We start from the raw sequence: 56,521 nt of genomic DNA, 5'->3' as shown, positions 1-56,521 counted from the left end.
GGAGGCATTTGCCTCCCTTTTTTATGTTTTATGTCGACGACAGTTTCAGTCCGATTATGCCGGCGAGAATAAGCATCACACTGGCAACGCGGAAAAAGCTCGCCGCTTCACCGAGAATGAAAATTCCCACCAGAAACGCGCCAACAGCGCCAATGCCCGTCCAGATGGCATAAGCAGTGCCCAGCGGAAGGGTTCGCATTGCAATAGAAAGCAGTGCGAAGCTTCCAATCATGGTTACAATGGTAATTACGCTGGGTGTGAGGACCGAAAATCCCTCAGACTTTTTCATGAAATAGGCCCATATGACTTCAAGGCCTCCAGCTATTGCCAGATAAATCCATGCCATTTTATTTTGCTCCGTTGATATGGGCCGTCCCATGATTGAAATAACGAAAGGTCGTCCTTTCGTGATGGATAAGGCGCATCCAGAAAAGTGTGAAGCGGTTTTCGGATAAGATGCGCGTTAAAACATAGAATTAATGTGAAGGATGCAGAGCATCATTGAGATACATGCAGCTCAGCATTGTGAAGACATAAGCTTGGATCACGGCCATCAACAGTTCAAGTGCTGTGAGCGCGACAGTCATCGCTAGAGGCAGAATTGCGGACAGTAAGCCCATTGTTCCCAGGCTACCTAAGCCAACGACGAAGCCAGCAAATACTTTCAGCGTGATATGCCCCGCCAGCATGACAGCAAACAAACGAACGGAGTGACTGATCGGTCGTGAGATATAGGACATCAGTTCGATTGGCACGATGATCGGCGCGAGAATTGCCGGGACGCCAGCTGGCATAAACAGTCTGAAGAACTTGAAGCCGTGCTTAAATAGGCCGTAAATCGTCACCGTAAGAAAAACCAGCATTGCCAGTGCAAAAGTCACTATGAGCTGACTTGTGACTGTAAATGCATAGGGAAACATGCCGATCAGGTTTGCCACCAGAATGAATATGAAAAGCGAGAATACCAGTGGGAAAAACTTCATTCCATGCTGTCCGGCATTCTCGCGAATTGTCTGCGAAACAAATTCGTAAAGCATTTCGGCTGAAGATTGCAGACGTCCCGGCACAACTTTACTGCGGTGTGAAGCAATAAACAAAAAACCTGCGGCAACCGTGACAGTTAGCAGCATATAGAGTGCAGAATTTGTGAAAACGATCTGCTGGTCGCCGAGTGTGCCAAGCTCGACAATAGGTCTGATCGCGAATTGTTCTATAGGTCCAGCCACGGAACACCCCTTAAATGGGGCCGTCCCCTATGCGAACACAGACGCGGGTCGTCCCGCGCATGTTTCAGATAGCCATGTTTTTTGCGGCTGACAAGTGTGGTGTCATCAGCGATCTACGAAAACTTGATTAAGCTACACTGGATCGACATGCCGTTTGCGCTATCCTAACAAGCACCTAATAATTTGGAGACTGACCAATGGCACTCTCACGACGAAATTTTATTGTTGCAGCGTCTGCCGCAAGCGGTGGAATGGCTTTGGCGCCCTTCAAAAGTGATGAAGCGAAAGCAGAAACTGCGTTGTCCAAAATTGAGAACCCAGGTTTTCATCGCTTCCAGTTTGGCGATTTTGAAATAACCACACTGTCGGATGGCCGACGGGCAGGCGAGGCACCTGAGAAGACTTATGCTGTAAATCAGGACCCAGAGGACGTTGCAGCGCTGCTCGAAGAAAATCTTCTGCCGACAGATCGCTTTGTAAACAGCTTCACTCCGGTTTTGATCAATACAGGCAAAGAACTTGTTCTATTTGATACCGGGATGGGTGCAGGCGCGCGCGAAGCGGGGCAGGGCAAGCTTATCAGTGCGCTTGAGGCTTCGGGCTATAAGGCGGATGATGTATCGCTTGTCGTGCTGAGCCATTTCCATCCTGATCATATTGGCGGGCTGATTGAAGACGGTAAACCGGCTTTTGCCAATGCGCGTTATGCTGCTGGGCAGAAAGAATATGACTTCTGGACAGATCCAGCACGGCTTGAAACTCCAGCAAAAGGTGTCGCTCAACTTGTCGATAAGAACGTGAAGCCTTTGGTTGATAAGATAACCTTTATCGATGATGGCAAGGATGTTTTGTCGGGTATCCAGGCTGTCGGAGCCTATGGGCACACGCCGGGGCATCTGGCTTTCCGCGTTGAATCAGGCGGAAAGTCATTGATGCTCATTTCCGATACTGCCAATCACTCGGTCATTACCTTACAGCGACCAGATTGGCATGTTTCTTTTGATATAGATAAGGAAATGGCGGCTGAAACCCGTAAGCGTATGTTCGATATGATCGCTACGGATAAGCTTCCGTTTATTGGCTATCACATGCCGTTTCCGTCGCTTGCATATTTGCAACGTGACGGTGAGGGGTATCGATATGTGCCTGAAACCTATCAGATTCGAACCACATAGTCGTAACGGCGAGTGGTGCGAGCGTATTCGTTTTGGATAATCATCAAAATAGACCTTGCACCACAAGCCTTTATATCATAGGGCTTTTTCATGGTCCGGAGCGTAGCGCAGCCCGGTAGCGCACTTGACTGGGGGTCAAGGGGTCGTGGGTTCGAATCCCGCCGCTCCGACCATTTTTCAAAAAACTTTAAGACATTTATTCTGGTATGCTGTTTCGTTTTTTCTATAAAAAATACCCCTGTCGTAAAAGGGGTACTAGAATTTATTGAACATCGATGAGGGCCTTGTAAAACTTGGGGGGTACGACCTTAATCTAAATAAATATATTAAAATTTTTCGAATGAAATAATCACGTATCGAAACAAAGACAGTAGAACTCTTTCTATAAATATCATCAAGCGCAATTTTTTGATCGCAATTAATTCTAAAGAATGATGCGGATGAGTTATGAAAATACATAAGCGCCAGTATTTCACTGTGTGTTAATCTCTTAGAGTTTCTGGAGTCGTCCCATCTTTATGGCTTTAGAGAAGCAGTGCGGAGCATAATAAACAGATAGAGAATTATTTCTAATTCAGTGTAAGTTTGGCGAGCTTTTAGTTTTGCTTTTGGGGGCGTGGATGGGACTGTTCGCTGAGGTTGTGAAATATGTATCGATCGTGGTGATTGGTCTTTTGCCAATCATGAATCCTCTTACGACCATTCCCCTCTATATGGCATTGACGAAGCGAATGAGTGCAGAGGACAAACGCTCTCAAGCGCGCAAGACCTGCATTTATGCATTTGCGATTCTGATTGTTTTTATGCTGCTAGGGAACGGTATAATTTCGCTATTTAGTATCTCAATGCCTGGTATTCGTGTTGCGGGCGGCATCATCATTATGATCTTGGCACTTCGCATGATTTTTTCGGGTGAGGACACTTCATCGCAAGTAGACGCAGAGCCAGCAGATATTAAAAAAGCTCAGCTTGATTATTCGTTCTCACCCTTGGCGATGCCGAGCTTGGCAGGCCCGGGGTCAATCGCTGTTGTGATGGGTTTTACGTCCCAAATACCTGCCGACCACACCATTCTTGGACATGGCGTCATCGCAATTGGCATCGCCATTATGGTTGTAATTGCCTATATCGGCCTGTCTTCTGCGAACTGGATCGAGAAAGTGCTCGGCGACCATGGCATGCAAGCCGTGACGAAAATTATGGGTTTTCTGTTAACGTGCGTTGCGGTGCAGTTTTTGGCCTCTGGTATTCGGGAATTCGTTGTCGAATTCAGCAAGCTTTCATAATTTATGAGCGAGGCATGAAAAGGATAATGCAAGCGCCGCAAAATGCGATTGCGGCGCCTGTAATGTCCCAGCGGTCGGGACGCATGCCTTCAACGAGCCATATCCATATAATCGAAGCAATAATGTAGATGCCGCCATAAGCTGCATAAGCGCGCCCGGCGGCCTCGCTTTCAATAAGCGTAAGCAGATATGCAAAAGCGGCAAGGCATATCAAGCCCGGAACAAGCCACAATGGCGACTTGTCGAGTTTGAGCCATGCCCAAAATGCAAAACAACCTGCAATCTCAAACAGTGCCGCGGCTGTATAAATTAAGAGTTGCAAGCTTTGTCCTAATCGTCATCAATTTGCGTTTGAAAAACTGTCAATGAATTCCGCTCGCGGGGTTCATAGTTTTCGATATGCGTCTAATACGCGTTTTCGGTGTTAAGAAGTTTGATAGGGGTGAGGAAAAGGATTTTCAGATCAAACCAAAGTGACCAATTTTCAATGTAGTAAAGGTCGTATTCCGTTCGCATCATTATTTTATCTTCGTTATCGATTTCGCCACGCCAGCCATTTATCTGCGCCCATCCGGTTACACCGGGTTTGACGCGATGACGCGCGAAGTAACCCTCTACGACTTCATTAAAAAGGACATTGTGCGAGTGTGCGGCGATTGCGTGAGGTCGAGGCCCAACGAGAGAAAGCGATCCGGTCAGTGAATTAAAGAATTGTGGTAACTCATCGATTGACGCCTTGCGGATGAAACGTCCAACGCGGGTCACACGAGGATCATTTTTCGTTACAACATTGCGTGCTGCTGGATCATTTTGCTCGGTATACATGGAGCGAAATTTCCAAACATTTATGACCTCGTTGTTAAACCCATGGCGCTTCTGTTTGAACAGAATCGGGCCTTTGCTATCGAGCTTAATGGCGATTGCCGTTGCCAGCATGATGGGGGAAAGAAAGATAATACCCAGCAAGCTGAAAACAATATCGAAGATTCGCTTTGCAACCGAATCCCAGTCATTGATTGGCTTGTCAAAAATATCAAGCATGGGGACGGTGCCGATATAGGAGTAGGCACGTGGACGAAACCGCAAATGACTGTTGACGGCGGATAGTCGTATGTCGACAGGTAAAACCCAGAGTTTATTCAGAATTTTTAAGATGCGTTCTTCGGCACTTATTGGCAGCGATACGATCAGCATATCGATATGCGCAATGCGTGCAAATTCGATCAATTCCTTGATGTTGCCAAGCTTTGGATAGCCAGCAACAACCGGAGGGGAGCGTTTGTCATCGCGGTCGTCGAATATTCCGCAAATTCGAATATCGTTCTCCGATTGTTGCTCCAAAGAACGAATTAATGCTTCAGCGCTTGGGCCCCCGCCGACGATGACTGCCCGCCGCTCCATAATGCCATTTCGTGCCCAGCGTTGGAGCCGCCATGAAACGAAGAGACGGGATGCGATGAGGGTTACAAGGCCGCTGATTGCCCAAATAAGAAACCATGCACGAGAAAAGTCAGAGGATACTTTGAGTAAGAAGCCAGTAACCGCGATCAGTCCGAGCACGGTGGCCCAAGCCATGAAAACTCGCTTCAGGTACCGACTTGGGCGACGCAGAATGTTGATCTGGTAGCCATTGTTCATTTCCATGATCAGCACGAAAAGCGCGCCGCTCAGGAATATTATGAGGAAATAATAGAAAATATGCGGAGTGTTGAAACTCACATAGTAAGAAAAACTTAATAGTCCCGTTATCAGAACAATTCCGAGCTCAACAAGCCGTATCACTCCGCTAAACATACTCGGCGATAGTGTATCGCGTGCATACTGCGCAGCCATCTGGCGCGCCATCGGATTTAACTCTATTTGCTCTTTCATCTGTGAACGATGCGGACCACTGGCATTATTTTCCTCGGGATTAACCGGAGGTGGCGTATTATTTTGCCGCACGGTTCAGCTCCTAACAACCTTAAACGCTGAGTTATCTTTAAACGCAAATCCTTAGGAAAGGCTGATTAAAAATCTATCGCGTGTGTTTGATTGTCGTGAATGCGTTCCACAGTAAACTTATTCTATAAAATTTTGCATCCAATGCGCTGAACCAGCTTTGGATTAAAACCATTTTCACATCGCTGGCAACTTTACATGTTGCCAGCCAGTATAGGGTACGGGCTACGCGAGACTTTAAAAACCCGTATGAGTGAGCCAAACAATAGAGCGTCAGCACGTTTTCAGCAGCTTTCGCATTCGTAATGATTAGCTATAATTTCAAGAAGGTAGATTTGATTTGACGCCCTGTAATATGTTCTTTTCGCATCGCCAAATTCGTAAGAAGCGTAGCGCGAAAATAACTACACGATGAAAAATCCATCAGAAAAGACGCTCGCGCACATAAACCGTATCCCCTGGCAAAATGGGGTCAGATATTAATACGCGACCAGTTGAAACCTCGTCGTTGATTGTTCGTGTTATATCGACATTTTCCTGGTTGGCACGTGGTGAGAAGCCTCCAGCAGCAGCGATTGCCTTTTGCACGGTCATGCCGGGCACATACGAGTATTGTCCTGCTCCACCTACTTCACCCATAATGAAAATAGGGCGATAGCGGTCAACCTCGACACTAACGTCAGGCTCGCGCAGATATCCGCCACGCAGCTTAGAGGCAATTATGCCCTCAAGTTGCTTCACGGTTTTCCCATTTGCTGGAATACTGCCTATCAACGGAAACGCAATGTAGCCAGACTGGTCAATGTTGTAATTGTTTGTAAGATTTGCCTGTTCGAACACTGTTATGCGCACACGGTCGCCAGCGCTTAGCAAATAGGGTTCATTCAGACCGGCATGAAATGCTGGTGGGGCAGGGCGATAGCTTGAGCATGCTGAAAGCATCATCGCCGCTAGGCCAAGCACTACAAGAGCCAAATGGCCTGTGTGCTTGCTATGATTTTCCCGCATTGTCATTTTCGCGTCGGTCTCTTCCGAAAAGCCTTGCCATGTTTGAGTATCCAGATTCAAATATCGGGATACTGTTAAGTGATGTTATCGATTGATTAAGGTTAATGGCTGGTAAAGAATGTAATCTTTGATGAAAAAACTTTGCGCAAAGATCTTTCATGCTTCCGCTTATGAAAATTAACGGTCTGGTTACCTTGTTGATTTACCTTTTGCTAACCATCTGGCCCGCTCCCAAAAGTGGATAAAATGGTTGTCTGAGGGTCAGATTAGCGGAATATGGGAATGTCGCAGGCCGATAAGTCGTTGCAAGATATAAGTGTCGGAACTTTTCTCGCAGCATTGCGTCAGAATTGTCTTGGGATCATCGGCTGCGCAGCTGTCTTGTCTTTGTGTGTATGGACAATCTGCCAGTTTATTACGCCGGACTTTCGGGCCGAGTCCCGTATTGCACTTGAGCCAAAAACAATTTCTTCGGTGTCTGCAAATTATGAGACTCCAGAAGATCAGCAATTATCATCAGACGGAATGAAGGCTCAGGTCGAGTTTTTGACCTCTGGTGAATTGCTAACAGATGTTTCAGAGAAGCTAAATCTCACTGAAAATACTGAATTTAATTCAGTCGATACCAGCATCTGGGCGAGGGCGCTGGCTTATTTGGGTTTGCGAAGCAGTTTAGTTGACTCAACACCCGATGAACGCGTTCTCCAAACTCTGCGCAACGGGTTGCACGTTTACAATGTTCGCGGGACGCACCTCATTGCGGTGCAGTATAGTTCTGCCAACGCCCAAACAGCCGCCGAAGTGGCTAATGCTGTCGCAGATTCCTATATCGCGATGGAAAGTGCGCAGAATAATAAAAATAACGATAGTACGGCCGCTTGGCTTGCGTCAGAAATCGATGATTTGCATGACAAGTTAGGGGCTACTGAGAAAAGATTATCTGATCATCAGGCGGCTAATCGGCTTAGAAGTAGCCAGCCCGACACTGACGACATAGCCACAAAACACTCAGAGGTTTTGGCAGAAATATCCCGATTACGCGCAGAGCGTTCTGCATCTGAAGCAAGCGCCGATATAGTTAGTCAGGCGCTAGCATCCGGTAACATATCGGGAAACCTGCCTGATGGAATGGTACAAGGCACTATGCAGCGGCTTATAGAGTTGCGTCTTGGGCTCAATTCAGAAATTGCCAGCCTTTCTGTTACGTTGCTTGATGGGCATCCGCGTATTAAGTCCCTGAGATCGCAGCTTGTTGATTTAAACAGTCAAATCAACGCTGAGGGGCGTAAGCTTCTCACAAGTCTTAACAGTGCGACCGAGATCGCCCAAACACGTGAGAATGATCTCAATCGAGAGTTGGATCAACTGAATGCGGAACTCGCGCATACTCACGTGCCGCAATTGGAAGCTCAGGCTCTTGAGCAAGAGGCGTCTGCGCAGCGCGAGCTTTTAGACAGCTATCAAAAGCGCTACAGTGAGGCTGGCGCGCTCGCAAATTCCGATGGTATCGCCGCTTTTTCAAAAATATCCACCCGTGCGGATGTGCCGATTAAGCCATATTTTCCAAAAATACTGCCAGTTGTCATCGCAACATTTTTGTTAAGCCTGCTTTTGTTAGCGGTTTCGGTGCTTCTTCGTGAAATGTTCAAACGCCGCTCCCGAATAATGGGAGTGGATGAGAATTTTGTAGTTGCAGAAGAGATTAAAATGCCGGCTATAGGCGCAGCTGGCGACATTGACTCTGCCTCCGCTGTAACAATTAGCGGGCTTAAGAACCGGCGCTGGACATCGCCTCTGAGGGTTCACGAGACAATTGCTACGAAAGAAAGCCTAATCGATATGTCGGAAAACCCGAACAGTGTAAAAGCGGTTGCCGATGGCCTCATTGCTTTAAAATCTAAGCGCATTATTGCGGTTTCACCAGAAGGTGACGACGCTTCGATCGTTACGGTGAAATTGCTGCGTGAACTGGCTGATCGGGGAAGTCGTGTCATCCTCGTCGATATGACCGCTAAAGGCACTTTAGGGCGTGCAATGCTTGACGGAGGTAACCGCTATGGCATTACCGATCTGCTTGCTGGAGAACGCCGTTTTAATGATACCATCCATACTGATCATTACTCTCAAGCACATGTTATGCCGCTTGGGAAAGTCGTTCCGGCAATTGCTATGCGTTCTGCTGATCGACTTCCACACATCATGGATGCTCTTGAAACAGCCTATGATTTTGTTGTCGTCGAATGTGGCCCTTCAAACTCTCAGCAAATAGAGCGCATTTTCGCTAGTTCTGCCGTTGTGATTATGAATATTGTCGATCCGAATGATGATCGCGTGATTACAGCTGCAATGGATATGGATCAAAGCGGCTATCAAGATGTAATTATCCTGATGGATAATCTGAAACCCTCATCCGAATTGGATGACGAAATACCGCAAACAGCAGCCTGATTTTATATTAAAATCAGCATGATCCATCGTTTATTTGAATCTAATTCACAAAGGCGTCGGTGATAGCGCACTTATCAATGACGTTTCTGACGTGGAGGCTGTGCCATCCACCAGATGATCGCCATTGCAGGCAAAACCCAGAGAAGTCCGGTTAGGAAGAAATAGAGCAAATGCACCCATGCCGGTGACTCTGCCAGCTGTGCAACAGCGATTATCGTCGCAAAAACTGCATAGATGATCACAAGGGCTACAAGTAGAAATGTGCCAATGAGTTTCTTCAGCCGAACGGGCATGGTTTTCTCCCTCTTTCCATTTCTCACTAACGCGTGAGGACAAGCAAAGGAAGCGAAAACGCGTCGGCTTGTCGCGTGAAGTCGCGTGAACTTGTCTTGTAACTGCCCCACCTATGCGGCATGTATCCCTCTATACGATACTGAAGGATAAAATGGCATGGTGGCAGTTTCCATTCGACAAGAAGGGCAGGGCGCAAGGAGATCGGCAGAAGACCGTAATCGTCGGCTGATCCGCTATTGGCTCTATGCGGTTTTTGTCGTGTTGATTGCGATTGTCATGGTCGGTGGCGCAACCCGCATGACTGGCTCTGGTCTGTCGATCACCGAATGGAAGCCAATCCATGGTGTTATTCCGCCGCTCAGTCATGCGGAATGGATGGAAGAGTTCGATAAATATCGTAAGATTCCACAATATCAGCAGATCAACAAAGGCATGTCACTGGAAGCTTTCCAGTCGATCTTCTGGTGGGAATGGGCGCATCGTATGCTGGCCCGCTTCGTGGGATTTCTGGTTGCTATTCCGCTCGCCTTTTTCTGGTTGACTGGCCGCCTCAACACAACACTGAAATATCGCATGCTGGGACTGCTGGCATTGGGCGGGTTTCAGGGCGCTATCGGCTGGTGGATGGTTGCATCGGGCCTGAGCGAACGCACAAGCGTCAGTCAGTATCGCCTTGCAATCCATTTGACGACTGCCTGCCTAATTATAACTGCCGTGTTCTATATCGCCCGTGGCTTGGTGAAATATACCGAACGACCCGCAGAGCGCACGATCCAGCGTTTCGCAGGATGGCTGGTCTTTGCGGTGCTTGTGCAGATTTATCTTGGTGGTCTTGTCGCAGGTCTTCATGCCGGTCTGACCTACAACACATGGCCCTTGATGGATGGTGCGATCATACCATCAGATTTGTTTATCCAGTCGCCATGGTGGATCAATCTGTTTGAGAACCCGAAAACCGTGCAGTTCGTGCATCGCATGTTTGCTTATACGGTCGTGGTTTTAGCCATCCTGCATTTGGTGCAGGTCTGGAAACATGCGGCAGGAACCACCCATGCGCGCCGAACAATCGTCCTGCTGGGTCTGATACTGGTACAGGCTGGGATTGGCATCGTGACGCTTCTTATGAGTGTGCCGCTTGATCTCGGCCTCACGCATCAGTTCGTGGCGCTTATGGTGCTTGCTTTTGCCGTAGCCCATTGGCGCGCAACCAAGGGCGCTTATCAGTAAAAAAAGCCCGGCTTCAAGCCGGGCTTTTCATTTCAAAATGAGCTTATTTGCCTAGCATCAGGTTCATGTTCTGAACAGCGGCACCAGATGCACCTTTGCCAAGATTGTCGAGCAGAGCCACGAGATTGACTTGATTGTCGCCTTCGGTGCCGAACACGAACAGCTTCATGCCGTCCTTGCCTGCAAGTTCTTCCGCATCGATGCGCGAAAGTTTGCTGCTTTCTTCAAGCGAAACCACTTCCACAATATCCTGACCTGCATAATGGGCGGTCAGAGCAGCATGAACGTCTTTGAGAGACGGCGTGCCTTCAAGCTCAGTCACAAACAGCGGCACCTGGACGATCATGCCCTGCGGGAAACGACCCACGCTTGGTGCAAAGATCGGGCGACGATCAAGACGTCCATGCAACTGAAGTTCCGGCACATGCTTGTGATGCAGAGACAAGCCGTAAAGGAAGTTATTGGCTGCCAGATGCTCTGGATGGTTCTTGTCTTCCATCTGTGCGATCATCTGCTTACCGCCGCCGGTATAGCCAGAAACTGCATTCACGCTGATCGGGTAATCCGCAGCCAGCAGGCCCGCGTCGCGTAATGGACGTACCAGCGCAATTGCACCTGTCGGATAGCAACCGGGATTGGCAACGAGACGCGCTTCTGCAATTCGCTCACGCTGGCCTTTAGCAAGCTCTGCAAAACCATAGGCCCAGTCTGAATGAATGCGATGTGCTGTCGATGTATCGATAATCCGCGTTGCGTTGTGACCTTCTAGCAGCGCGACAGATTCTTTTGAGGCATCGTCTGGCAGGCAGAGGATCGCGATGTCGGCGGCACGCAGGTAGTCGGCACGCAGGTCCTTGTTGCGGCGCTCGGCTTCCGGGATTGAAATCACTTCAAGATCGTCGCGTTCGGCAAGGCGGGTGCGGATTTGCAGACCGGTTGTGCCGTGTTCGCCGTCGATGAAGATTTTCGGTTTCATGCGCTTTGCCTTTAAATTTCAGAAAGTTACGTCAATTTTCGGAATCAGTTTTTCAGCTGCTTGAATCAATTTCTGAGCAGAACTATCGTCGTCGTGCTTTTTGCTCAGCCAGCAGTCCGAGATAATACATCGCAATAGTTGCTCCAGCGATAGCCGTTATATCAGCATGATCATAAGCAGGTGCAACCTCGACAACATCTGCTCCGACAAAGTTAAGTTCCGTCAGCTTGCGAAGCACGGACAACATTTTTGCTGACGAAGGGCCACCCGCAACAGGTGTTCCGGTACCGGGTGCGAAGGCTGGGTCGAGGCAATCAATATCGAATGTCAGATAGGTCTTTTTGCCTGCGGTGCGCTTGAGAATTTCGTCAGCGATTGCTTGCGCCGACATATCCTCGACTTCGTGACCATAGATGATCTTGATGCCGCAATCTTCTGGTGCGTGGGTGCGAATGCCAATCTGAATCGAATGATCCGGATCGATAATCCCATCGCGAACAGCGCGAGCAACAAATGAGCCATGATCGATGCGCTTGCCATCATCAAACCACGTATCCTGATGTGCATCGAACTGAACGAGTGCCAGCGATCCATATTTTGCTGCGTGAGCTTTGAGCAGGGGCCATGTCACAAAATGATCGCCGCCAAGCGTTAACAGAAATGCATCGGATTTGAGGATTTTCGCGGCTTCCCGCTCGATAGTTGCTGGCGTCTTATAATGATTGCCATAGTCAAGCAGACAATCACCATAGTCGGTAACAGCGAGATTTTCGAACAGGTCACGCTCAAACGGATATTGCGGGTCATTGTCGAAAATGGCAGATGCCCGACGGATTGCTTGTGGCCCAAACCGTGCGCCGGGACGATTAGAGACTGCCGCATCGAACGGAATACCCCAGACAACGGCTTCAGCACCTTTTAGCGACTTACTGTAAAAGCGGCGCATGAATGACAATACACCCGCATGTGTGGGGTCAGTGGCAGCACTTGTCAGGCTGCGTGTAGTGAAAGCATGGTCAATCGTCTTTGAGGGCATTGCCGTCTCCCAGATGGCGTTACAACTCTCATAGCGCTTCAAGACGCAAAATGGGAGATTGCTTTATACAGTTTTCGCATCAAAACCGTAAGCACGTTCTACACGCGCAATGCGAACGCAATAAGTTTCATACCATTGCTGACGACCAAGCTTTTGCGCCACAAGATGATCGACATCGCGCTTCCAACCCCGAATGCTGTCTTCATCCGCCCAGAATGAATTGGTGATGCCAAAGCCTTCTGTATCGCGCGCACTCTCAACACCAATATAGCCGGTCTGTTTTGCTGCGAGCTCCGCCATGCGGTCAGTCATGTCGCCATAGCTGTCATCGTCGCCCGAGCGCTGCGAGGAAAACGAAACAACAAAGTATGGCGGCTGCGGCGTGATGGCGAAGCGTTGCGAAGACATTGACTCATTCCAAATTCATATTCAGGCGATCAATAACAAAAAAGCGGACCCGAAGGCCCGCTTTTCTGTAATTCTAAAGCGATAAATATTAACGCTTCGAGAACTGGAACGAACGGCGAGCCTTAGCCTTACCGTACTTCTTACGTTCAACAACACGGCTATCACGGGTAAGGAAGCCACCCTTCTTAAGAACCGTGCGAAGGCCTGGTTCGTAGTAGGTGAGAGCCTTCGAAATGCCGTGACGAACAGCACCGGCCTGACCGGAAAGACCACCACCGACAACGGTAGCGATGACATCGAACTGACCAGCGCGGTTTGACGCAATGATCGGCTGCTGCAGGATCATCTGCAGAACCGGACGTGCGAAATACGCAGCAAATTCTTTGCCGTTTACAGTGATCTTGCCGGAACCTGGCTTGACCCAAACGCGAGCAATCGCGTCTTTACGCTTGCCGGTCGCATATGAGCGGCCCTGAGCGTCGATCTTCTGGACGTGAACTGGAGCTGCAGCTGAAGCCGATGCTACGCTGCCGAGTTCTTCGAGCGAGTTGAGCTGCTCAGCCATGATTATGCATTCCCTTTGTTCTTGCGGTTCAGCGCGCCAACGTCCAGAGTTTCTGGCTGCTGAGCTTCGTGCTGATGTTCTGCACCTTTGTAAACGCGCAGGTTCTTCATCTGGCGACGGCCAAGAGGACCGCGTGGGATCATGCGCTCGATAGCCTTTTCAAGAACGCGTTCCGGGAAACGGCCTTCGAGAATCTGGCGAGCAGTACGTTCCTTGATGCCACCTGGGTGACCAGTGTGCCAGTAGTAAACCTTGTCGGTGTACTTCTTACCGGTAAGAACAACCTTGTCAGCATTGATGATGATGACATTGTCGCCATCGTCAACGTGTGGGGTGAAGGTTGCTTTATGCTTACCGCGCAGGCGATTGGCGACGAGTGATGCGAGACGACCGACGACGAGACCTTCTGCGTCGATCAGAATCCACTTCTTCACCACTTCGGCTGGCTTCTGAGAAAAAGTTGCCATTGAAGTCTTCCTTGACTAATCCCTGACCTTGCGATCCGGGCTTTTCTTGTTGCTTGTTTGGTTCTGCCTGTCTTGAAGACAGCCGACCGTGAGATCACACGAAAGCGAGCTTTCATATGGTCTGGCCGGGTCGATACACAAACTAAGACAAGCCGTCAAGCACTGTTTTTAGTTCAATCTTTTAAAAACTTAATAAAAACAATAACTTAGATTATAGGTATTATAATACCGTATTTTTTAGCGTGGTGGAATAGAATAAGTTGCGGTCGCATGAGCAATAAGCTCATCTGTTTCACAGCTTATCATGCTTATTTCCATTACCGCGAGACGCTTTCCAAGCTTCAGCATTCTTGCAACCGCTTCCACTGTGCCGGGATCGGCCTTGCGAAGAAAATTGATGTTAAGGTTGGTGGTCACGGCCAGCGCAACCGGCCCGATATGGGCGAGAATTGCTGCATAGGCAGCCACATCTGCAAGCGCAAAGAGCGAAGGGCCGGAAACCGTACCACCGGGACGCAGATGCTTATCATCTGCATGCAGATGCATCGTCGCTGATCCTTTATCAAGAGAGATGATCTCGAAGCTTTCACCAAGCTGCGGAAACTCACGCTTCATGAAGGCTTGCAAGTCTTCAAGGCTCATGACTGGACTTAGGCTCGTGTGGTGTGCGGCGCTGATATTCATGCTCTCTCCCTTATAACAAGGAATAGGGTGAGTGAGGCCGACCTTGCAAGCCCGTCTTGCTGTATGCTTACATCAAATGCCGCAACGCCGCCTATGGAGGAACGATATGCAAATGTCATCGGATAATGAGATTCGCGATATTCTTCGTACAGTCAAAACGATTGCGCTGCTCGGTGCTTCGCCAAAGCTGGAGCGCCCCAGCAATGGCGTGATGAAGTTTTTGCTTGATCGAGGCTATCATGTGATCCCGGTTAATCCGGGGCAGGTGGGAAAGACCATCCACGGGCAACAAGTTGTAGGCCAACTTGGTGATATCGTTGAACCGATTGATATGGTTGACGTGTTCCGCGCTTCGGATGCGCTTCCGGGCATTGTTGACGAAATTCGGGCTCTGAAGAAACGACCAGCAGTTTTGTGGACGCAGCTCGATGTCATCCATGCGGAAGCTGCCCAAACAGCCCGAAACGAAGGGCTCAAGGTTATCATGGATCGCTGTCCGGCTATCGAATATCCACGCCTCATTGGTTGAGTTAAAATTGTAGAATTAATTTCTGCGATTTGAGGTTATCGCGCAAAATCCTCCTTTGCTTTCTGGCAGCCAAAGCCTAACGTCCGCTCATATCATTTGGCATAGGCTGTTAGGAGGAATTCATGTCTAAGCGCTCACCCGGTATCGAAACTTTGGCAATTCACGCGGGCGCAAAGCCCGACCCAACGACGGGTGCGCGTGCCACGCCAATCTATCAGACCACGTCTTTTGTGTTCGATGATGCCGACCATGCAGCGTCTTTGTTTGGCTTGCAGGCTTTTGGCAATATTTATACGCGCATTACGAATCCGACCACTGCCGTATTGGAAGAGCGTATTGCTGCACTCGAAGGCGGCACCGCAGCAGTAGCCACGGCTTCGGGCCATGCCGCGCAGTTGCTGGTATTTCATGCGCTTCTGCAACCAGGCGATAATTTCATTGCTGCACGCCAGCTTTACGGTGGTTCAATCAACCAGTTTGGCCAGTCGTTTAAATCGTTTGGCTGGCAGGTTCGCTGGGCAGACGCAACCAACCCAACCGATTTTGCTAAGCAGATCGACAGCAAGACACGTGCAATCTTCATTGAAAGCTTTGCCAATCCCGGCGGTATTGTTATCGATATCGAAGCCATTGCAGAGATAGCACATAAGCATGGTCTGCCACTGATTGTAGATAACACATTGGCATCACCTTATCTGGTGCGCCCGATTGAGCATGGCGCAGATATTGTCGTGCACTCGCTGACCAAATTCATAGGCGGTCACGGCAATTCGATGGGCGGTATTCTGGTTGACGCTGGCACATTTGATTGGGCGAAGTCGGGCAACTACCCGCTTCTTACCGAGCCGCGGCCTGATTATGCTGGCCTCGAATTGCACAAGACCTTTGGCAATATCTCCTTTGCCATTGCTGCGCGTGTACTTGGCCTACGTGATTTTGGACCGGCTATATCGCCGTTCAACGCGTTTCAGATTCTGACAGGCGTTGAAACGCTGCCGCTGCGTATGCAGCGCCATGTAGATAATGCCTTGAAGGTCGCTACATGGCTGCACGGCCATGAAAAAGTTTCGTGGGTTAATTATGCTGGTCTGCCGCATGATAAATATCATGCGCTTGCTCAGAAATATTCGCCGAAGGGTGCCGGTTCTGTTTTCACCTTCGGGCTGAAGAGCGGTTATGAAGCTGGCGTCAAGTTCGTCAATAGCCTCGAACTGTTCTCGCTACTGGCCAATATTGGCGACACGCGTTCGCTGGTAATTCACCCGGCATCGACCACGCATCGTCAGTTGACCGATGAGCAGAAGGTCGCGGCGGGCGCTGGACCAGATGTTGTGCGCCTGTCGATCGGTATTGAAGATGCCGATGATATTATCGCCGACATTGAACAGGCACTCGCCAAGGTTTGATCGGATGAGTCAGTTTCTTAGCTTTGAGATCAATGGTGTGGAACCAGAAGAAAGCGCTCCTTTACCGGAGCGCGTTCTTTCAGGCGATCCGAGATTCCTGACGTGGAACTTCGAGGAAACTGCCGACGGCAAGCTTTTTGCAGGCATATGGGAAAGCACGCCGGGAAAATGGCGTATCGAATACGATGAATGGGAATATTGTTATATTCTGTCTGGCCGTTCAATTGTGACGGAAGAAGGCGGCGAAAGCCGCGAGATCGTTGCTGGCGACCGTTTTGTTATTCGTCCTGGTTTCAGGGGAACATGGGAAGTTATTGAAACGACCCGCAAGGACTATGTTATCCGCGTTTAACTGGCGTGCAGATATGCCCACTGGGTTGCTGGTGGGCAAACAATCAATCTTGAAAACAACAAAAGTGCAGAGTGACATCATCACATTGCACGTTTTAATTTATAATAATTTCAATGGGGTAAGTGGTGGGCGATGAGAGACTCGAACTCCCGACATCTTCGGTGTAAACGAAGCGCTCTACCAACTGAGCTAATCGCCCGGCTAACTTGTCAGCCGCTGTGAGAGCCGTTTAGGCTGTTCGTTTGGATAGTGCAAGCGCTAAAATTAGAAAAATGCATTTTTTTAGTTCTCCGGCTAAAAAATATGAGCTCGCTGGGGATAACTCGTCTCTAAGCTATAATTGTGCGCACCTGAAATGGGGTGGGTGATGACACAGATCAAAAAATGCGATTCCTTTTTCTGTTTAATTTGAACGCCTTCCGACTGAATACGCAGAGCTGCGGATTCGGCCCTCTATATATAAGGCACGTAAAATCGGCTCTTTTAGAATAAAATTAAAATTCTGCTTTTTTCTTCAGATCACTCGCTTGACACTTGTGAGAGAACACCTTAAACGACCGCTCACACCGAACGGAAACGCCGGTGACTACCCAGCCAAATGGCTGAAAATGAAATGCGCGGGTGTAGCTCAGTTGGTTAGAGTGCCGGCCTGTCACGCCGGAGGTCGCGGGTTCGAGCCCCGTCACTCGCGCCATTTTCATTCAGAAAACAAATCTTAAATTTCTGAAGAAAATGGCGCACCTCGCGAATTTATTTCCTCATGATACACAACGATTGATTATGTCGCCGGATGTATAACAAGCAGCTTTTGCGGGTCGGGCATATTTAATGCACGTGCGGTTTAAGGTTTGAATTGCTTTTCCGAATAACGACATGTGTGAAGAAGAGTTAAAGCGGCGCTGTGGATGCGAATACGCACGCTCTGGTCTCATTAATTCTCGTGCACGAAAGGGCTATTTCGCTTTCCGTTTCCAGGAAAGATACGCCACAGAGAATATTCCGGCCAGAATGACCAGAATGTCGCCGCTGGTGAGCAAATATGTGCTCATATCGCCCTCCTAGAGTTTTGTGCCGATATTCGTTGATATCCTGAACGGCCGGAATTTGATTCCAATCGCCGCCGCAGAACGCAATGACGTCTGAAGCACAATCCTAAAAGCTGCGGTTGAATTGAAGAAGGCAAGCGAACCTACGCCTTGAAGTCTTGGCGCTAATTTATTTTAAGAATCGCAGCAGGGGCGAGGAGATTTTTCTCTCTGTTGCATCATGCCGTCGCAACGGCGGAGTAGGGGAGTTTTGCACTTTATATATATGTGCAAATAGCGCCTCGTATATAAAGTGCGTTTAACCGGGTTTTTATTGGAGAGTTTGCTGGCTTTGGCACATAGCGAACGGCGATGATTGCTAAGTATGAATCAGTGATGCCGACCCAGTTTTCCTGTCAGCGCCAACCAAAATTGTTCTTCACTTCGATCGATCATTTTAAATCGATTGATTCTATTCGCCATAAAATGGCGAAAGATCGTTCGTCTCTATTTCCTCACGAAATTATGATGATTTCGTGCTATATCGGATTTGGGTAGCATATATGGGCTTGCTGATGGTGCTTATGAGGCAACTTGAACGCTCTATACCCGCCTGATCGCGCTGGAGGGCTTGCGCTCGCGTGCATGCTGCGCTAACCGTCCGGCCAATTACTTAGGTTCGCACGGCATGCCCTTGAAGCTGCTTGAGGCGACGAGGTCGCAAGAGATGCAATGTGTCGCATGGTGGTAAGCTCTAAAAAGCTTATTACAGGCGGCGCAGCCTCGTTATTCAAGCCGGATTAAGGATCATGGACGAGCTTTTAAGTTCCTATTTGCCGATTGTCATCTTTCTCGGCATCGCAATGGTAATCGGTGTAGCCCTTCTGGTTGCGCCGTTTCTTGTCGCGTACAGACAGCCAGACCCGGAAAAGCTTTCAGCTTACGAGTGTGGCTTCAATGCCTTTGATGACGCTCGCATGAAATTCGACATCCGTTTCTATCTGGTGTCGATTCTCTTCATCATCTTCGATCTCGAAGTCGCCTTCCTGTTCCCATGGGCTGTGTCCTTTGGTGAAATCGGTTGGTTCGGTTTCCTGTCGATGATGCTTTTCCTTGGTGTTCTGACCATCGGCTTCATCTATGAATGGAAGAAGGGAGCCCTCGAATGGGATTGACCGGCACAAATCAAGCGTCTGGATCGACACTCATTGCTCCGCAGCCAAAAGGCATTCTTGACCCACGCACGGGCAAGCCTGTTGGCTCCGATGACGCGTTTTTCAACGATCTGAACAGCGAACTGTCGGATAAGGGTTTCATCGTCACATCTGCTGACGCTCTTGTTACCTGGGCGCGTACTGGTTCGTTGATGTGGATGACCTTTGGTCTCGCATGTTGCGCTGTGGAAATGATGCACATTTCTATGCCACGCTATGATGCTGAGCGCTTTGGTATCGCACCGCGTGCGTCTCCGCGTCAGTCTGACGTTATGATCGTTGCAGGCACGCTGACCAACAAAATGGCTCCGGCTTTGCGTAAGGTCTACGACCAGATGCCGGAACCACGTTATGTCATTTCGATGGGATCCTGTGCAAACGGCGGCGGGTATTACCACTACTCTTATTCTGTCGTGCGTGGCTGTGACCGTGTTGTTCCGGTCGATATCTATGTGCCGGGCTGTCCTCCGACTGCTGAGGCGCTGCTTTATGGCATTCTTATGCTTCAGAAGAAGATCCGCCGCACAGGTACGATCGAGCGCTAAGCGGACCTCACGGTCTGAATTGTGCAAGAAGGTTTGTTAGAAATCGATCTGTTTTCCCAAGGATGGATCGGGGTCTAAAAAAGGAAGTTAGAGATATGAGCGAAGAAGCTCTTGGTGAACTTTCCGGCTATATCAAGGAACGTCTCGGCGATGCGATCGAAGAGTCGAAGCTGGCCTATGGCGAGCTGACGCTGTCTGTTCCGGTTGAAAGCCTGATTAATGTTCTGACGTTCCTGCGCGATGACGTGCAGTGCCAGTTCATTAATTTGACGGATATTTCCGGCGTTGATTATCCACAGCGCGCCAAGCGTTTTGACGTTGTTTATCAGTTCCTCTCACCACGCCAGAACCTGCGCATTCGTGTGAAGGTTCAGGCTGACGAGGACACGCTGGTTCCTTCTGCTGTGTCGGTTTTTGTAGGCGCTGAGTGGTTTGAGCGCGAAGCTTACGACATGTATGGCATTCTGTTCTCTGGCCACCCTGATCTGCGTCGCATTTTGACCGATTACGGTTTTGAAGGTCATCCGCTGCGCAAAGACTTTCCGACCACTGGTTTCGTTGAAGTTCGCTACAGCGATGAAGCCAAGCGCGTCATTTATGAGCCTGTCATGCTGCGACAGGAATTCCGCAATTTTGACTTTCTCTCGCCATGGGAAGGGACGGATTACGTCCTGCCGGGCGATGAAAAAGCCAAGACGAACTGAGCGACAGGAAGCTAAACATGGCTGAGACTCAGGTCCGCAACTTTAATATTAACTTTGGTCCGCAGCATCCTGCTGCGCACGGTGTTTTGCGTCTTGTTCTTGAACTCGACGGCGAAGTCGTGGAACGCGTTGATCCGCATATCGGTCTGCTGCATCGCGGCACCGAAAAGCTGATGGAAACGAAGACCTATCTTCAGGCTTTGCCTTATCTCGACCGCCTCGACTACGTGGCGCCGATGAATCAGGAACACGCCTATGCACTGGCCGTCGAGCGTCTGCTTGGCATTACCGTGCCGAAGCGTGGTCAGCTGATCCGTGTTCTTTTCTCGGAAATCGGTCGTATTCTGAACCATATTCTAAACGTGACCACGCAGGCCATGGACGTTGGTGCATTGACGCCGCCGCTCTGGGGCTTTGAGGAACGCGAAAAGCTGATGGTGTTCTACGAACGCGCTTGTGGCGCACGTATGCACGCAGCCTATTTCCGTCCGGGTGGTGTTCATCAGGACCTGCCAGATCAGTTGATTGAAGATATTGGCAAATGGATTGATCCGTTTCTTTCCACGACGCTGACAAACCTCGACAATTTGATCACGCCTAACCGTATTTTCAAGCAGCGTAACGTCGATATCGGTGTTGTAACGCTTGAAGACGCATGGGCATGGGGCTTCTCGGGCGTCATGGTCCGCGGTTCGGGTGCAGCATGGGATCTGCGCAAGTCGCAGCCTTATGAATGCTACAACGAAATGGAATTCGATATTCCAATCGGTAAGAACGGTGATTGCTATGACCGTTACCTGATCCGTATGGAAGAAATGCGCCAGTCGGCTCGCATTATGCGCCAGTGCGTTGATCTTTTGCTCGGAAAAGAGCGTGTTGGTCCAGTTTCCAACACCGACAACAAGATTGTGCCGCCAAAGCGCGGCGAGATGAAGCGCTCGATGGAAGCGCTCATCCATCACTTCAAGCTTTACACGGAAGGCTATCACGTGCCTGCCGGTGAAGTTTACGCAGCAGTCGAAGCGCCAAAGGGTGAATTTGGTGTCTTCCTCGTATCGGATGGCTCTAACAAGCCTTACCGCTGCAAGCTGCGCGCGCCGGGCTTTGCCCATCTTCAGGCCATGGATTTTCTGTGTCGCGGTCACATGCTGGCTGACGTTTCGGCAATTCTTGGCTCGCTCGATATTGTGTTTGGTGAGGTTGACCGCTGATGTCCGTTCGCCGTCTCGCAGATGATGCCGTTCAGCCGGCTGGTTTCGCTTTCAACGCAGACAACCAGAGCTGGGCGCACAAGACGATCGCAAAATACCCGGAAGGCCGTCAGCAGTCGGCTGTTATTCCTTTGCTCATGCGTGCGCAGGAGCAGGATGGCTGGGTCACAAAAGCCGCTATCGAACATGTAGCAACCATGCTCGACATGCCGCTGATCCGTGTTCTGGAAGTTGCGACTTTCTATACGCAGTTCCAGCTTAAGCCAGTTGGTACACGCGCGCACATTCAGGTTTGCGGCACCACGCCATGCATGTTGCGTGGTTCGGAAGCCCTGATGGATGTTTGCCGTCATAAAATCCACCACGATCCTTTCGAGCTGAATGCCGAAGGTACGCTGTCGTGGGAAGAAGTTGAGTGTCAGGGCGCTTGCGTCAATGCGCCGATGGTCATGATCTTCAAGGATGCTTATGAAGACCTTACGCCAGAACGTCTTGCTGAAATCATCGATACGTTTGAAGCAGGCAAGGGCGATACTGTTAAGACTGGTCCACAGGACGGACGTATTACGTCTGAACCAATGGGCGGACTGACGGCTCTGACTGAAGATCTGGACTATAAGCAGGTTGGTCTGGAAACCCGTAAGGCATCGGATGCCGCTGTTGCTAAAGCCAAGGCGGAAGCCGAAGCAAAGGCAAAGGCTGAAGCTGAAGCCGCAACCAAAGACGGAAGCAGGTGAGACATGCTGGCTGATAAAGATCGCATCTTCACCAATATCTATGGCTTTAAGGACCAGTCGCTGAAAGGCGCCATGTCGCGTGGCCATTGGGATAACACCAAGGGCTTTGTCGAAAAGGGCCGTGACTGGATCATCAATGAAATGAAGGCTTCGAACCTTCGTGGACGTGGTGGTGCTGGCTTCCCGACTGGCCTCAAATGGTCGTTTATGCCGAAGGAAGTGACGGATCGTCCGCATTACCTCGTCGTGAATGCCGATGAATCCGAGCCGGGCACCTGTAAGGACCGCGAAATTCTGCGCCACGATCCGCATACGCTGATCGAAGGCTGCGTGATCGCCGGTTGTGCTATGAGTGCGCACACCGCTTACATCTATCTGCGCGGTGAATTCATGCGTGAGCGTGAAGCGCTTCAGGCAGCGATTGATGAGTGCTATGACGCTGGCCTTCTGGGCAAGAACAATAAGTGCGGCTGGGATATGGATATATTCCTTCATCACGGCGCTGGCGCTTATATCTGTGGTGAAGAAACCGCTCTGCTTGAAAGCCTTGAAGGTAAGAAGGGTCAGCCACGTCTGAAGCCTCCTTTCCCTGCGAACATGGGTCTTTATGGCTGCCCGACGACGGTTAACAACGTTGAATCGATTGCTGTTGCTCCGACAATCTTACGTCGTGGCGGTGCATGGTTCTCGTCAATTGGTCGTCCGAACAATGTCGGCACCAAGCTGTTCCAGATTTCTGGTCATGTGAACACGCCTTGTACTGTTGAAGAAAGCCTTGGCATCACATTCCGCGAGCTGATCGAAAAGCATGGCGGCGGTATCCGTGGTGGCTGGGACAATCTGCTTGGCGTTATTCCTGGCGGTGCTTCCTGCCCAATCATCAAGGGCGAAGACATGATGGACGCCATCATGGACTTTGACGGTATGCGCGAGAAGAAATCTTCATTTGGCACTGGCGGCGTGATTGTCATGGACAAGTCCACCGACGTCATTAAGGCAATTGCTCGTCTCGCAGCTTTCTTCAAGCATGAAAGCTGCGGACAGTGCACGCCTTGCCGTGAAGGCACGGGCTGGATGTGGCGCGTGATGGAACGCATGGTCAAGGGTAACGCGCAGAAGCGCGAAATCGACATGCTTCTCGACGTTACCAAGCAGATTGAAGGTCATACGATCTGCGCGCTTGGTGATGCTGCTGCATGGCCTATTCAGGGCCTGATCCGTAATTTCCGTCCGGAAATTGAAAAGCGCATTGACGATTACACACGCAACGCCGTTCAGAGCCGCAATATCCGTCTGGAAGCAGCGGAATAGGGCTTAGGCATTGTGTGAGTGCAGCCCACCTCCCATGGGCCGCAAGTGAGTTTGACATCTGGAAGATGCGGCAAGAGCCGCAGGTTTGGATAAGCGATGGCAAATATTAAGGTTGACGGCACAGAGATCGAAGTACCCGATCACTATACGCTCCTTCAGGCTGCCGAAGCCGCGGGGGCTGAAGTCCCGCGTTTTTGTTTCCACGAACGGCTTTCCATCGCTGGAAACTGCCGCATGTGCCTTGTTGAAGTGAAGGGTGGACCGCCAAAGCCGGCCGCATCCTGCGCTATGGGCGTTCGCGACCTGCGTCCCGGTCCCAACGGCGAAGCACCTGAAATTTTCACCAACACGCCGATGGTCAAGAAGGCCCGCGAAGGCGTGATGGAATTCCTGCTTATCAACCATCCGCTTGATTGCCCGATTTGCGATCAGGCTGGCGAGTGCGATTTGCAGGATCAGGCGATGGCGTTTGGTACCGATGGCTCGCGCTATCGCGAAAACAAGCGTGCGGTTGAAAACAAGTATATCGGCCCACTCGTCAAGACGGTCATGACACGCTGCATTCATTGCACGCGCTGCGTTCGTTTCACGACCGAAGTGGCTGGCATTTCTGAACTCGGCCTCATTGGTCGCGGTGAAGATGCTGAAATCACCACCTATCTTGAACGCGCAATGACCTCGGAACTGCAGGGCAACGTCATCGATCTTTGCCCGGTTGGTGCTCTGACCTCGCGTCCATATGAATTCCAGGCGCGTCCGTGGGAACTGAACAAGACTGAAACTATCGACGTGATGGATGCTGTTGGTTCAAACATCCGCGTTGATACCCGTGGCCGTGAAGTGATGCGCATTATGCCGCGCGTTAATGAACAGGTGAACGAAGAGTGGATTTCCGACAAGACCCGCTTCATCTGGGATGGCCTGCGCACGCAGCGCCTTGATCGCCCATATGTTCGCAAGGGTGGTCGTCTAGTTGCCGCAACATGGCCAGAAGCTTTCGCAGCAATCGCTGCTAAGGTCTCTGCAACTACCGCCGACAAGATCGGTGCCGTTTCGGGCGATCTGGCTTCTGTTGAAGAACTCTACGCTCTTAAGAACCTGATCGCATCGCTCGGCTCGAAGAATATCGATAGCCGCCAGGATAGTGCAGCACTTGATCCGGCTCTTGGACGTTCAAGCTATCTCTTTAACGCAACGATCGAAGGCATTGAAAATGCTGACGCTCTTCTGATCATCGGCTCCAACCCACGCGTTGAAGCTGCTGTTTTGAATGCGCGTATTCGCAAGCGTACTCGTATTGGCCGTTTCCCGATTGCGATGATCGGCGAGCAGGCTGAACTGCGTTACGATTACGAATATCTCGGCGCAGGCGCAGATACTCTGGCAGCCGTTGCTTCCGGAAAAAATGCATTCCGCGACGTATTGGCAAAGGCCGAACGTCCGCTGATCATCATTGGTCAGGGCGCATTGACCGGTGAAAACGGCGCAGCTGTTTTGGCTCAGGCTGCGAAGCTTGCACAGGATGTTGGCGCGATCAGCGCTGAGTGGAATGGTTTCTCAGTTCTACACACCGCCGCGTCCCGCGTTGGTGCTCTTGATCTCGGCGTTGTTCCGGGCGAGGGCGGCAAGGCAGCTGGCGAAATGTTAGGCAATCTTGATGTTGTGTTCCTGCTTGGTGCAGACGAACTCGACATGACAAACAAGGGCTCCAGCTTCGTTGTCTATATAGGCACACACGGCGACGCCGGTGCACATGCCGCTGACGTTATTCTTCCGGGTGCAGCCTATACCGAAAAATCGGGTACATGGCTCAACACCGAAGGTCGCGTACAGCTTGGCAACCGTGCTGGTTTTGCTCCGGGCGAAGCAAAGGAAGATTGGGCAATTCTGCGCGCTCTTTCCGATACGCTCGGTAAGCGCCTGCCATTTGACAGCCTTTCGCAGCTTCGCGCTAAGCTCTATGCAGACTTCCCGCATATGATGGCGATTGACACAATTGCACCTTCAAACGCAGACGATCTGTCAGCGCTTGCAGCAAAAGCATCTAACCTTTCTGGCGGCGTTGCGTTCGTTTCGCCGGTCAAGGATTTCTATCTGACGAACCCAATCGCGCGTGCTTCCGCTGTCATGGCCGAGTGCTCGGCGCTTGCGGCCGGCAGCTTCCAACAGGCAGCTGAGTAAGCGAGAGAGAGACGGAATAATGGACGGAATTTTTGCAGCTTACGTCTTGCCCGCGCTGATCATAGCGCTGAAGTCGGTCGTTCTGCTTGTCGTATTGCTGATCGTCGTGGCTTACCTGCTTTATGCGGATCGTAAGATCTGGGCAGCCGTGCAGCTTCGTCGTGGACCAAACGTTGTTGGTCCATGGGGTCTGTTTCAGGCTTTCGCCGATCTTCTGAAGTTCGTCGTTAAAGAGCCGATCATTCCTTCGGGCGCGAATAAGGGTGTATTTCTTCTTGCACCTTTCATTTCAGCGGTTCTGGCAATGGCAACATGGGCAGTCATCCCGGTCAATGAAGGCTGGGCGATTGCAAACATTAATGTCGGCATTCTCTATATCTTCGCTATTTCTTCGCTTGAAGTATATGGCGTGATCATGGGCGGCTGGGCTTCCAACTCGAAGTATCCATTCCTGGGTGCACTTCGTTCGGCAGCGCAGATGGTCTCTTATGAAGTGTCGATTGGTTTCGTGATTGTTACGGTTCTGCTCACCGTTGGCTCGCTCAACATGACAGACATCGTACTTTCGCAGAATACAGGTCTTGGCACATCGCTTGGTCTGCCTGCGTCGTTCCTCGACTGGAACTGGCTGGTTCTGTTCCCGATGTTCGTGATCTTCTTCATTTCAGCGCTTGCTGAAACGAACCGTCCGCCATTCGATCTTGTCGAAGCTGAATCCGAACTCGTGGCCGGTCATATGATCGAATATTCGTCCACGCCGTTCCTTCTGTTCTTCCTCGGCGAATATGTGGCGATCACACTGATGTGCGCGCTCATGACCACACTCTTCCTCGGCGGCTGGTTGCCTCCGGTTGACGTATGGTTCCTCAACTGGGTTCCGGGCATCATCTGGTTCATGCTCAAGCTCTGCATGTGCTTCTTCATGTTCGCCATGGTGAAGGCTTTTGTACCGCGTTACCGTTATGACCAGCTGATGCGTCTGGGTTGGAAAGTGTTCCTGCCGATCTCGCTCGGTATGGTTGTTCTGACCGCAACCGTCATCAAAGTCTTCGATCTGGTGTAAGGAGAAAGATAAATGGCTTCATTCGCACAGGCCGCGAAATCCCTCCTTCTTAAGGAATTCGTTGCGGCTTTCTTCCTCTCTATGCGCCAGTTCTTTGCGCCAAAAGCGACGCTGAACTATCCGCATGAAAAGGGTCCGATTTCGCCTCGTTTTCGTGGCGAGCACGCGCTGCGCCGTTACCCAAACGGTGAAGAACGCTGCATCGCTTGCAAGCTTTGCGAAGCGATCTGCCCGGCACAGGCCATCACCATTGAGGCGGGTCCACGCCGCAATGACGGCACGCGCCGCACGGTTCGTTATGACATTGATATGGTGAAGTGCATCTATTGCGGTTTCTGTCAGGAAGCTTGTCCCGTGGATGCAATCGTTGAAGGTCCGAACTTCGAGTTTGCGACCGAAACCCGCGAAGAGCTTTACTATGACAAGGACAAGCTCCTTGCCAATGGCGATCGCTGGGAACGCGAAATTGCGCGCAACATCGCTATGGATGCGCCATATCGCTGATTGGTTTTGCTGAAACGCCGTTTCAGCATCCGGTTTGAAAAGCGGCAACAAGAAGGGGCGGCCCGTCTTGTTGCTGGAATTTAAGTTTCGCGATTATTCGCGGCAAACAAAGACTAAAGCGGATGAAGCAATCAGGCTTTGTCCACGGAAAGGTGTTGGGGGATCCCCATGCTGACAGGTATTGCGGCAGCGTTCTTCTATCTGTTCGCCTTTATCATGATCGCAAGCGCGTTCATGGTAATTGCGGCACGCAACCCCGTGCATTCGGTACTGTTTCTCATCCTCGCTTTCTTCAATGCAGCGGCGCTGTTTTTGCTGACGGGGGCCGAGTTCCTCGCCATGATCCTGCTCGTCGTTTATGTCGGTGCTGTGGCGGTTCTGTTCCTCTTCGTCGTCATGATGCTGGATGTTGACTTCTCCGAATTGAAGCGCGGTGCGCTGCAATATGCGCCGGTTGGTGCTCTGGTTGGTCTGATCCTGCTGGGTGAGCTGATTGTTGTATTTGCGGGTTCGATGTTCACGCCAAAGCTGGGGCAGGGCGCTATGCCGATCCCTGACGTTGCGGAACGCACCAACACTGCGGCCCTTGGCGACATTCTTTACACTGACTTTGTCTTCCACTTCCAGATTGCTGGATTGGTCCTTCTGGTCGCCATGATCGGTGCAATTGTTCTGACGCTGCGGCACAAGCCGAATGTGAAGCGCCAGTCGATTTCGGATCAGGTTGCTCGTACGCCTGAAACGGCGATCGAGATCAAGCAGGTCGAAACAGGCAAGGGCATCTGAGGAAAAGAATATGGAAATCGGTATTTCTCATTATCTGACCGTATCAGCCATCCTGTTCACCCTTGGCGTTTTCGGTATCTTCTTAAACCGTAAGAACGTCATCGTTATCCTGATGTCTGTCGAATTGATCCTTCTCTCGGTCAATCTCAATTTTGTGGCGTTTTCTTCTGTGCTTGGCGATATGGTCGGGCAGGTTTTCGCGCTGTTCGTTCTGACTGTTGCGGCTGCGGAAGCAGCTATCGGTCTCGCAATCCTCGTTGTTTTCTTCCGTAATCGCGGTTCTATCGCGGTGGAAGACGTCAATGTTATGAAAGGTTGACGGGCAAATGCTCTATAACGCGATCGTCTTCCTTCCGCTTATTGGCTTTCTTATTGCCGGACTTTTTGGCAATAAGATCGGTGCCAAGGCGAGTGAATATGTGACTTCCGGCCTGATGGTGATCGTCGCGATCCTGTCGTGGGTCGTGTTCTTCAAAATCCCACTCGGCCACGATGCCGAAACGGTTCGTATCCCTGTTCTTCATTGGGTAACGTCGGGTTCGCTGTCTTTTGACTGGGCTTTGCGCGTTGATACGCTGACTGGCGTTATGCTGGTCGTGGTCAACTCAGTGTCGGCACTGGTGCATATCTATTCGATTGGATACATGCATCACGATCCGCATCGTCCGCGCTTCTTCGCTTATCTTTCGCTTTTCACCTTTGCCATGCTCATGCTGGTCACATCGGACAATCTGATCCAGATGTTCTTCGGCTGGGAAGGCGTGGGGCTTGCTTCTTACCTTCTGATCGGCTTCTGGTACCAGAAGCCTTCGGCAAATGCCGCTGCAATGAAGGCATTCGTTGTCAACCGCGTTGGTGACTTCGGCTTCCTGCTGGGTATCTTTGGTCTGTTCGCGCTGTTCCAGACGGTTGATTACAACACGCTTTTTGCAGCCGCCGCAAACTACCTGCCAGCTGAAGGCGCTGCCGATACTGGTGCTGTTGTGCTCAACTTCCTTGGCTATGAACTGCACAAAGAAACCGCTCTGACGGTCGTCTGCCTGCTCTTGTTCATGGGCGCGATGGGTAAATCGGCGCAGTTCCTGCTGCACACATGGTTGCCTGACGCGATGGAAGGCCCAACACCTGTTTCCGCACTTATTCACGCGGCAACGATGGTGACCGCGGGTGTGTTCCTGGTTGCGCGTATGTCGCCAATTTTCGAACTCTCGCATACGGCTCTTCTGATCGTGACGATCATCGGCGCAACGACAGCATTCTTTGCTGCAACGATTGCTCTGGTTCAAAACGATATCAAGCGCGTTATCGCATACTCGACCTGTTCGCAGCTCGGTTACATGTTTGCGGCTCTGGGTGTTGGCGCCTACGGAGCTGCTGTATTCCACCTCTTCACGCACGCTTTCTTCAAGGCACTTTTGTTCCTTTGCGCAGGTTCGGTTATCCATGCCGTTTCTGACGAACAAGATATGCGTCGTATGGGTGGTTTGCGTAAGCTGATCCCAATCACCTACTGGATGATGATGATCGGTACTGTTGCAATTACGGGTCTCGGCGTTCCGGGAACGATCATCGGTACTGCTGGCTTCTTCTCGAAAGATGCGATCATCGAGTCGGTGTTCGCATCGCACAGCCTTGCTTCAGGTTATGCATTCACGCTTCTGGTGGTTGCGGCTCTGTTCACAAGCTTCTACTCATGGCGTCTGATTTTCTTGACCTTCTATGGCAAGCCACGCGCTTCTGCAGAAGTTATGCATCACGTTCATGAATCGCCTCCGGTTATGCTCGTACCGCTGTTGATCCTTGCAGTCGGCGCACTGTTTGCAGGTGTCGTGTTCAAGGAATACTTCTTCGGCCACGAATATGCTGAATTCTGGAAGGGTGCGCTCTTCACGTTGCCAACCAACGAAATCCTGGAACATTATCACCACGTTCCGTTGTGGGTTAAGTTGTCGCCGTTCATCGCTATGCTGATCGGTCTGGTAACGGCATGGATCTTCTACATCCGTGCACCGCAAATCCCGAAGGCACTCGCAGAGCGTCATCGTGGTCTGTACCAGTTCCTTCTCAACAAGTGGTACTTTGACGAGCTTTATGACTTGATCTTCGTTCGTCCTGCACGTTGGCTCGGCCGCTTCTTCTGGAAGGTTGGCGACGGCAAGATTATCGACGGTTACGGTCCTAATGGTGTCGCTGCACGCGTTCTCGATGTTACAGATCGCGTTGTGAAGATGCAGTCGGGTTACCTTTATCATTACGCATTCGCGATGCTTATCGGCGTCGCCGCGCTCGTCACCTGGATGATGCTCGGGAGCTCTTTCTGATGACCGATTGGCCAATTCTTTCTACGGTCACATTTCTGCCGCTCGTCGGCGCCTTGTTGATCCTTCTCATCAAGGATGACAGCGAAGCCTCGCGTCGTAACATCAAGAATGTTGCGTTGCTGACCACGGTTTTCGTTTTCATTCTATCCCTGGTTATCTGGGCCGGATTTGATAATTCAAACCCCGGCTTCCAGATGGTCGAACAGGTCGGCTGGCTCGGTGGTGGCATTTCCTACCACATGGGCGTTGACGGCATTTCGATGCTGTTTGTCGTGCTGTCTGCTTTCCTCATGCCGTTCTGCGTGCTGGCAAGCTGGCTGGCCATCGACAAGCGCGTCAAGGAATACATGATCGCGTTCCTTATTCTGGAAACGCTGATGATCGGCGTGTTCTGCGCGCTGGATCTGTTCCTGTTCTATGTGTTCTTTGAAGCAAGCCTTATTCCGATGTTCATCATCATCGGCGTATGGGGTGGCAAGCGCCGCGTTTATGCGAGCTTCAAGTTCTTCCTTTATACGCTGCTCGGCTCCGTATTGATGCTGATCGCGATTATGGCAATGTACTGGCAGGCCGGTACGCTTAACATCGTCGAACTGCTGAAATACGATTTCCCGGCAGGTATGCAAACATGGCTATGGCTTGCCTTCTTCGCGTCCTTTGCCGTGAAGATGCCAATGTGGCCGGTTCACACATGGTTGCCGGATGCGCACGTTGAAGCGCCGACAGCAGGTTCGGTCATTCTGGCCGGTATTCTTCTGAAGCTCGGTGGCTACGGCTTCCTGCGCTTCTCACTGCCGATGTTCCCGCTGGCTTCTGCCGATTTCGCTCCGTTTGTGTTTGCACTCTCAGCAATTGCTATCGTCTACACCTCGCTCGTTGCGTTGGTGCAGGAAGACATCAAGAAGCTGATCGCGTACTCGTCTGTTGCGCATATGGGCTATGTGACCATGGGTATTTTTGCCGCCAACGAGCAGGGCGTGCAGGGTGCAATCTTCCAGATGCTTTCGCACGGTATTGTTTCTGGCGCACTCTTCCTTTGCGTCGGCGTGATCTATGATCGCATGCATACCCGTGAAATTGCGGCCTTTGGCGGTCTCGTAAACAGAATGCCGAAATATGCAGTTGCCTTCCTCATCCTGACGATGGCGAATGTCGGTCTTCCGGGTACGTCGGGCTTTATCGGTGAATTCCTCACGCTGTTCGGTGTCTTCCGCGTCAATACGTGGGTAGCGCTGTTCGCAACATCGGGTGTGATCCTGTCGGCAGCTTATGCGCTCTGGCTTTATCGCAACGTGGTGTTTGGTGCGCTGACCAAGGAAAGCCTTAAGGGTATCCTCGATCTCACCCCGCGTGAGAAAGTGATCCTGTATCCGCTTGTGGCTCTCACCATCTTCTTCGGTGTGTATCCGGTTCCGGTCTTCGATGCGACCGCGAGCGCCGTGCATGCACTGGTTACCAATTATGACGCAGCGCTGGCAAATGCCGCTAGCGCTACGCTGGCGCAGTAAGTAAAGGCGTAGGCTTGATGCAAACCGACCTGATTGCTTCCCTGTCTCTCGCAGCTCCCGAGGTTCTCCTCGCGCTGAGCGGACTGGCATTGCTCATGATCGGCGTGTTCTCCGGAGAGCGCGCCTCAACCCTCGTCAATGGCCTTGCAGTTGCTGTTCTTATTGCAGCACTCGCACTGATCGTTATCTTCCCACACAATGGCAGCGCTTTCGGCGGTGCCTTTGTCAACGATGCTTTCGCACGCTTTATGAAGGTGCTGACACTGATCGGCTCCATCGTGGCGCTGATCATGTCGGTTGGCTTTGCGCGTGAAGAGAAATTCGATAAGTTCGAATTCCCTGTGCTGATCGTGTTGTCCACGCTTGGCATGCTCATCATGGTGTCGGCATCCAACATGCTGACACTCTATATGGGCCTCGAATTGCAGTCGCTTGCGCTCTACGTGCTTGCTGCCTTCAATCGTGACAGCGTTCGTTCGACAGAGGCTGGCCTTAAGTATTTCGTTCTCGGCGCGCTGTCGTCGGGTATGCTGCTCTATGGTATCAGCCTTGTTTACGGCTACACCGGCCATATCGGTTTTGCCGAAATTGCAACCGCCATTTCTGGTGGCGAGCGTCAGCTCGGTCTGGTGTTCGGTCTGGTCTTTATTCTTGCAGGCCTCTGCTTCAAGATTTCTGCTGTCCCATTCCATATGTGGACGCCAGACGTTTATGAAGGTTCGCCAACGCCAGTAACCGCGTTCTTTGCTGCCGCTCCTAAGATGGCTGCAATGGCTCTGATCGTTCGTGTTGTTGAAGGTGCCTTCGCTCCCGTCACCCAAGACTGGCAGCAGATCATCACTTTCGTTGCAATCGCTTCGATGGTGCTGGGTGCCTTTGCCGCTATTGGTCAGCGCAACATTAAGCGCCTGATGGCTTACTCGTCGATCAGCCACATGGGCTATGCCCTTGTCGGTCTGGCTGCCGGTACGGTTGTCGGTGTTAAAGGCGTTGCTCTTTACATGGCGATCTATCTTGTCATGACGCTCGGCAGCTTTGCTTTCATCCTGTCCATGCGGACCAAGGAAGGCAATGTCGAGAAGATCGAAGATCTCGCAGGCCTGTCGCGCAGCAATCCGGTTATGGCAGTGATCATGACGATCATGCTGTTCTCGCTTGCTGGTATTCCGCCGCTCGCTGGCTTCTTCGGTAAGTGGTACACCTTCGTTGCAGCCGTTGAAGTGGGTCTTTATCCGCTTGCAATCATCGGTATTGTGGCATCGGTTGTGGGTGCGTTCTATTACCTGCGCATGATCAAGATCATGTGGTTCGATGAACCAGTGACAACTTTCGTTCCGGCAGCAATCGAGCTGCGTCTCGTATTGCTCGTTTCTGGTGCCTTCGTTCTGTTCTATGGACTGATCGGCGGCTGGCTCGGTGGTTTGGCTGAAACTGCAGCCAAAACATTCTTCTGAGCATGACAATGAATAAGGCCGCAGGTGATGGCAATCGTTTCACGCTGGCACCTGCGGCTTTAGCAGACAATTACCGACTGGAGTTTTTTCCAGTCGTTGGTTCTACCAATGCAGAGGCGCTTGCACAGGCTAATGCCGGTGATGCAGGGCGCCTCTGGTTCGTTTCTCCGAAACAGGAGAGCGGACGAGGGCGCCGCGGCCGTACATGGACCGCGCCCGAAGGCAATCTCGCAGCAACGCTGCTACTGGTTGAACGTTTTGATCCCCAAATTGCCGCTACTTTAGGATTTGTTGCAGGCCTAGCGCTTACTGAGGCTGTTGATGCCGTTTTGCCGCCAGCCGTTGCGTCAAAAGTGAATGTCGCTCTTAAATGGCCAAACGATGTGCTGGTCGATGGTGCAAAACTTTCCGGTATTCTCCTTGAATCCACACTGCTCCCAGATGGGCGCTTTGGAATAGCGGTTGGCATGGGAACGAACGTTGTCGCGGCACCTGAAGGTCTGCCTTATGCCGCAACCTCCATCAATGGATTGGGCGGCAATACGGATGCAGCCACGCTGTTTCTGGCGCTGTCCGATGCATGGTGTCACTATCACCGTATCTGGGATCAGGGGCGTGGCCTCAACACTATTCGCGAGTTTTGGTTAAAGCGCGCCCATGGTTTGGGCCAGCCTGTAGCTATGCAGTTGAATGGCCGCATTGTTGAAGGCGTGTTTGAAACTATCGATTCGGATTGCCGTCTGGTGATCCGCGAAGACGATGGAACACGCGTGTCGGTCACTGCTGGCGATGTCTATTTCGGAACCGCTGCATCGGTCAAAGCTGGTTCCTGATCGAATATATGTGAACAATCGGCCTTTCAATCTGCTGTTCCGGGCTTGCAAACTATCGGTAGTGGGTTCAACAGGGGCATAATAAATTCTAATTGGAGCGCATCCCGAAAAGTGTGAAACGGTTTTCGGATAAGATGCGCGTTGAAAAAACCTTTTAGAGCGCCGATCTGATTGGGTCAGATCGAGATGCGCTTTAAAGAACAGGGAGGCATTATGCCCCGCTCAACACAGACGCAATTTGTCTTCCTGCCATTGGGTGGTGTCGGCGAAATCGGCATGAACCTCGCCATGTATGGCTATGGACCGGAAAACAATCGCGAATGGATCGTGGTTGATATGGGCGTAAGCTTTGCTGGTCCTGAACATCCAGGTGCTGACTTGATCCTGCCGGATATTCGCTTTTTGGAAGCTGAGAAGCACAATCTGCGCGCTATTATTATTACGCATGCACATGAAGACCATTACGGTGCGCTGCTTGATCTCTGGCCACGCCTCAAGGCGCCGGTTTACGCAACGCCATTTACTGCGGGCCTGCTTGAAGCCAAGCGTCATTCTGAAATTCGTGCACCTGAAATTCCGGTCACGATCTTCAAAGCTGGCGAGACTTTCGAAGTTGGGCCTTTTAAGCTTGAAGCGATTGCAGTTACCCACTCGATTCCTGAACCGGTTTCGCTGGCGATCACCACGCCGCTTGGAACAGTCGTTCATACTGGCGACTGGAAGATGGATCCCGATCCTTCGATGGGACCACTGATCGATGAGGCACGGTTTCGCGCTATCGGCGATCAGGGCGTTCTGGCGCTGATTTGTGATTCCACCAACGCTATGCGCGAAGGTGAATCTCCATCGGAGCGCGAAGTCGGCGATAGCTTGCGCGAACTGATTGAAAATGCGCGTGGGCGCGTTGCGATCACGACCTTCTCGTCCAATGTTGGCCGTATCCGTTCGATCACTGAAGCCGCACGCGACGCTGGCCGTCAGGTGCTGGTGGTTGGCCGTTCGATGAAACGCACAATCGCTGTTGCAACCGAGCTCGGCTACATGGAAGGCCTGCCGGAATTTCTAAGCGAAGATAATTACGGCTATATTCCGCGTGAAAATGTCGTGATGATCCTCACCGGCAGTCAGGGCGAGCCAAGAGCAGCGCTCGCCAAGCTGTCGCGTGATGAAATGCGCAGCATTGCTCTTTCGGCTGGTGACACGGTGATTTTCTCATCGCGTCCGATCCCGGGCAATGAGAAGGCCATTCTTGAAATCAAGAACAAGCTGATTGATCAGGGCATTAAGCTGATCAGCGATGATGATGCGCTAGTGCATGTTTCTGGCCATCCGCGCCGCAGTGAATTGAAGCGGATGTATTCATGGGTGCGCCCGCAAATTTTGGTTCCGGTTCATGGCGAAGCGGCCCATCTGGTAGCCCAAGGTTCGCTTGGTGCCATGGAGGGCATTGAACAAATCGCGCAGGTGCGCGATGGCGATATGCTTCGTTTGGCACCGGGCAAAGCTGAAATCATCGATAAAGCCCCGATTGGCCGTATTTATAAAGACGGCAAGCTGATCGGTGACGAAGATGAAATTGGCATGGTTGAGCGCCGCAAGCTTGCCTATGTCGGCCACGTCGCCGTTTCCGTTCTGCTCGACCGTGATTTCAAGATTATGGATGAGCCCGATCTGGTTGCCTTTGGCGTGCCAGAGGAAGACGGGCAGGGCGAACTGATTGAAGATTTGCTGCTTGATGCCGCAATTGAAGCAATCGACAGCATTCCGCGCACACGCCGCAAAGACCTCGAAGTGGTCCGGGAATCGGTTCGCCGTGCAGTTCGTGCTGCGACAAATGAAGCATGGGGCAAAAAGCCGGTAGTGACGGTGTTCATCAACCGGATAAAGTAAATCTGTTTTCTGGAGGAGGAAATAGATGCTTGAACGCCTGAACCATGTTGCAATTGCGGTCCCTGATATTCGGGCCGCTTCTGCGCTTTACAGCGGCCAACTGGGTGCAAAAGTAACCGCACCTGAGGCTCTGCCGGAACATGGCGTTACGGTTGTTTTCATTGATGTTGGCAACACCAAGATCGAATTGCTGGAACCATTGGGCGATGGATCGCCCATTTCAGCGTTTCTTGAAAAGAACCCATCGGGCGGGATGCATCATCTCTGCTACGAAGTCTCTGACATTATCGCAGCTCGTGATCACCTGAAGGCTGAAGGCGCTCGTATTCTTGGAAATGGCGAGCCGAAGATCGGCGCACATGGAAAGCCGGTTCTGTTTCTACACCCCAAGGATTTCAACGGAACATTGATTGAGCTGGAGGAGGCGTGAGATGACCATTGTTTCCGGCATTGCCATGTATTTTATCTTCTGGTGGATAACATTATTTGCGATTTTACCTGTGGGCTTGCGCACTCAGGCGGAAGAAAATGAAGTAACATTGGGTACAGTTGCCAGCGCACCCGCCAAACCTCGCATCGGTCGCGCTTTCGTTCGCACAACTGTCGTAGCGTCTGCCATATTCGGCCTATATTATTATATGACGCAGGTGCATGGTTTCGGCCTTGATGATATTCCGCATTTCTTTCCTGACTTGAAATAAGCAGGAAATCTTCTTTCATTTTACAGAATGCTAATTCCATGCCTAATATTTAGGCATGGAATTTATGAAGGTTATTTTTAGGAAAAATATTTGATTTAGCGTGAATCTAAAAGTTATAAATTCACCATAACTATTTGAATCTATAGAAAATTAGTGATGCCATATATCGGATTTCAATGCGAAATCCTGAGCCCTCTTTTACGGCTTGAATCCTATTCAGTTCGAACCGGCTCAAAAATGAGCGCACTCCAAAAAACAAATAATATCAATGTACTGCTTGAGTATGGTCGTGCAAAAACTTGACTTTCTTAGTTAAGCCAAAAAAAAAGCAAGGCTTTCGCCTTGCTAGTCGAATACGCGTTCGACCCGTTTCCATTTTACCGGCGGCAGCGACATATCGCGCCTGGATCCATCCTCCCAAGACTTTGACCGCGTTAAACAACGGTTATTTCCGTTGTCAGGCTTATTGATGAAAAAAATAGCGGACTGCACAGCTTTTGTCACCAAAAATCTTTCATAGCGTCATATTTCCTTCGCAATTTTTGCTCGAATGATATGCCAGCTACATAAAACATTGAATTTTAATACAAATCTAAAACCTACTGTTTTGATGTCTATGTCAGGGTTCTGTTGACGATTGTTGTGGGCCGTAAAAATGTTGGTTAGCAAACAGTAAAGGGGCGGGTTTTCAACCGCGTTATAACCCGTTATGAAACCGGCAGATTTGCTTAATTTTTGCCTGATTCTCCACACAGTCGGTTGCTACTCAGGTAATCTCTCTCTTGATCGGTGGTCACGATGCGTCTGTCGCAGTATTTTTTGCCCATTCTGAAAGAAAACCCAAAAGAGGCTGAAATTGTCTCTCACAGGTTAATGCTGCGCGCGGGCATGATCCGTCAGCAGTCGGCAGGCATTTATTCATGGCTTCCGCTTGGTCTGAAAGTGCTCAACAAGGTTTGTGACATCATTCGTGAAGAGCAGAACCGCGCTGGCGCGAACGAAATTCTGATGCCAACGATCCAGTCCGCCGAACTTTGGCGCGAAAGCGGTCGTTATGATGCATACGGCAAGGAAATGCTGCGCATTCAGGACCGTCAGGAGCGTGAAATGCTCTTCGGACCGACCAATGAAGAAATGGTCACGGATATTTTCCGTTCCTATGTGCGTTCTTACAAAGACCTGCCGCTCAATCTTTATCATATTCAGTGGAAGTTCCGCGACGAAGTTCGTCCGCGTTTCGGCGTGATGCGTTCACGTGAATTTCTCATGAAAGACGCCTATTCGTTCGACCTCGACTATGAGGGCGCGAAGATGGCTTACTACCGCATGTTCGTGTCTTATCTGCGTACCTTCGCTCGCGTCGGTTTGCAGGCGATCCCGATGCGTGCGGATACCGGCCCAATTGGTGGCGATCTTTCCCACGAATTCATCATTCTCGCTGAAACCGGCGAAAGCCAGGTCTATTGCGATAAGGCTTATCTTGATCTGGCCGTTCCGGGTGCGGATACAGATTTCCGAAATGACGAGCAGCTCACTGACATCGTCAATCGCTGGACGACGCCTTACGCGGCAACCGATGAAATGCACGACGAAGCAGAATGGTCAGCGGTGAAAGCCGATGAACAGGTTTCGGCGCGCGGCATCGAAGTCGGTCATATCTTCCATTTCGGCACCAAATATTCGGAAGCCATGGGTGCGAAGGTGCAGGGACCAGATGGCAAAGACCATTTCGTTTCGATGGGCTCTTATGGCATTGGACCTTCGCGTCTGGTCGCAGCTGCGATTGAAGCTTTCCACGATGAAGCTGGCATTATCTGGCCAAAGTCGATTGCGCCATTCGGTGTGGGCATTATCAATATGAAGGCTGGTGATGAAGCTTGTGACGGCGTGAGCGAACAGCTCTACACCGCCTTCACAAATGCTGGCCTCGATCCGCTGCTCGACGATACGGACAATCGTGCGGGTTCCAAGTTCGCAACCATGGATTTGATTGGCCTGCCTTATCAGGTGATCGTCGGCCCACGCAGCGTTGCTGCTGGCGAAGTAGAAGTCAAAGACCGCAAGACTGGTGAACGTCAGACACTCACCATCGAAGCAGCAATCAACCTGTTGACGGCTTAAATATGAGCAGTGCGGCGGCAGTAAAATCTGACGGCAAGCAGAAGACGCCCAACAAGGCGCCTTCTTCTGGACCGTTTTCAGCTTATGAGCGGATGATCGCATGGCGCTATCTGCGTGCACGCCGCCGCGAAACATTTATTTCGGTGATCGCCGGTTTCTCGTTCACCGGCATCATGCTTGGCGTTGCCACACTCATCATCGTTATGGCGGTGATGAACGGTTTCCGCGCCGAGCTTCTAAACAGAATTCTAGGCATCAACGGTCATCTCATCATGCAGCCGATTGATCGGCCGCTGGATGATTATGCGAGCCTTATCACGCGGATTGATGGCATTTCCGGCGTGAAGTTTGCTATTCCGGTGGTGGAAGGGCAGGCTCTGGTGCAGGGCAATATTGGTGCCGGAACGGGCGCATTGGTTCGCGGTCTTCGTGAGGAAGATCTCGCCAAGCTCAAGCTCGTATCTGATAATATCAAGCAGGGTACCTTGCAGGGTTTTGATCAGAGCGGCGGCGTGGCCATCGGCACGCGTATGGCTGAAAATCTCGGTCTTTCCATCGGTGATACGCTGCGCGTTATCTCCCCTGATGGTGATGTGACGCCCTTTGGTGTTAACCCGCGCGTAAAAGCCTATCCGATTGTTGCGATCTTCGAGATCGGCATGTCGGAATATGATGCGTCTATCGTCATGATGCCGCTGACCGAAGCGCAGCTTTTCTTCAATCAGGAAGACAAAGTGCAGTCGCTGGAAATCTTTGTCGATAATCCAGACAAGGTTGACGCCATGCGCGCACCTGTTGAGGAAGTCGCAGCGCGTCAGATTTCTATGGTCGATTGGCGCCAGCGCAACCAGACGTTCTTTTCGGCCTTGCAGGTTGAACGTAACGTCATGTTCATGATCCTCACGCTGATCGTACTTGTCGCAGCGCTTAATATTATCTCTGGCCTTATCATGCTGGTGAAGGATAAAGGGCGCGACATCGCTATCCTTCGCACTATGGGTGCGACGCGCGGCGCGGTGATGCGCATATTCCTGATGACAGGTGCAGCCATTGGCGTGACCGGAACACTCGCCGGTGTGGTGCTCGGTGTTGTTGTGTGCCTGAATGTCGAGCGCATTCGCCAGTTTTTCTCGTGGCTTTCGGGTACGACCCTGTTCAATCCAGAACTCTATTTCCTAAGCACACTGCCAGCCAAAATGGACGTTGGTGAAACTGTCTCCGTCATTGCGATGGCATTAGTTCTTTCTTTCATCGCTACCATTTTGCCAGCATGGCGCGCTGCCAAGCTCGATCCGGTCGAAGCACTGAGGTATGAATAATGGCGGCTGAAGTCATTCTGCGTCTGGAAAATGTCAGTCGCGCTTATAAGGAAGCTGATCGCGAATTGGTCATCCTGAAGGATGCTAACTTCACGCTTCGTCGTGGCGAAATGGTCGCGCTTGTTGCTCCGTCTGGTGCGGGTAAATCGACCCTTCTGCATACGGCAGGCTTGCTTGAGCGCCCGGATGCAGGCGATGTCTTTCTTGATGGACGTTCATGCAGCGCATTGTCTGAGGACGAGCGCACAGCCATCCGTCGCAACGATGTCGGCTTTGTCTATCAGTTCCATCATCTGCTGCCTGAGTTCTCCGCACTTGAGAACGTGATGATGCCGCAGATGATCCGTGGTTTGGCACAAAAGGCGGCATCCGTTCGTGCGCAGCAATTGCTCGACTATATGAAAATCGGCCCGCGCGCTTCTCATCGTCCATCAGAGCTTTCCGGTGGTGAGCAGCAGCGCGTTGCTATCGCGCGTGCCGTTGCCAATGCACCGCTTGTGTTGTTGGCTGATGAGCCGACTGGTAATCTCGATCCGACAACATCGTCTTATGTTTTTGGCGCTCTTGAAGCACTGGTACGCCAATCTGGACTAGCTGCGATGATTGCCACGCATAATCATGAACTGGCTCGTCGTATGGACCGCCGCGTGACCTTAAAAGACGGCAAGGTCGTAGACCTCTGATAGTCATGTAACGGGGCGTATTGTATCCGCGCCTCAATACAGTCGAAGCCTTCCCAGTATCTTGTTTATTTAGCGCCGGTGGTAATCCCATCGGCGTTTGCCGTTTATATTTCATAAACCTTAAATACCGGAAGGCATCAATAACAGTGTTGACTTTAGAACAAAAATGGAACAAATAATAAACATACGTGAACAAAGAGGAGTTATCCACATGACCGATCTCGTCTACGACGTTTTGTCCTTCGTCTCAGTCAGCCTGTTTATTGCTACTTTCGCCATCTGGGTGAGTGCAATTTGAAAGCGTGAAGCGGGTTCCCTGTGAACCCAGATGATAGTAACGGTCATCGCTCTGGACATCGTTACCGTATTCCCCGAAACTGCTCTGATGGGCGATAAGAGTCGCCCGTTACCGTGTGCCAATCTTAAGATGTAGAAGTCTTTAAACATGGCTGCACTTGGCTGGCGCTGAAAACATGATTTCGCTATGATCATGTTGCAGTCTGACCAGTCTGCAAAGATCGGGGAAAAGTATGAGTGATACAGCAAGCATTGGCGCGGGCGAGGGTAAGTCGTCACCTCGTTTCGTTCATCTGCGGGTACATTCTGCTTATTCTTTGCTCGAAGGTGCATTGCCAGTCGGCAAGATTATTAAACAGGCGATTGCCGATGAGGCACCGGCCATCGCGATCACTGACAGTAATAACCTGTTTGGTGCTTTGGAGTTTGCTCAGAAGGCATCAAAAGATGGTTTGCAGCCGATTATCGGCTGCCAGCTGGACGTCGCTTTCGGCGACCATAATGATAACAGCCGCAGCGTAAACCGGAGGCTTGTTCTTGACTTGGCACCTCTGGTTTTTCTCGCTTCAACCGAGGAAGGCTACGCAAATATCGTTAGGCTCGTTAGCCGTGCATTTATGGATACGCCTTCGGGTGATCCAGTTCATGTTGATGCAAGCTGGCTATCAAGCCTTTCAGAAGACGTAATCGTTCTATCGGGTGGCCCACTTGGCCCAATCGGACGCGCATTTTCTGCAGACCGTGCTGATCGTGCCGAAAGCCGTTTGGCTTTCCTCAAAGATGCATTTGGCGACCGGCTGTATGTCGAGTTGCAGCGTCAGGCTGGTTACGACCGTGCGCTTGAAGCGAAGACCGTTGAACTTGCCTACGCCATGGATCTGCCGCTTGTTGCTACCAACGAGGCCTTCTTTCTCAAGGCCGAGGATTTTGAAGCGCATGACGCGCTTCTGGCCATTGCCGAAGGGCAGATACTTTCCAATGATGATCGTCGACGCTTGACGCCGGATCATTATTTGAGAAGCCGCGCTGAAATGGCAGCACTCTTCGCAGATTTGCCGGAAGCTCTCGAAAACACAATTGAAATCGCTGAGCGTTGCAGTTGGTTCACACAGACGCGCGACCCTATCCTGCCGCGCTTCACGGGCGAATCCGATGACCCTGAAGCAGGTCTTGAGGCAGAAGCCAACGAGCTTGCACGTCAGGCGCGTGAAGGCCTGAAAATGCGGTTGGAAACAGCCGGTTTAGCTGAAGGCTATACAGAAGAACAATATGCCGAGCGTCTCGATTACGAGATCGGCATTATCACCCGTATGAAGTTCCCCGGTTACTTCCTGATCGTTGCGGACTTTATCAAATGGGCCAAGCAGCAGGGCATTCCGGTAGGGCCGGGCCGTGGTTCTGGTGCGGGCTCGCTTGTTGCTTATGCGTTGACGATCACCGACGTTGATCCGCTGCGCTTTTCGCTTCTGTTCGAGCGCTTCCTCAACCCTGATCGCGTATCGATGCCCGACTTCGATATCGACTTCTGTCAGGAACGTCGCGAAGAAGTCATTCGTTACGTGCAGGGAAAATACGGTCGTGATCAGGTCGCACAGATCATCACTTTCGGAACGCTGCAGGCGCGCGCTGTGTTGCGCGACGTTGGGCGTGTTCTGGAAATGCCTTATGGGCAGGTAGACCGTCTTTGTAAGCTGGTGCCACAGAATCCGGCAAACCCCGTATCTCTTGCGCAGGCAATCGAGACTGAACCTAAGATCAATGAAGAGCGTGAGAAGGAACCGGTCGTTGGACGCCTTCTTGATATGGCGCTCAAGCTTGAGGGGCTGTATCGCCACGCTTCTACCCACGCCGCCGGTATAGTCATCGGCGACCGTCCTCTTTCTGAACTTGTCCCGATGTATCGCGATCCACGGTCCGATATGCCGGTCACACAGTTTAATATGAAGTGGGTTGAACAGGCAGGACTGGTCAAGTTCGACTTTCTCGGTCTGAAGACGCTCACCGTTCTCGAAACGGCAGTTAAGCTTGTGGCCCGTAAAGGCATCGATATTGATCTCACGCGCTTACCGTTTGACGATGAGCTCACCTACGAAATGCTTTCGCGTGGCGAAACGGTTGGCGTGTTTCAGGTGGAAAGTGCGGGCATGCGTAAGGCGCTGCTTGGCATGCGACCGGACCGTATTGAGGACATTATTGCTCTCGTGGCGCTTTACCGCCCGGGTCCGATGGAGAATATCCCGACCTATAATGCGCGCAAGAACGGTGAAGAAGAGATTGCTTCTATTCACCCGAAAATTGATGACCTGATTAAGGAAACGCAGGGCGTTATCGTTTATCAGGAACAGGTGATGCAGATCGCGCAGGTGCTTTCCGGCTATTCGCTCGGTGAAGCTGATCTTTTGCGCCGCGCAATGGGTAAGAAAATCCGCGAGGAAATGGACAAGCAACGTGTCCGTTTTGTCGATGGCGCCATTAAAGGCGGTGTCGATAAAGCACAGGCGAATATGATTTTCGACCTTCTGGCGAAGTTTGCCGATTACGGCTTCAACAAGTCGCACGCTGCCGCTTATGCGATTGTGTCTTATCAGACAGCCTATATGAAGGCTCATTACCCAGTTGAGTTTCTCGCGGCCTCGATGACATATGATATGTCGAACGCCGATAAGCTCAATGATTTCCGCCGTGATGCAAATCGTCTGGCGATTGATGTTGTGACGCCTTCCGTTATGACATCTTTCCGCCCGTTTGAAGTTGGTGAGAAGAAAATTTTCTATTCGCTTGCAGCCATCAAGGGCGTGGGTGAAGCAGCGGTTGATCACATTGTCGACGTTCGGGCAGAAAAGCCGTTTGAAAATCTCGAAGATTTCTGTGAGCGGATTGATCCGAAAATCGTCAACCGTCGTGTATTGGACAGCCTGATTAATGCAGGCGCGCTTGACTGCTTTGGACGTGATCGCGCCGCGATGAGTGCTGGCATGGATCGCATCATGGGCTTTGCTCAGCGCACGCAGGAGAACGCTGCAAGCGGCCAGTCCGATATTTTTGGTCTTTCCGGCGCACCGAAAGAACAATTAATCCTGCCACAAGCAGCCCCTTGGTTGCCATCGGAAAAACTGCATCGGGAATTTCAGGCGGTCGGTTTCTATCTTTCTGCGCATCCGCTGGATGAATATCGTCAGGTGCTTGATCGAATGCGCGTGCAAAGCTGGGCCGATTTCTCAGCAGCCGTGAAGCGCGGCGCGAATGCCGGTCGTCTTGCTGGAACAATCACCACGCGACAGGAACGGAAAACCCGCACGGGCAACAAGATGGGCATTGTTCAACTGTCTGATGCCAGCGGTCAGTTTGAAGCTGTGTTGTTTTCGGAAGGTCTTGCGCAATATCGAGATCTGCTGGAAAGCGGTAAATCGGTGGTGATTACCGTCTCTGCTGAAAACCGACCCGAAGGTATCGGGTTGCGTATTCAGACCGTGCAGTCGCTGGAGGATCGTGCTTGCGCTATGCAGAAGGCGCTGCGGCTCTATCTTCGCTCGGCTCAATCGCTGAAATCGATCATTCCGCATTTCAATACGCGCGGTGACGGTGAGGTGAGCTTCATCGTTATAAAAGAGGACGGACAGCGTGAGGTGGAGATTGAGCTGCCACACCGCTATCGGGTCAGTCCACAGATTGCGAGCGCCATGAAAGCAATCCCCGGCGTCGTAGATGTGGAGCTGGTTTAGAGTGCATCCCGAAAAGTGTGAAACGGTTTTCGGACAATGATGCACGCTAATGCAAAGAATGAGAGAGCTGATCTGATCCAATCAGATCGAAGGCGATCGAATAAAAAGGCCGACCAATGTTGATTGGTCGGCCTTTTACTTATGCGGACGCTTTCTGGTTCAGCGCTTTGCGAACCTCTGGTGCAACCTTCGTGCCAAATAGCTCAATCGATTTCATCGTATGTTTGTGGGACAGATTGCCTAAAGCTGTCTGCAACAAAAATCGATCATGCTTGAAATAGCTGTGTTGATTGAGGATTTTGTCGATAACCTGCTGCGGGCTTCCGACGAGCAAAGATCCTCGTGGCTGGCACATAGCGTCGAATTGTTCACGGGTGGTTGGCGGCCAACCGCGCTCACGTCCAAGTTTGCTCATCACATAGGCATATGACGTATAGAACTCATCGCCTGCTTGTTGAGAGTTTTCAGCGATATAGCCGTGTGAGTTGATTCCAACTTTGAGCTTTTCTGGTGAGTGCCCAGCTTTAAGACCTGCTTCTCGATAAAAATCAGTCAGTTGTGAAAAGCGCTCCGGATAACCACCGATGATGGCGATAGCCAGAGGTAGACCGAGGAGTGCCGCACGTCCAACCGATGCTGGCGTTCCGCCAACTGCCAGCCATATAGGTAAAGAATCTGGCAAAGCTCGCGGATAAACACCACGCCCATCAATGGCGGCGCGGGTGTTGCCAGTCCAGTTCACCCGCTCATTCTCACGAATGTTGAGAAGAAGATCGAGCTTCTCGGCGAAGAGCGTGTCGTAATCATCAAGATCATATCCGAAAAGCGGAAAGGATTCGATGAACGAACCACGTCCTGCCATGATTTCGGCTCGCCCATTGGAGAGAAGATCAAGTGTTGAAAACTGCTGATAGACCCGAACCGGATCGTCAGAAGAAAGAACCGTAACGGCACTCGTCAGCTTGATATTCTTTGTGCGTGTGGCTGCTGCAGCCAGCACGATAGGTGGCGCAGAAACTGCATAGTCCGGGCGATGATGCTCACCGACACCGAACACATCAAGGCCAACCTGATCGGCAAGTTCAATCTCTTCGATAAGATTTGTTAGCCGTTGCTGTGGCGAAAGCGGGCGATTGGTTTCAGGATCAGGCCCAATATCGCCGAATGTGTAAATACCAAGTTCCATGGCGTTCCATCAATTTGTTGGCTGTTGCGCTTTAGTTAGGCCGCTTCACGCCTCTTGTTAAGAACGCACTGAAAGGTGATCGGGTCACCTTGAGGATACCGGGCAGTCGCCCACCCGGTATGCATTGATCTCAATAAGCAGCAGTAAAACGCTTGCCGATATGCTTGCCCTGTTCGGCTTCGTCGATAATTGCGACCGCCAGATCATCGACAGAAATTTTACTTTCGCCTTTTTCGTCAAAGACAGGCTGATCTGTGCCAAGGCGATATTTGCCGGTTCGTTCACCCGGTTCCAGCATGATAGCTGGCGAAACGAAGGTCCAGTCGAGGTCATTTTCTTCGCGCAGTTCGTTGAGCGCCTGACGTGCGCCCAGTGCGCCTTCTTTCCAATCCGCCGGGAAATCTGGCGAATCTACAAGCTGTTGACCATTGATTTCGAGGCTACCAGCGCCACCGACTGCAATCAGACGCTTAACGCCAGCTTTCTTTGCTGCGGCATTGATAGAACGGCTTCCCTTGATGTGGTTTTCGCGAATATTGGCGTCTGTCCAGCCAGGGTTATACGCTGAAATGACAATGTCATGACCAGCCAGCTGGCTCGCCAGCGCATCGGTATCAAACACATCGCTTTTCACTGCTGTCACATTATCGAGTTTCGCAACTTTGTCAGTGTTACGGACGAGCGCGGTGATACTGTGGCCGCGTGATACAGCTTCTTTAAGAATTGCAGCGCCTACAAAACCTGTTGCGCCAATTAGTGCGATTTTAGACATGATATGTTCCTTTCGATTGTAACCGTAAAAGTGATATTTGATAATCAGGTTCTTTATGGTAACTAGGTAGCCGAATTGAAAAGCCTTGTGAAGAACGCACTTTTTCATGTTTAGGGTACATGGAAGTAACCACGCTTTGGGCAAGGACCGCGATAGGGAAAAGCATTGCGCTTTAACTAAGATCAAAATGAAGAATACAAATGAACCAAACGCCATTGCGCCATTATTATCGTCGACGGAAGCATTTAAGCCTGACGCGGAAGGCGAAGGGCCATGCCCCATACGCGAAGTGCTCGACCGCGTTGGCGATACGTGGAGCATTCTGGTTGTTTTCAATTTGCAGGCGGGGTCAATGCGTTTCAATGCTTTGCGACGCTCGATTGAAGGCATTTCTCAGCGGATGCTAACGGTTACTCTGCGTTCGCTTGAGCGTGACGGGCTTGTGGCGCGTCATGTCCGTCCAACATCGCCGCCAGAAGTCGAGTATTCGCTAACCGAGCTTGGTCATTCGCTGGCGGTGCCGATAGATGTGTTGGGGCAATGGGCCGTGAGAAATCGTGAGCAGATGCGCGATGCCCGTTCACGTTTCGACAAAGCTGTGGACTGATAAGGAACCAGACAAGGCGATTTTTCGTTCTTCTTGCTTACAGAGGAGAACGGACATGCCAGCGAAATCGAAAGCTCAGCAAAAGGCAGCCGGTGCAGCACTTTCCGCCAAACGCGGTGAAATAAAGAAGAGTGAGTTGGTCGGGGCTTCTAAAGAAATGTATGAATCCATGACCGAAAAGGAACTGGAAGACTTTGCAGAGACGAAGCACAAAGGTCTTCCGGAACATGTGGACGATAAGAAGAGCGACTGATTAAAAGTCAGTCGCTCAGCAATAGCTCTATTTTTCCGCTTTTGTCGTTACAATCTCAATCGCTTTCAGTTTGCCGGAAGTAATGCCGCAACGAACTGAAATATCGTCCCAGCCGCCAGCTTTTTTGCGCGCTTCACCTGGCACTGAAATAACGGCTGATACTTTCCGCCCGTCTTTCGCGCTGAATTGCGATGATTTTTCGTTGGTCGTTGCGTTGGCAATATCGTCTTTCGTGAAGCCGAGACGATCATATTTTTTGCTGTTTTTCACATAATCGTAGGCAGACGCAATGCAGCCTGCAATTTGGGGTGATGCCTGTTGGTCTTTCACCAGTGTCTGATAATTGCCGGTGAAGTCCTTGGATCGTTTTGGCACTGTGTCTGCGTTTGCTGCGCTTGAGATGCCGAGTGTCAAAAATGCAAAAAGTATAATTCTGGTCGATTTCATGGATCGTTCCTTTGAGAGGCTCGGCGCAAAATGCGATGAGCAAAATCGATAATGGCAATATTATTAGAAATGTCGTTGGGACGAATTATGTCTTTTCGTTCATGACACAGAATAACTCACTGACAGATTCGGGCAAGGCAGGATTTGCCGTGGCAACCCTGATCGAGATGCATGTTAGTCAGGTGAGCCGCATCACCATCGGGGCCGATCACCGTCATGAAAAGATTGCAGCTTGCACCGTGAACGGCACGCCAGAATTTCTTTTCTTTTTCCGATCCGTTCCAGCCACTTTCAAGTTCGGTTTTGGACCCATCTGAAAATTTGAATGACATTATATCGAGTGCATTGGCGAAAGCATGTTCTGAAACTCGCCCTTCCGATGCACCATTGACATTGCGGCACTGATAATCTGATCCGGTTCCTATTTCGGTGACCTTAATGTCATTTCCATAGACCGTTTTTGCAGCGTCTTTTACGTCACCAGCCCATTGAGCCAGCGTGACTGCCATGGCGCAATTGGTCGTAATAGCATTGGCAAATTTCAAAGGCTCATTTTTGCCAATTGCGCTGAGTGAAAGCGGCGATTGAGCACTGCATTGCGAACCATCTTCAATGGGCGGCAGCAGCTTCCCTTCCACATCTCCGCTCATCAGTGCAGGACAAGACACCTGATAGATACGCTCAGGCTTTTTGGGGTCGGGTTGTGCAACCTCTGGTTTTTCAGCCTCGATTGGTTTCTCCGGTTTTTTTTCTGGCAAAGGTGCAGTTTCAGTTTGCGAAGGTGCAGGCTGTGCCTCAACAGTTTCTTTTCGGTCTTCCCGACGAGGCGATGGGGTGGGAATCGGAACCACGTTCAATGTGGGAGGCGTTTTCGGCTGCGCTTTCTTGATTGTACGCTTTTTCGCCTGTCGCTTTTTTGAGTGTGGCTGTTTTGCATTGCCGCTCAATACGCGTTCTATGAAGTTTTGTGCGTTCGCATCTGTGAAACTTTCGCCTGGCAGCAATAGGGCTATCGAGGCCAGAGAACCAATAATGAAGCTTCTTTGGAGGAAAGAGAAGGAAACGGCCATATTTACCTCTTTTGTCAGCAAGCTGCATTGTGTAATGCCTAAGCATTGCTTGCCGTTCCTTCACGCTTGATGGCATACGGTTATATATGGCCAAAAGGCTCAAAATTCGGGCTTTAGCCTTGACAAGATGACACTCCAATGACTAAAAGCCGCCATCGCTGGAGCTTAAACGTTCCGGCGTTTCATTTGACGTGTCCCGTGGATGAAGATCGCAGCTGCGCGCTTCATTCTGTCAGTCCTTTAACCAAGGGCAGAGGAGGGCGCGTTTCCTGTCTGCGCCGCAAGGCGCTTTAACCCTTAGGAAATGTGATGAGCAAGCGCGAATCCTCTAAGTACAAAATTGACCGCCGTCTTGGCGAAAACATCTGGGGCCGTCCAAAGTCCCCTGTAAACCGTCGTGAATATGGCCCAGGCCAGCACGGTCAGCGCCGTAAGGGCAAGCTGTCCGACTTCGGTGTACAGCTCCGCGCAAAGCAGAAGCTTAAGGGCTTCTACGGCGATATTTCGGAAAAGCAGTTCCGTAAGACCTATGACGAAGCAGCTCGCCGCAAGGGCGATACCGGTGAAAACCTCATCGGTCTGCTCGAATCGCGTCTGGATGCTGTTGTGTACCGCGCAAAGTTCGTTCCAACGATCTTCGCTGCACGTCAGTTCATCAACCACGGTCACGTCAACGTAAACGGCCGTCGCGTCAACATTCAGTCGTTCCGCCTCAAGGCTGGTGACGTTGTTGAAGTTCGTGAAAAGTCGAAGCAGCTCGTGATCGTTCTCGAAGCCGTTTCGCTCGCAGAACGCGACGTTCCTGACTACGTTGAAGTTGATCACAACAAGATGGTTGCGACCTTCGCACGCGTTCCAGTTCTCGGCGACGTTCCATACGCTGTTCAGATGGAACCAAACCTCGTCGTCGAATTCTATTCGCGTTAATTCTGGGCCTCTGGTTCAGTTTTCAGAAATAAATGGTCGCCCTTGGTTTCCCCAAGGGCGGCTTTTTTGTATGTACACATAATCCTCTCATGTTCGCGGGAAGCATCATGAACGCTATCGATCTTAATATCGCAGAAGATGTCAGTCTCGATGGTTGTCATCCGCTTTTCCGCGACGTTCCGGCAACTGTTGAATTCAATAAGCTCCGCAAGCGCCTCCTGCGGCTGACACGTCAAGCGATAGACGATTTCGCCATGGTGAAGCCCAATGAAGGTTTGCCTCGCGAGCGCTGGATGGTGTGCTTATCTGGCGGCAAGGACTCCTACGGCCTTCTGGCGCTGCTGCTTGACCTTAAGTGGCGCGGTCTTCTGCCGGTGGAATTGTTGGCGGTCAATCTTGATCAGGGCCAGCCGAATTTTCCGAAGCATATTCTGCCTGAATTCCTGAGCCGCTATGGGATTGAGCATCGCATCGAATATAAAGACACTTATTCGATCGTTACTGAAAAGCTTCCTGAGAATAGCACTTATTGCTCGCTTTGCTCACGGCTGCGTCGCGGCAATCTGTATCGGATCGCACGTGAAGAAGGTTGCTCTGCAATCGTTCTTGGCCACCATCGCGAAGATATTCTCGAAACCTTTTTCATGAACCTGTTCCATGGTGGTCGTCTTGCGGCAATGCCACCGAAGCTTTTGAATGATGATGGTGATCTCATGCTTTTCCGCCCGCTTGCCTATGTAGCGGAAGAGGATATGGAAAAATTCGCGAACGCGATGCAATTTCCGATCATTCCATGCGATCTGTGTGGCAGTCAGGAAGGGCTTCAGCGCAATGCAATGAAGGCAATGCTGAGCGATATTGAAAAGCGGATGCCTGGTCGTAAAGATACCATGATCCGAGCGATGACCAATGTGCGCCCAAGCCATCTGCTGGATCGTAATTTGTTTGATTTTGCTGGTTTAATGAAAAATTCTGACGTGGAGACTGATCGTGCAGTTTGAAGAAAAGCAGATTGATTGGCTGGCTGAACTTTTGGCAGAAGCCGCGAACGCCGAAATCATGCCACGCTTTCGGCAATTGGGTCAGGGCGATATTCGCCAGAAAACGTCGGCTGCTGATCTGGTTACCGAGGCAGATGTGAATGCAGAGCGCTTTATCACTGCGCGTCTTATAGAGCGTTTTCCCAATGCGCTGATCGTAGGCGAAGAAGCCTGTTCCGATGACGAAGCTCTGCTCAAAGGCTTGGGTGACGCAGACCTCGCATTCACCATCGATCCGGTTGATGGCACGTTCAATTTTGCGTCGGGCGTACCGCTTTTCGGCGTGATGCTTGCAGTTGTCGCGAAAGGTGAGACTGTTGCCGGTATTATCTATGATCCGGTGGGCAAGGATTGGATTCTTGCTTCCAAGGGCGGCGGTGCACATATCCGCCATGCCAACAGCTCGACAAGCCCTGTGAAGGTTGCTGCTGCGGCTGATATTTCGCAGATGACAGGTTCGGTGTCATGGCAATATACGCAAGAGCCAATCCGCTCGCGCCTCGCGCGCAATCATACGAAATTCCTTTCGCAGATAGGCTATCGCTGTGCGGCGCATGAATATCGGATTATTGCCACCGGCGGTGCACATTTCGCTTGCTATAACAAGCTGATGCCTTGGGATCATCTTCCAGGCGCGCTCATTCATCAGGAAGCTGGTGGATATCTCGCCCGCTGGGATGAAAGCCCATATCTGCCTTCGCATGTAGGCGGCGGCTTGCTGGTAGCTCCCGACAAAGAAAGCTGGAAAGCAATTCACCAAACGCTCTTTGCAGAATAAAAAAATGCCGCATTTATAATGCGGCATTTTTTGTGGGCTTTTTTATTAGACTGGTTTGTTGTGCGGTTTGAATAATTTGCCGCGCTCTGCGATAATCACGCAGATGAAGGAAATGAACCCTAACACGCAATAGCCAGCGGCAACGGGTGTTGTTGTTCCATCAAAAGCCTGACCGATTGCGGCACCCAATGCAGCGCCTATAACTGTCTGTGCAAAGCCCAGAACGGACGACGCGGTACCTGCGACCTCACCAAGTGGCTCCATGGCCAACGCATTGAAATTTGATGTTACCAAGCTGAACGAGAACATGATTGTCATATAGATCATCATGAGCAACCAGAATGGTATAGGGCCGGTAAAGCTAAGGGACAATACCACCCAAAGCAGGCTGAAGCTCACAAACACCAACAGCATTGTCTGGGAAATGCGACGCATCCCATAGCGACCGACAAGCCGCGAATTGAGGAATGACGCCAATGCGAGTGTCATCGCAACCGCTGCGAAAGCCAGCGGAAACATGGTGCCTAGCTTGTAGATATCGACAAAAATCTGCTGCGCTGAATTGATGTAACCAAACAGTGCGCCGAGAATAAACGATGTTCCGAGCATGTAGAAAAGTGCGACGCGGTTAGACAAGACAATGCCGAAACCGCCGATGACGCTTTTCAAAGTTAATGGGCGGCGATGATCAACTGGTAAGGTTTCTGGCAGACGGATATAGGCCCACACTGCGACAACCGCCGCCATAATGGCCATCGATAAGAAGATCAGGTGCCATTCGCCAAACAGCATGATTAACTGACCAGTGGCCGGTGCGATCACCGGCAGGATCATGAAAATCATCATGACGAGCGACATGACTTCCGCCATCTGACGGCCTGCAAAACGATCACGTACAACCGAGACGGCAATCACGCGCGTCGCTGCCGCACCCAGACCTTGCAGCACGCGCAATATGATCAGCGTCGTAAAATCGGTAACAAAAGCAGCACCAATTGCCGCTAAGATATAGATCGTCAAGCCGACAAAAAGCGGCGCGCGTCGACCAAAACGGTCGCTCAATGGACCGTAGAAAAGCTGCGAAACGCCAAATCCCAGAAGATACGCTGTGATGACATATTGCGCATGATTTTCTGAAAGAACGCCGAGACTCGCACCGATTTGTGGCAGTCCTGGAAGCATAATATCGACGGCAAGCGCGTTGATTGCCATGATTGCAGCGATCAGCGCAATAAATTCGCCACGCGGACGCATAGGTGTTTTTTGGTCTGGCGAACCTTTTTGGATGTCAATCGGCATTAAGGCAGTCCTTGATAGAGCAATGCGGCGTTTCCAAAGACACGGCGCAAGTAACAGAATTTAGAAAACAGAAGCCTCATGGCAAGGGCTTGAGGCAATGCACTAATTAATAGGCAATATAAAAAGGCGCCACGTAGCGGCGCCTTTCAAAAGGGCAAAAGCCAGATGAGGGGTAGTTAATCCTCAGGCAGCTTTGGTTGCAATACCTTTATCGGTAAAAAGTGTTTGAAGTTCGCTCGACTGGAACATTTCGCGCACGATGTCGCAACCGCCAATAAACTCACCCTTTACGTAAAGCTGCGGAACTGTTGGCCAGTTGGAGTAATCCTTGATGCCCTGACGAATTTCATCGGAAGCCAGAACGTTGACGCCCTTATAATCCACGCCGAGATAATCGAGAATTTGAACGACCTGACCAGAAAAACCGCACTGTGGGAAGCCCGGAGTGCCCTTCAAGAACAGCACAACGTCGTTGGTCTTCACTTCATTGTCGATAAAATCGTTAATTCCGGTCATTTTATATCCTTTCAGACGCCGGTTCAAATCCCGGCCCGCGTAGGGAGAGGTTAGACCTCTATATAGGTGGCTGAACCTTGGTAATCACCCTATAAAGATGAAAGCAAGTCAAATTCGCGCGACAACATGCAGGTTGGGAGCAACATCTTGCCGCAGCCAGCATCGCGCCTGAAATTCAGGTGCTAAAACTGCGATGCTGCTTATTCCGGTATGCTTGTCTGGAGTGCGAGCGCATGAAGTACGCCGCCCATGTTGCCCTTCAGCGCATCATAAACCATCTGGTGCTGCTGCACGCGCGACTTGCCGCGGAAGCTCTCCGCAACAACCTCGGCAGCATAGTGATCTCCGTCTCCGGCAAGGTCGCGGATCGTAACCTTTGCGCCGGGAATACCTTCGCGTATCAGTTTTTCGATCTCATGAGCGTCCATAGCCATGCAAAGTCTCCTGCCGTTTTTAGGCTTTTTAATATTATAGAATCGTAACGCATCATCCTGATACGTCAATCTTCAACTGTCTAACTTTTAAATTGCCGACAAGCAAACGCCCGAAGCAGGATTACTGTTCGGGCGTCCTTTGATAGTCGTTCTAGCTGATAACGATTAGTTGTCGACGGCAGCTTCGCCGCTCATAAAGCCGGGGAACCAGCCTTCAAAAGCGTTGTTGAGATCGCTAACCGAAACGTCGACCGTTGCACCGAATGTCAGACGATCGCCGCCAACTGTTCCCAGTTTGCGGAATGCGATACCAGCACCTTCTGCATTCAAGGCAATTAGATTGGCCATTTCAGGCGTTGCAGCCACAACGTAACGTGCCTGATCTTCACCAAAAAGCACTGCATGCGGCAGCCCGTCGCCCGCATCAAGCGTCGCACCCTTGCCGGATTTGATTGCCATTTCAGCAACTGCAACCGCAAGACCACCATCGGAAAGATCGTGACAAGCCGTTACTTGACCATTGCGGATAACCGAACGCACAAACTCGCCGGTACGCTTTTCAAGTGCGAGATCAACGCTCGGAGCAGGGCCATCAGCGCGGTCAAACAGATCACGCAGATAAACTGACTGGCCAAGATGCGAACCGTCTGCACCGATCAGAACAAGTGAATCGCCATCCTGCATGCCGCCGATTTTGGCCATCTGCGACCAATCAGGGATGAGACCAACGCCTGCAATGGTCGGAGTTGGCAAGATCGCCTGACCATTAGTTTCGTTGTAAAGCGAGACATTGCCCGAAACGATTGGGAAGTCGAGCGCACGGCAGGCTTCGCCGATGCCTTCGATGGCCTTGACCAACTGGCCCATGATTTCCGGCTTTTCAGGATTGCCGAAGTTCAGATTGTCGGTCGAAGCAAGTGGCTCAGCACCGGTTGCAGTAATGTTGCGCCAGCATTCTGCAACCGCCTGCTTGCCACCTTCAAATGGGTCCGCTTCGCAATAGCGTGGCGTTACGTCAGACGAGAAGGCGAGTGCCTTGTTTGCATGGCCTTCAACGCGGACCACACCAGCATCACCGCCCGGAAGCTGCAAGGAGTTGCCCTGAATGAGCGTATCATACTGCTCATAAACCCAGCGGCGCGACGAACCATCTGGCGAGCCGATAAGCTTGAGCAGCGCATCCGAATAATCTTCAACCTGCGGCACATTGCTGGCTGGCAGCGGCGCATGCTTGCCCGGTTCCATCCACGGACGGTCATATTCAGGAGCCTCATCACCGAGTTCTTTGATCGGCAGATTGGCAACTTCTTCGCCCTGATGGATGACGCGGAAACGCAGATCATCGGTGGTCTTGCCAACGATTGCGAAATCGAGACCCCACTTGCGGAAGATTGCCTGTGCTTCTTCTTCCATTTCAGGCTTGAGAACCATGAGCATGCGCTCCTGGCTTTCCGACAGCATCATTTCATAGGCTGTCATATTCACTTCGCGAACCGGAACATGGTCGAGAATAAGCTCAATGCCGAGATCGCCCTTGGCACCCATTTCAACAGCCGAGCACGTAAGACCAGCAGCGCCCATATCCTGAATGGCGATAACTGCACCAGAAGCCATCAGTTCAAGGCAGGCTTCCAGCAGGCATTTTTCGGTGAACGGATCGCCAACCTGAACGGTAGGACGCTTTTCTTCAATCGATTCGTCGAATTCAGCCGATGCCATTGTTGCACCGCCGACGCCGTCACGGCCGGTCTTGGCACCGAGATAGACAACTGGCAGGCCAACGCCCTTGGCTTCCGACAGGAAGATGCCGTCATGCTTAGCAAGACCAGCTGCGAATGCATTGACAAGGATATTGCCGTTATAGCGCTTGTCGAAGTTGACTTCGCCGCCAACGGTCGGAACGCCGAATGCATTACCGTAGCCACCAACGCCGGAAACGACGCCGGATACCAGGTGACGGGTCTTTGGATGATCAGGTTCACCAAAGCGCAGTGCATTCATGGCCGCAATCGGACGCGCGCCCATGGTGAATAC

54 protein-coding genes and 3 tRNA genes (1 of these 57 only partly in view) are annotated in these 56,521 nt (G+C 51.1%); 36 read left to right on the top strand and 21 right to left on the bottom strand.

The genetic code is table 11. The annotated features are described in order from the left end of the window. Window positions 1–28: 28 nt before the first annotated feature. Both sugE and ACOZHT_RS01165 read right to left on the bottom strand, forming a co-directional pair. Complete coding sequence (gene sugE / locus ACOZHT_RS01170; RefSeq protein ID WP_339508361.1) at window positions 29–346, bottom strand: quaternary ammonium compound efflux SMR transporter SugE; 318 nt, start codon at window positions 344–346, stop codon at window positions 29–31. A 130-nt stretch (window positions 347–476) separates the two neighbouring features. Beyond that, a complete protein-coding gene (locus tag ACOZHT_RS01165) occupies window positions 477–1,226 on the bottom strand; it encodes a F0F1 ATP synthase subunit A (protein WP_339508362.1) in 750 nt (249 codons plus the stop codon). Window positions 1,227–1,423: 197 nt separating this feature from the next. On the opposite strand from ACOZHT_RS01165, the gene ACOZHT_RS01160 reads away from it, so the two are divergent. The 3 genes from ACOZHT_RS01160 to ACOZHT_RS01150 all read left to right on the top strand — a co-directional run bounded on the left by ACOZHT_RS01160 (window position 1,424) and on the right by ACOZHT_RS01150 (window position 3,687). Beyond that, window positions 1,424–2,401, top strand: a complete 978-nt coding sequence (locus tag ACOZHT_RS01160) for an MBL fold metallo-hydrolase (RefSeq protein ID WP_339508363.1) — start codon at window positions 1,424–1,426, stop codon at window positions 2,399–2,401. Window positions 2,402–2,497: 96 nt separating this feature from the next. Then, a tRNA-Pro gene (locus ACOZHT_RS01155) sits at window positions 2,498–2,574 on the top strand. A gap of 447 nt (window positions 2,575–3,021) precedes the next feature. Continuing rightward, complete coding sequence (locus ACOZHT_RS01150; protein WP_310010439.1) at window positions 3,022–3,687, top strand: MarC family NAAT transporter; 666 nt, start codon at window positions 3,022–3,024, stop codon at window positions 3,685–3,687. 1 nt (window position 3,688) lies between these two features. Here the strand turns inward: ACOZHT_RS01150 and ACOZHT_RS01145 are convergent, their stop codons facing one another. The 3 genes from ACOZHT_RS01145 to ACOZHT_RS01135 all read right to left on the bottom strand — a co-directional run bounded on the left by ACOZHT_RS01145 (window position 3,689) and on the right by ACOZHT_RS01135 (window position 6,636). After that, entirely contained in the window at window positions 3,689–4,009 is a 321-nt protein-coding gene (locus ACOZHT_RS01145; protein ID WP_310010438.1) for a YnfA family protein, read from the bottom strand. A gap of 83 nt (window positions 4,010–4,092) precedes the next feature. Continuing rightward, window positions 4,093–5,631 carry an undecaprenyl-phosphate glucose phosphotransferase gene (locus ACOZHT_RS01140; RefSeq protein ID WP_339508365.1) on the bottom strand — a complete coding sequence of 513 codons (1,539 nt, stop codon included), beginning with the start codon at window positions 5,629–5,631 and terminating at the stop codon, window positions 4,093–4,095. A 420-nt stretch (window positions 5,632–6,051) separates the two neighbouring features. After that, window positions 6,052–6,636 carry a polysaccharide biosynthesis/export family protein gene (locus ACOZHT_RS01135; protein ID WP_339508913.1) on the bottom strand — a complete coding sequence of 195 codons (585 nt, stop codon included), beginning with the start codon at window positions 6,634–6,636 and terminating at the stop codon, window positions 6,052–6,054. A 282-nt stretch (window positions 6,637–6,918) separates the two neighbouring features. Here ACOZHT_RS01135 and ACOZHT_RS01130 point away from each other — a divergent pair, with 282 nt between their 5' ends. Next, window positions 6,919–9,084 carry a GumC family protein gene (locus tag ACOZHT_RS01130; protein ID WP_421565261.1) on the top strand — a complete coding sequence of 722 codons (2,166 nt, stop codon included), beginning with the start codon at window positions 6,919–6,921 and terminating at the stop codon, window positions 9,082–9,084. 74 nt (window positions 9,085–9,158) lie between these two features. Here ACOZHT_RS01130 and ACOZHT_RS01125 read toward each other — a convergent pair whose 3' ends face one another. After that, entirely contained in the window at window positions 9,159–9,377 is a 219-nt protein-coding gene (locus ACOZHT_RS01125) for a DUF2842 domain-containing protein (RefSeq protein WP_339508369.1), read from the bottom strand. Between the two features lie 157 nt (window positions 9,378–9,534). Between ACOZHT_RS01125 and ACOZHT_RS01120 the strand changes: the two genes are divergently transcribed. After that, on the top strand, window positions 9,535–10,605 hold the full coding sequence (locus tag ACOZHT_RS01120) for a COX15/CtaA family protein (protein WP_339508370.1): 1,071 nt from the start codon (window positions 9,535–9,537) through the stop codon (window positions 10,603–10,605). Window positions 10,606–10,648: 43 nt separating this feature from the next. Here the strand turns inward: ACOZHT_RS01120 and argC are convergent, their stop codons facing one another. The 6 genes from argC to ACOZHT_RS01090 all read right to left on the bottom strand — a co-directional run bounded on the left by argC (window position 10,649) and on the right by ACOZHT_RS01090 (window position 14,741). Next, window positions 10,649–11,581: an N-acetyl-gamma-glutamyl-phosphate reductase gene (gene argC, locus ACOZHT_RS01115; RefSeq protein ID WP_339508371.1), complete on the bottom strand. Its 933-nt coding sequence runs from the start codon at window positions 11,579–11,581 to the stop codon at window positions 10,649–10,651. A gap of 82 nt (window positions 11,582–11,663) precedes the next feature. Continuing rightward, entirely contained in the window at window positions 11,664–12,617 is a 954-nt protein-coding gene (speB, locus tag ACOZHT_RS01110; RefSeq protein ID WP_339508372.1) for an agmatinase, read from the bottom strand. A 63-nt stretch (window positions 12,618–12,680) separates the two neighbouring features. Beyond that, complete coding sequence (locus tag ACOZHT_RS01105; RefSeq protein ID WP_339508373.1) at window positions 12,681–13,025, bottom strand: antibiotic biosynthesis monooxygenase; 345 nt, start codon at window positions 13,023–13,025, stop codon at window positions 12,681–12,683. Window positions 13,026–13,113: 88 nt separating this feature from the next. Next, entirely contained in the window at window positions 13,114–13,590 is a 477-nt protein-coding gene (gene rpsI / locus ACOZHT_RS01100) for a 30S ribosomal protein S9 (protein ID WP_339508374.1), read from the bottom strand. A gap of 2 nt (window positions 13,591–13,592) precedes the next feature. Continuing rightward, window positions 13,593–14,057: a 50S ribosomal protein L13 gene (rplM, locus tag ACOZHT_RS01095; RefSeq protein ID WP_339508375.1), complete on the bottom strand. Its 465-nt coding sequence runs from the start codon at window positions 14,055–14,057 to the stop codon at window positions 13,593–13,595. A gap of 237 nt (window positions 14,058–14,294) precedes the next feature. Next, the gene (locus ACOZHT_RS01090; protein WP_339508376.1) at window positions 14,295–14,741 is read right to left on the bottom strand and encodes a PaaI family thioesterase; all 447 of its coding nucleotides are present in this window, start codon (window positions 14,739–14,741) and stop codon (window positions 14,295–14,297) included. Between the two features lie 106 nt (window positions 14,742–14,847). Between ACOZHT_RS01090 and ACOZHT_RS01085 the strand changes: the two genes are divergently transcribed. The 3 genes from ACOZHT_RS01085 to ACOZHT_RS01075 all read left to right on the top strand — a co-directional run bounded on the left by ACOZHT_RS01085 (window position 14,848) and on the right by ACOZHT_RS01075 (window position 17,028). Continuing rightward, window positions 14,848–15,270 carry a CoA-binding protein gene (locus ACOZHT_RS01085; protein WP_339508377.1) on the top strand — a complete coding sequence of 141 codons (423 nt, stop codon included), beginning with the start codon at window positions 14,848–14,850 and terminating at the stop codon, window positions 15,268–15,270. Between the two features lie 122 nt (window positions 15,271–15,392). Beyond that, complete coding sequence (locus tag ACOZHT_RS01080; RefSeq protein WP_339508378.1) at window positions 15,393–16,676, top strand: O-acetylhomoserine aminocarboxypropyltransferase; 1,284 nt, start codon at window positions 15,393–15,395, stop codon at window positions 16,674–16,676. Between the two features lie 4 nt (window positions 16,677–16,680). Further along, the gene (locus ACOZHT_RS01075; protein WP_421565260.1) at window positions 16,681–17,028 is read left to right on the top strand and encodes a cupin domain-containing protein; all 348 of its coding nucleotides are present in this window, start codon (window positions 16,681–16,683) and stop codon (window positions 17,026–17,028) included. A gap of 123 nt (window positions 17,029–17,151) precedes the next feature. On the opposite strand, the gene ACOZHT_RS01070 is transcribed toward ACOZHT_RS01075, so the two are convergent. Next, a tRNA-Val gene (locus ACOZHT_RS01070) sits at window positions 17,152–17,227 on the bottom strand. 418 nt (window positions 17,228–17,645) lie between these two features. Here ACOZHT_RS01070 and ACOZHT_RS01065 point away from each other — a divergent pair. The 23 genes from ACOZHT_RS01065 to dnaE all read left to right on the top strand — a co-directional run bounded on the left by ACOZHT_RS01065 (window position 17,646) and on the right by dnaE (window position 45,158). Continuing rightward, window positions 17,646–17,722 (top strand) — tRNA-Asp (locus ACOZHT_RS01065). Window positions 17,723–18,862: 1,140 nt separating this feature from the next. Continuing rightward, window positions 18,863–19,228 carry an NADH-quinone oxidoreductase subunit A gene (locus tag ACOZHT_RS01060; protein ID WP_250039644.1) on the top strand — a complete coding sequence of 122 codons (366 nt, stop codon included), beginning with the start codon at window positions 18,863–18,865 and terminating at the stop codon, window positions 19,226–19,228. Continuing rightward, window positions 19,219–19,812, top strand: a complete 594-nt coding sequence (locus ACOZHT_RS01055; protein ID WP_094506958.1) for a NuoB/complex I 20 kDa subunit family protein — start codon at window positions 19,219–19,221, stop codon at window positions 19,810–19,812. Before ACOZHT_RS01060 ends, ACOZHT_RS01055 begins: the two co-directional genes overlap by 10 nt. Window positions 19,813–19,907: 95 nt before the next feature. After that, window positions 19,908–20,516 carry an NADH-quinone oxidoreductase subunit C gene (locus ACOZHT_RS01050; protein WP_339508383.1) on the top strand — a complete coding sequence of 203 codons (609 nt, stop codon included), beginning with the start codon at window positions 19,908–19,910 and terminating at the stop codon, window positions 20,514–20,516. A gap of 17 nt (window positions 20,517–20,533) precedes the next feature. After that, window positions 20,534–21,727: an NADH-quinone oxidoreductase subunit D gene (locus ACOZHT_RS01045; protein WP_094506959.1), complete on the top strand. Its 1,194-nt coding sequence runs from the start codon at window positions 20,534–20,536 to the stop codon at window positions 21,725–21,727. Next, complete coding sequence (nuoE, locus tag ACOZHT_RS01040; RefSeq protein ID WP_339508385.1) at window positions 21,727–22,464, top strand: NADH-quinone oxidoreductase subunit NuoE; 738 nt, start codon at window positions 21,727–21,729, stop codon at window positions 22,462–22,464. Before ACOZHT_RS01045 ends, nuoE begins: the two co-directional genes overlap by 1 nt. A gap of 3 nt (window positions 22,465–22,467) precedes the next feature. Next, window positions 22,468–23,775 carry an NADH-quinone oxidoreductase subunit NuoF gene (gene nuoF, locus ACOZHT_RS01035; RefSeq protein ID WP_339508387.1) on the top strand — a complete coding sequence of 436 codons (1,308 nt, stop codon included), beginning with the start codon at window positions 22,468–22,470 and terminating at the stop codon, window positions 23,773–23,775. Window positions 23,776–23,871: 96 nt separating this feature from the next. Beyond that, window positions 23,872–25,956, top strand: a complete 2,085-nt coding sequence (gene nuoG, locus ACOZHT_RS01030; protein WP_421565259.1) for an NADH-quinone oxidoreductase subunit NuoG — start codon at window positions 23,872–23,874, stop codon at window positions 25,954–25,956. A gap of 19 nt (window positions 25,957–25,975) precedes the next feature. Continuing rightward, a complete protein-coding gene (gene nuoH, locus ACOZHT_RS01025) occupies window positions 25,976–27,019 on the top strand; it encodes an NADH-quinone oxidoreductase subunit NuoH (protein WP_094506963.1) in 1,044 nt (347 codons plus the stop codon). Window positions 27,020–27,031: 12 nt separating this feature from the next. After that, window positions 27,032–27,523: an NADH-quinone oxidoreductase subunit NuoI gene (nuoI, locus tag ACOZHT_RS01020; RefSeq protein ID WP_094506964.1), complete on the top strand. Its 492-nt coding sequence runs from the start codon at window positions 27,032–27,034 to the stop codon at window positions 27,521–27,523. 168 nt (window positions 27,524–27,691) lie between these two features. Beyond that, a complete protein-coding gene (locus ACOZHT_RS01015) occupies window positions 27,692–28,309 on the top strand; it encodes an NADH-quinone oxidoreductase subunit J (RefSeq protein ID WP_094506965.1) in 618 nt (205 codons plus the stop codon). 10 nt (window positions 28,310–28,319) lie between these two features. Beyond that, the gene (gene nuoK, locus ACOZHT_RS01010) at window positions 28,320–28,628 is read left to right on the top strand and encodes an NADH-quinone oxidoreductase subunit NuoK (RefSeq protein WP_007874552.1); all 309 of its coding nucleotides are present in this window, start codon (window positions 28,320–28,322) and stop codon (window positions 28,626–28,628) included. 7 nt (window positions 28,629–28,635) lie between these two features. Further along, window positions 28,636–30,630, top strand: a complete 1,995-nt coding sequence (nuoL, locus tag ACOZHT_RS01005; protein ID WP_339508392.1) for an NADH-quinone oxidoreductase subunit L — start codon at window positions 28,636–28,638, stop codon at window positions 30,628–30,630. Then, window positions 30,630–32,138: an NADH-quinone oxidoreductase subunit M gene (locus ACOZHT_RS01000; RefSeq protein WP_339508393.1), complete on the top strand. Its 1,509-nt coding sequence runs from the start codon at window positions 30,630–30,632 to the stop codon at window positions 32,136–32,138. Before nuoL ends, ACOZHT_RS01000 begins: the two co-directional genes overlap by 1 nt. 17 nt (window positions 32,139–32,155) lie before the next feature. After that, the gene (gene nuoN / locus ACOZHT_RS00995; RefSeq protein ID WP_339508395.1) at window positions 32,156–33,592 is read left to right on the top strand and encodes an NADH-quinone oxidoreductase subunit NuoN; all 1,437 of its coding nucleotides are present in this window, start codon (window positions 32,156–32,158) and stop codon (window positions 33,590–33,592) included. An 8-nt stretch (window positions 33,593–33,600) separates the two neighbouring features. Beyond that, window positions 33,601–34,425, top strand: a complete 825-nt coding sequence (locus ACOZHT_RS00990) for a biotin--[acetyl-CoA-carboxylase] ligase (protein ID WP_339508397.1) — start codon at window positions 33,601–33,603, stop codon at window positions 34,423–34,425. Between the two features lie 213 nt (window positions 34,426–34,638). Beyond that, the gene (locus ACOZHT_RS00985) at window positions 34,639–36,315 is read left to right on the top strand and encodes a ribonuclease J (RefSeq protein WP_421565258.1); all 1,677 of its coding nucleotides are present in this window, start codon (window positions 34,639–34,641) and stop codon (window positions 36,313–36,315) included. 25 nt (window positions 36,316–36,340) lie between these two features. Beyond that, complete coding sequence (gene mce, locus ACOZHT_RS00980; protein WP_339508400.1) at window positions 36,341–36,745, top strand: methylmalonyl-CoA epimerase; 405 nt, start codon at window positions 36,341–36,343, stop codon at window positions 36,743–36,745. Window position 36,746: 1 nt separating this feature from the next. Beyond that, window positions 36,747–37,016 carry a DUF1467 family protein gene (locus tag ACOZHT_RS00975; protein WP_339508402.1) on the top strand — a complete coding sequence of 90 codons (270 nt, stop codon included), beginning with the start codon at window positions 36,747–36,749 and terminating at the stop codon, window positions 37,014–37,016. A gap of 798 nt (window positions 37,017–37,814) precedes the next feature. Further along, entirely contained in the window at window positions 37,815–39,137 is a 1,323-nt protein-coding gene (gene proS, locus ACOZHT_RS00970; protein WP_339508403.1) for a proline--tRNA ligase, read from the top strand. A gap of 2 nt (window positions 39,138–39,139) precedes the next feature. Continuing rightward, window positions 39,140–40,456 (top strand): lipoprotein-releasing ABC transporter permease subunit, encoded by a 1,317-nt coding sequence (locus ACOZHT_RS00965; RefSeq protein ID WP_339508404.1) that lies wholly within the window; start codon window positions 39,140–39,142, stop codon window positions 40,454–40,456. After that, window positions 40,456–41,139 carry an ABC transporter ATP-binding protein gene (locus ACOZHT_RS00960; RefSeq protein WP_339508406.1) on the top strand — a complete coding sequence of 228 codons (684 nt, stop codon included), beginning with the start codon at window positions 40,456–40,458 and terminating at the stop codon, window positions 41,137–41,139. Before ACOZHT_RS00965 ends, ACOZHT_RS00960 begins: the two co-directional genes overlap by 1 nt. 530 nt (window positions 41,140–41,669) lie before the next feature. Continuing rightward, window positions 41,670–45,158: a DNA polymerase III subunit alpha gene (gene dnaE / locus ACOZHT_RS00955; RefSeq protein ID WP_339508408.1), complete on the top strand. Its 3,489-nt coding sequence runs from the start codon at window positions 41,670–41,672 to the stop codon at window positions 45,156–45,158. A 139-nt stretch (window positions 45,159–45,297) separates the two neighbouring features. Here the strand turns inward: dnaE and ACOZHT_RS00950 are convergent, their stop codons facing one another. Continuing rightward, window positions 45,298–46,344 (bottom strand): LLM class flavin-dependent oxidoreductase, encoded by a 1,047-nt coding sequence (locus ACOZHT_RS00950; RefSeq protein WP_339508409.1) that lies wholly within the window; start codon window positions 46,342–46,344, stop codon window positions 45,298–45,300. A gap of 130 nt (window positions 46,345–46,474) precedes the next feature. Beyond that, entirely contained in the window at window positions 46,475–47,116 is a 642-nt protein-coding gene (locus tag ACOZHT_RS00945; RefSeq protein WP_339508411.1) for an NAD(P)-dependent oxidoreductase, read from the bottom strand. A 187-nt stretch (window positions 47,117–47,303) separates the two neighbouring features. On the opposite strand from ACOZHT_RS00945, the gene ACOZHT_RS00940 reads away from it, so the two are divergent. Together ACOZHT_RS00940 and ACOZHT_RS00935 are read left to right on the top strand one after the other, a co-directional pair. Then, entirely contained in the window at window positions 47,304–47,723 is a 420-nt protein-coding gene (locus ACOZHT_RS00940; RefSeq protein ID WP_339508412.1) for a helix-turn-helix domain-containing protein, read from the top strand. Between the two features lie 55 nt (window positions 47,724–47,778). Further along, entirely contained in the window at window positions 47,779–47,976 is a 198-nt protein-coding gene (locus ACOZHT_RS00935) for a DUF3008 family protein (protein ID WP_339508414.1), read from the top strand. A gap of 27 nt (window positions 47,977–48,003) precedes the next feature. Here ACOZHT_RS00935 and bspC read toward each other — a convergent pair whose 3' ends face one another. Together bspC and ACOZHT_RS00925 are read right to left on the bottom strand one after the other, a co-directional pair. Further along, a complete protein-coding gene (gene bspC, locus ACOZHT_RS00930; RefSeq protein WP_339508415.1) occupies window positions 48,004–48,423 on the bottom strand; it encodes a type IV secretion system effector BspC in 420 nt (139 codons plus the stop codon). A gap of 116 nt (window positions 48,424–48,539) precedes the next feature. After that, window positions 48,540–49,493 (bottom strand): extensin family protein, encoded by a 954-nt coding sequence (locus ACOZHT_RS00925; protein WP_339508417.1) that lies wholly within the window; start codon window positions 49,491–49,493, stop codon window positions 48,540–48,542. Window positions 49,494–49,802: 309 nt separating this feature from the next. Here ACOZHT_RS00925 and rpsD point away from each other — a divergent pair, with 309 nt between their 5' ends. The 3 genes from rpsD to ACOZHT_RS00910 all read left to right on the top strand — a co-directional run bounded on the left by rpsD (window position 49,803) and on the right by ACOZHT_RS00910 (window position 52,238). Then, on the top strand, window positions 49,803–50,420 hold the full coding sequence (gene rpsD, locus ACOZHT_RS00920; protein ID WP_339508418.1) for a 30S ribosomal protein S4: 618 nt from the start codon (window positions 49,803–49,805) through the stop codon (window positions 50,418–50,420). 107 nt (window positions 50,421–50,527) lie between these two features. After that, window positions 50,528–51,421, top strand: a complete 894-nt coding sequence (gene ttcA, locus ACOZHT_RS00915; protein WP_339508419.1) for a tRNA 2-thiocytidine(32) synthetase TtcA — start codon at window positions 50,528–50,530, stop codon at window positions 51,419–51,421. After that, window positions 51,411–52,238 (top strand): inositol monophosphatase family protein, encoded by an 828-nt coding sequence (locus tag ACOZHT_RS00910; RefSeq protein WP_421565257.1) that lies wholly within the window; start codon window positions 51,411–51,413, stop codon window positions 52,236–52,238. The genes ttcA and ACOZHT_RS00910 overlap by 11 nt, the downstream gene beginning before the upstream one ends. 45 nt (window positions 52,239–52,283) lie before the next feature. Here the strand turns inward: ACOZHT_RS00910 and ACOZHT_RS00905 are convergent, their stop codons facing one another. From ACOZHT_RS00905 to purL, 4 genes are all read right to left on the bottom strand, one after another. Beyond that, complete coding sequence (locus tag ACOZHT_RS00905; RefSeq protein ID WP_339508423.1) at window positions 52,284–53,537, bottom strand: multidrug effflux MFS transporter; 1,254 nt, start codon at window positions 53,535–53,537, stop codon at window positions 52,284–52,286. Between the two features lie 183 nt (window positions 53,538–53,720). After that, window positions 53,721–54,053, bottom strand: a complete 333-nt coding sequence (gene grxD, locus ACOZHT_RS00900; protein ID WP_339508424.1) for a Grx4 family monothiol glutaredoxin — start codon at window positions 54,051–54,053, stop codon at window positions 53,721–53,723. 200 nt (window positions 54,054–54,253) lie between these two features. Then, window positions 54,254–54,487: a BolA/IbaG family iron-sulfur metabolism protein gene (locus ACOZHT_RS00895; protein WP_134153339.1), complete on the bottom strand. Its 234-nt coding sequence runs from the start codon at window positions 54,485–54,487 to the stop codon at window positions 54,254–54,256. A gap of 165 nt (window positions 54,488–54,652) precedes the next feature. Beyond that, window positions 54,653–56,521 carry the 3' portion of a phosphoribosylformylglycinamidine synthase subunit PurL gene (gene purL / locus ACOZHT_RS00890; RefSeq protein WP_339508426.1) on the bottom strand. It continues 354 nt past the right edge of the window, so only the last 1,869 of its 2,223 coding nucleotides appear in the window; the start codon falls outside the window, past its right edge; the stop codon is at window positions 54,653–54,655.

Origin of the sequence: Ochrobactrum sp. EDr1-4, assembly GCF_049199085.1 — a bacterium.
GTDB lineage: Bacteria > Pseudomonadota > Alphaproteobacteria > Rhizobiales > Rhizobiaceae > Brucella.
This window is presented reverse-complemented; position numbering and strand designations above follow the sequence as displayed.

Excerpts from the sequence above, each read along its gene's own strand:
- ACOZHT_RS01050 (WP_339508383.1), top strand. The coding sequence starts at position 19,908 with ATGAGCGAAGAAGCTCTTGGTGAACTTTCCGGCTATATCAAGGAACGT.
- ACOZHT_RS00940 (WP_339508412.1), top strand. The coding sequence starts at position 47,304 with ATGAAGAATACAAATGAACCAAACGCCATTGCGCCATTATTATCGTCG.
- nuoL (WP_339508392.1), top strand. The coding sequence starts at position 28,636 with ATGCTCTATAACGCGATCGTCTTCCTTCCGCTTATTGGCTTTCTTATT.
- ACOZHT_RS00925 (WP_339508417.1), bottom strand. The coding sequence starts at position 49,493 with ATGGCCGTTTCCTTCTCTTTCCTCCAAAGAAGCTTCATTATTGGTTCT.
- rpsI (WP_339508374.1), bottom strand. The coding sequence starts at position 13,590 with ATGGCTGAGCAGCTCAACTCGCTCGAAGAACTCGGCAGCGTAGCATCG.
- ACOZHT_RS01075 (WP_421565260.1), top strand. The coding sequence starts at position 16,681 with ATGAGTCAGTTTCTTAGCTTTGAGATCAATGGTGTGGAACCAGAAGAA.
- ACOZHT_RS01150 (WP_310010439.1), top strand. The coding sequence starts at position 3,022 with ATGGGACTGTTCGCTGAGGTTGTGAAATATGTATCGATCGTGGTGATT.
- rpsD (WP_339508418.1), top strand. The coding sequence starts at position 49,803 with ATGAGCAAGCGCGAATCCTCTAAGTACAAAATTGACCGCCGTCTTGGC.
- nuoE (WP_339508385.1), top strand. The coding sequence starts at position 21,727 with ATGTCCGTTCGCCGTCTCGCAGATGATGCCGTTCAGCCGGCTGGTTTC.
- ACOZHT_RS01000 (WP_339508393.1), top strand. The coding sequence starts at position 30,630 with ATGACCGATTGGCCAATTCTTTCTACGGTCACATTTCTGCCGCTCGTC.
- nuoK (WP_007874552.1), top strand. The coding sequence starts at position 28,320 with ATGGAAATCGGTATTTCTCATTATCTGACCGTATCAGCCATCCTGTTC.
- ACOZHT_RS01015 (WP_094506965.1), top strand. The coding sequence starts at position 27,692 with ATGCTGACAGGTATTGCGGCAGCGTTCTTCTATCTGTTCGCCTTTATC.
- grxD (WP_339508424.1), bottom strand. The coding sequence starts at position 54,053 with ATGACCGGAATTAACGATTTTATCGACAATGAAGTGAAGACCAACGAC.
- ACOZHT_RS00960 (WP_339508406.1), top strand. The coding sequence starts at position 40,456 with ATGGCGGCTGAAGTCATTCTGCGTCTGGAAAATGTCAGTCGCGCTTAT.
- ACOZHT_RS00985 (WP_421565258.1), top strand. The coding sequence starts at position 34,639 with ATGCCCCGCTCAACACAGACGCAATTTGTCTTCCTGCCATTGGGTGGT.
- ACOZHT_RS01120 (WP_339508370.1), top strand. The coding sequence starts at position 9,535 with ATGGTGGCAGTTTCCATTCGACAAGAAGGGCAGGGCGCAAGGAGATCG.
- sugE (WP_339508361.1), bottom strand. The coding sequence starts at position 346 with ATGGCATGGATTTATCTGGCAATAGCTGGAGGCCTTGAAGTCATATGG.
- ACOZHT_RS00905 (WP_339508423.1), bottom strand. The coding sequence starts at position 53,537 with ATGCCGATTGACATCCAAAAAGGTTCGCCAGACCAAAAAACACCTATG.
- ACOZHT_RS00945 (WP_339508411.1), bottom strand. The coding sequence starts at position 47,116 with ATGTCTAAAATCGCACTAATTGGCGCAACAGGTTTTGTAGGCGCTGCA.
- dnaE (WP_339508408.1), top strand. The coding sequence starts at position 41,670 with ATGAGTGATACAGCAAGCATTGGCGCGGGCGAGGGTAAGTCGTCACCT.
- speB (WP_339508372.1), bottom strand. The coding sequence starts at position 12,617 with ATGCCCTCAAAGACGATTGACCATGCTTTCACTACACGCAGCCTGACA.
- nuoH (WP_094506963.1), top strand. The coding sequence starts at position 25,976 with ATGGACGGAATTTTTGCAGCTTACGTCTTGCCCGCGCTGATCATAGCG.
- ACOZHT_RS01130 (WP_421565261.1), top strand. The coding sequence starts at position 6,919 with ATGTCGCAGGCCGATAAGTCGTTGCAAGATATAAGTGTCGGAACTTTT.
- ACOZHT_RS00975 (WP_339508402.1), top strand. The coding sequence starts at position 36,747 with ATGACCATTGTTTCCGGCATTGCCATGTATTTTATCTTCTGGTGGATA.
- ACOZHT_RS01055 (WP_094506958.1), top strand. The coding sequence starts at position 19,219 with ATGGGATTGACCGGCACAAATCAAGCGTCTGGATCGACACTCATTGCT.
- proS (WP_339508403.1), top strand. The coding sequence starts at position 37,815 with ATGCGTCTGTCGCAGTATTTTTTGCCCATTCTGAAAGAAAACCCAAAA.
- ACOZHT_RS01135 (WP_339508913.1), bottom strand. The coding sequence starts at position 6,636 with ATGCGGGAAAATCATAGCAAGCACACAGGCCATTTGGCTCTTGTAGTG.
- ACOZHT_RS01045 (WP_094506959.1), top strand. The coding sequence starts at position 20,534 with ATGGCTGAGACTCAGGTCCGCAACTTTAATATTAACTTTGGTCCGCAG.
- ACOZHT_RS01085 (WP_339508377.1), top strand. The coding sequence starts at position 14,848 with ATGCAAATGTCATCGGATAATGAGATTCGCGATATTCTTCGTACAGTC.
- ACOZHT_RS00965 (WP_339508404.1), top strand. The coding sequence starts at position 39,140 with ATGAGCAGTGCGGCGGCAGTAAAATCTGACGGCAAGCAGAAGACGCCC.
- argC (WP_339508371.1), bottom strand. The coding sequence starts at position 11,581 with ATGAAACCGAAAATCTTCATCGACGGCGAACACGGCACAACCGGTCTG.
- nuoI (WP_094506964.1), top strand. The coding sequence starts at position 27,032 with ATGGCTTCATTCGCACAGGCCGCGAAATCCCTCCTTCTTAAGGAATTC.
- nuoN (WP_339508395.1), top strand. The coding sequence starts at position 32,156 with ATGCAAACCGACCTGATTGCTTCCCTGTCTCTCGCAGCTCCCGAGGTT.
- ACOZHT_RS01105 (WP_339508373.1), bottom strand. The coding sequence starts at position 13,025 with ATGTCTTCGCAACGCTTCGCCATCACGCCGCAGCCGCCATACTTTGTT.
- ACOZHT_RS01090 (WP_339508376.1), bottom strand. The coding sequence starts at position 14,741 with ATGAATATCAGCGCCGCACACCACACGAGCCTAAGTCCAGTCATGAGC.
- ACOZHT_RS01080 (WP_339508378.1), top strand. The coding sequence starts at position 15,393 with ATGTCTAAGCGCTCACCCGGTATCGAAACTTTGGCAATTCACGCGGGC.
- bspC (WP_339508415.1), bottom strand. The coding sequence starts at position 48,423 with ATGAAATCGACCAGAATTATACTTTTTGCATTTTTGACACTCGGCATC.
- ACOZHT_RS00990 (WP_339508397.1), top strand. The coding sequence starts at position 33,601 with ATGAATAAGGCCGCAGGTGATGGCAATCGTTTCACGCTGGCACCTGCG.
- ACOZHT_RS01060 (WP_250039644.1), top strand. The coding sequence starts at position 18,863 with ATGGACGAGCTTTTAAGTTCCTATTTGCCGATTGTCATCTTTCTCGGC.
- ACOZHT_RS01160 (WP_339508363.1), top strand. The coding sequence starts at position 1,424 with ATGGCACTCTCACGACGAAATTTTATTGTTGCAGCGTCTGCCGCAAGC.
- nuoG (WP_421565259.1), top strand. The coding sequence starts at position 23,872 with ATGGCAAATATTAAGGTTGACGGCACAGAGATCGAAGTACCCGATCAC.
- ACOZHT_RS01125 (WP_339508369.1), bottom strand. The coding sequence starts at position 9,377 with ATGCCCGTTCGGCTGAAGAAACTCATTGGCACATTTCTACTTGTAGCC.
- rplM (WP_339508375.1), bottom strand. The coding sequence starts at position 14,057 with ATGGCAACTTTTTCTCAGAAGCCAGCCGAAGTGGTGAAGAAGTGGATT.
- ACOZHT_RS00895 (WP_134153339.1), bottom strand. The coding sequence starts at position 54,487 with ATGGCTATGGACGCTCATGAGATCGAAAAACTGATACGCGAAGGTATT.
- nuoF (WP_339508387.1), top strand. The coding sequence starts at position 22,468 with ATGCTGGCTGATAAAGATCGCATCTTCACCAATATCTATGGCTTTAAG.
- ttcA (WP_339508419.1), top strand. The coding sequence starts at position 50,528 with ATGAACGCTATCGATCTTAATATCGCAGAAGATGTCAGTCTCGATGGT.
- ACOZHT_RS00935 (WP_339508414.1), top strand. The coding sequence starts at position 47,779 with ATGCCAGCGAAATCGAAAGCTCAGCAAAAGGCAGCCGGTGCAGCACTT.
- ACOZHT_RS00950 (WP_339508409.1), bottom strand. The coding sequence starts at position 46,344 with ATGGAACTTGGTATTTACACATTCGGCGATATTGGGCCTGATCCTGAA.
- mce (WP_339508400.1), top strand. The coding sequence starts at position 36,341 with ATGCTTGAACGCCTGAACCATGTTGCAATTGCGGTCCCTGATATTCGG.